Source organism: Pseudomonas endophytica (genome assembly GCF_001411475.1).
Lineage (GTDB): Bacteria > Pseudomonadota > Gammaproteobacteria > Pseudomonadales > Pseudomonadaceae > Aquipseudomonas > Aquipseudomonas endophytica.
The window spans coordinates 1-48,410 of sequence record NZ_LLWH01000101.1 but is presented as its reverse complement, the minus strand read 5'-3'; the positions used below and the strand labels follow the sequence as shown (position 1 = coordinate 48,410).

38 protein-coding genes, 1 tRNA gene and 1 pseudogene are annotated in these 48,410 nt (G+C 56.2%); 31 read left to right on the top strand and 9 right to left on the bottom strand.

The annotated features are described in order from the left end of the window. The 13 genes and pseudogenes from AQS70_RS08105 to AQS70_RS24285 form a co-directional block, all read left to right on the top strand. Positions 1-625 (top strand): NAD(P)H-hydrate dehydratase (locus tag AQS70_RS08105; RefSeq protein WP_055102343.1); only part of this gene is annotated, 625 nt, incomplete at its 5' end. After that, complete coding sequence (tsaE, locus tag AQS70_RS08100) at positions 613-1,083, top strand: tRNA (adenosine(37)-N6)-threonylcarbamoyltransferase complex ATPase subunit type 1 TsaE (RefSeq protein WP_055102342.1); 471 nt, start codon at positions 613-615, stop codon at positions 1,081-1,083. The genes AQS70_RS08105 and tsaE, both read left to right, overlap by 13 nt. A 2-nt stretch (positions 1,084-1,085) precedes the next feature. Further along, positions 1,086-2,510 carry an N-acetylmuramoyl-L-alanine amidase gene (locus AQS70_RS08095; RefSeq protein ID WP_206542129.1) on the top strand — a complete coding sequence of 475 codons (1,425 nt, stop codon included), beginning with the start codon at positions 1,086-1,088 and terminating at the stop codon, positions 2,508-2,510. 11 nt (positions 2,511-2,521) lie between these two features. Beyond that, positions 2,522-4,420: a DNA mismatch repair endonuclease MutL gene (gene mutL, locus AQS70_RS08090; RefSeq protein ID WP_162233886.1), complete on the top strand. Its 1,899-nt coding sequence runs from the start codon at positions 2,522-2,524 to the stop codon at positions 4,418-4,420. Then, positions 4,420-5,406 (top strand): tRNA (adenosine(37)-N6)-dimethylallyltransferase MiaA, encoded by a 987-nt coding sequence (gene miaA, locus AQS70_RS08085; RefSeq protein ID WP_055102340.1) that lies wholly within the window; start codon positions 4,420-4,422, stop codon positions 5,404-5,406. Before mutL ends, miaA begins: the two co-directional genes overlap by 1 nt. An 83-nt stretch (positions 5,407-5,489) precedes the next feature. After that, positions 5,490-5,750 (top strand): RNA chaperone Hfq, encoded by a 261-nt coding sequence (gene hfq / locus AQS70_RS08080; RefSeq protein WP_048366600.1) that lies wholly within the window; start codon positions 5,490-5,492, stop codon positions 5,748-5,750. A gap of 12 nt (positions 5,751-5,762) precedes the next feature. After that, the gene (hflX, locus tag AQS70_RS08075; protein WP_055102339.1) at positions 5,763-7,064 is read left to right on the top strand and encodes a ribosome rescue GTPase HflX; all 1,302 of its coding nucleotides are present in this window, start codon (positions 5,763-5,765) and stop codon (positions 7,062-7,064) included. Positions 7,065-7,160: 96 nt separating this feature from the next. Then, complete coding sequence (hflK, locus tag AQS70_RS08070; RefSeq protein WP_055102338.1) at positions 7,161-8,345, top strand: FtsH protease activity modulator HflK; 1,185 nt, start codon at positions 7,161-7,163, stop codon at positions 8,343-8,345. Continuing rightward, positions 8,345-9,217 (top strand): protease modulator HflC, encoded by an 873-nt coding sequence (hflC, locus tag AQS70_RS08065; RefSeq protein ID WP_055102337.1) that lies wholly within the window; start codon positions 8,345-8,347, stop codon positions 9,215-9,217. Before hflK ends, hflC begins: the two co-directional genes overlap by 1 nt. Positions 9,218-9,567: 350 nt before the next feature. After that, entirely contained in the window at positions 9,568-10,755 is a 1,188-nt protein-coding gene (locus tag AQS70_RS08060) for an ATP phosphoribosyltransferase regulatory subunit (RefSeq protein ID WP_055102336.1), read from the top strand. A 54-nt stretch (positions 10,756-10,809) separates the two neighbouring features. Further along, complete coding sequence (locus AQS70_RS08055) at positions 10,810-12,099, top strand: adenylosuccinate synthase (RefSeq protein WP_055102335.1); 1,290 nt, start codon at positions 10,810-10,812, stop codon at positions 12,097-12,099. Between the two features lie 714 nt (positions 12,100-12,813). Further along, positions 12,814-13,590, top strand: a pseudogene (locus AQS70_RS24290) (HAMP domain-containing protein); the annotation flags it as partial. Beyond that, positions 13,564-14,448: a methyl-accepting chemotaxis protein gene (locus AQS70_RS24285; RefSeq protein WP_420912344.1), complete on the top strand. Its 885-nt coding sequence runs from the start codon at positions 13,564-13,566 to the stop codon at positions 14,446-14,448. The pseudogene AQS70_RS24290 and the gene AQS70_RS24285, both read left to right, overlap by 27 nt. Before the next feature lie 69 nt (positions 14,449-14,517). Here AQS70_RS24285 and AQS70_RS08045 read toward each other — a convergent pair whose 3' ends face one another. The 3 genes from AQS70_RS08045 to AQS70_RS08035 form a co-directional block, all read right to left on the bottom strand. Beyond that, positions 14,518-16,071: an ABC transporter permease gene (locus AQS70_RS08045; protein WP_055102333.1), complete on the bottom strand. Its 1,554-nt coding sequence runs from the start codon at positions 16,069-16,071 to the stop codon at positions 14,518-14,520. Continuing rightward, on the bottom strand, positions 16,071-17,093 hold the full coding sequence (locus tag AQS70_RS08040) for an iron ABC transporter substrate-binding protein (RefSeq protein WP_055102332.1): 1,023 nt from the start codon (positions 17,091-17,093) through the stop codon (positions 16,071-16,073). The genes AQS70_RS08045 and AQS70_RS08040 overlap by 1 nt, the downstream gene beginning before the upstream one ends. Before the next feature lie 203 nt (positions 17,094-17,296). Next, positions 17,297-17,383 (bottom strand) — tRNA-Leu (locus AQS70_RS08035). A gap of 223 nt (positions 17,384-17,606) precedes the next feature. Here AQS70_RS08035 and rnr point away from each other — a divergent pair. From rnr to dnaB, 7 genes are all read left to right on the top strand, one after another. After that, positions 17,607-20,279 (top strand): ribonuclease R, encoded by a 2,673-nt coding sequence (gene rnr / locus AQS70_RS08030; RefSeq protein ID WP_055102331.1) that lies wholly within the window; start codon positions 17,607-17,609, stop codon positions 20,277-20,279. Continuing rightward, positions 20,276-21,043, top strand: a complete 768-nt coding sequence (rlmB, locus tag AQS70_RS08025; RefSeq protein ID WP_055102330.1) for a 23S rRNA (guanosine(2251)-2'-O)-methyltransferase RlmB — start codon at positions 20,276-20,278, stop codon at positions 21,041-21,043. Before rnr ends, rlmB begins: the two co-directional genes overlap by 4 nt. Before the next feature lie 281 nt (positions 21,044-21,324). Further along, complete coding sequence (gene rpsF / locus AQS70_RS08020) at positions 21,325-21,750, top strand: 30S ribosomal protein S6 (RefSeq protein ID WP_003439045.1); 426 nt, start codon at positions 21,325-21,327, stop codon at positions 21,748-21,750. Between the two features lie 28 nt (positions 21,751-21,778). After that, positions 21,779-22,009: a 30S ribosomal protein S18 gene (gene rpsR, locus AQS70_RS08015; RefSeq protein WP_003171373.1), complete on the top strand. Its 231-nt coding sequence runs from the start codon at positions 21,779-21,781 to the stop codon at positions 22,007-22,009. A 36-nt stretch (positions 22,010-22,045) separates the two neighbouring features. After that, the gene (locus tag AQS70_RS08010) at positions 22,046-22,942 is read left to right on the top strand and encodes a YybS family protein (protein ID WP_055102329.1); all 897 of its coding nucleotides are present in this window, start codon (positions 22,046-22,048) and stop codon (positions 22,940-22,942) included. A 19-nt stretch (positions 22,943-22,961) separates the two neighbouring features. Then, the gene (gene rplI, locus AQS70_RS08005; RefSeq protein ID WP_048366584.1) at positions 22,962-23,408 is read left to right on the top strand and encodes a 50S ribosomal protein L9; all 447 of its coding nucleotides are present in this window, start codon (positions 22,962-22,964) and stop codon (positions 23,406-23,408) included. 121 nt (positions 23,409-23,529) lie between these two features. After that, entirely contained in the window at positions 23,530-24,924 is a 1,395-nt protein-coding gene (gene dnaB / locus AQS70_RS08000) for a replicative DNA helicase (protein WP_055102328.1), read from the top strand. A 16-nt stretch (positions 24,925-24,940) separates the two neighbouring features. Here dnaB and AQS70_RS07995 read toward each other — a convergent pair whose 3' ends face one another. Then, positions 24,941-29,029 (bottom strand): dermonecrotic toxin domain-containing protein, encoded by a 4,089-nt coding sequence (locus AQS70_RS07995; protein ID WP_055102327.1) that lies wholly within the window; start codon positions 29,027-29,029, stop codon positions 24,941-24,943. Positions 29,030-29,270: 241 nt separating this feature from the next. On the opposite strand from AQS70_RS07995, the gene AQS70_RS07990 reads away from it, so the two are divergent. Beyond that, entirely contained in the window at positions 29,271-31,577 is a 2,307-nt protein-coding gene (locus AQS70_RS07990; protein ID WP_055102326.1) for a YgiQ family radical SAM protein, read from the top strand. Between the two features lie 100 nt (positions 31,578-31,677). Here the strand turns inward: AQS70_RS07990 and AQS70_RS07985 are convergent, their stop codons facing one another. Then, entirely contained in the window at positions 31,678-31,872 is a 195-nt protein-coding gene (locus AQS70_RS07985) for a hypothetical protein (RefSeq protein ID WP_055102325.1), read from the bottom strand. Between the two features lie 315 nt (positions 31,873-32,187). Between AQS70_RS07985 and azu the strand changes: the two genes are divergently transcribed. After that, complete coding sequence (azu, locus tag AQS70_RS07980) at positions 32,188-32,634, top strand: azurin (protein ID WP_055102324.1); 447 nt, start codon at positions 32,188-32,190, stop codon at positions 32,632-32,634. Positions 32,635-32,697: 63 nt separating this feature from the next. On the opposite strand, the gene AQS70_RS07975 is transcribed toward azu, so the two are convergent. From AQS70_RS07975 to AQS70_RS07960, 4 genes are all read right to left on the bottom strand, one after another. Continuing rightward, entirely contained in the window at positions 32,698-33,720 is a 1,023-nt protein-coding gene (locus tag AQS70_RS07975; protein WP_055102323.1) for a DUF1338 domain-containing protein, read from the bottom strand. A 209-nt stretch (positions 33,721-33,929) separates the two neighbouring features. Next, entirely contained in the window at positions 33,930-34,757 is an 828-nt protein-coding gene (gene nadE / locus AQS70_RS07970) for an ammonia-dependent NAD(+) synthetase (RefSeq protein ID WP_055102322.1), read from the bottom strand. A 3-nt stretch (positions 34,758-34,760) separates the two neighbouring features. Beyond that, positions 34,761-35,975 (bottom strand): nicotinate phosphoribosyltransferase, encoded by a 1,215-nt coding sequence (gene pncB / locus AQS70_RS07965; RefSeq protein ID WP_055102321.1) that lies wholly within the window; start codon positions 35,973-35,975, stop codon positions 34,761-34,763. 169 nt (positions 35,976-36,144) lie between these two features. Continuing rightward, positions 36,145-37,068 carry a LysR family transcriptional regulator gene (locus tag AQS70_RS07960; protein ID WP_055102320.1) on the bottom strand — a complete coding sequence of 308 codons (924 nt, stop codon included), beginning with the start codon at positions 37,066-37,068 and terminating at the stop codon, positions 36,145-36,147. Between the two features lie 150 nt (positions 37,069-37,218). Between AQS70_RS07960 and amaB the strand changes: the two genes are divergently transcribed. From amaB to AQS70_RS07915, 9 genes are all read left to right on the top strand, one after another. Further along, positions 37,219-38,709 (top strand): L-piperidine-6-carboxylate dehydrogenase, encoded by a 1,491-nt coding sequence (gene amaB / locus AQS70_RS07955; protein WP_055102319.1) that lies wholly within the window; start codon positions 37,219-37,221, stop codon positions 38,707-38,709. Positions 38,710-38,871: 162 nt separating this feature from the next. Then, complete coding sequence (gene amaA / locus AQS70_RS07950) at positions 38,872-40,155, top strand: L-pipecolate oxidase (RefSeq protein WP_055102318.1); 1,284 nt, start codon at positions 38,872-38,874, stop codon at positions 40,153-40,155. 357 nt (positions 40,156-40,512) lie between these two features. Continuing rightward, positions 40,513-41,649: a branched-chain amino acid ABC transporter substrate-binding protein gene (locus AQS70_RS07945; protein ID WP_055102317.1), complete on the top strand. Its 1,137-nt coding sequence runs from the start codon at positions 40,513-40,515 to the stop codon at positions 41,647-41,649. Positions 41,650-41,867: 218 nt separating this feature from the next. After that, positions 41,868-42,782 (top strand): ABC transporter permease subunit, encoded by a 915-nt coding sequence (locus AQS70_RS07940; RefSeq protein WP_055102316.1) that lies wholly within the window; start codon positions 41,868-41,870, stop codon positions 42,780-42,782. 2 nt (positions 42,783-42,784) lie between these two features. After that, positions 42,785-44,068, top strand: a complete 1,284-nt coding sequence (livM, locus tag AQS70_RS07935) for a high-affinity branched-chain amino acid ABC transporter permease LivM (RefSeq protein WP_055102315.1) — start codon at positions 42,785-42,787, stop codon at positions 44,066-44,068. An 11-nt stretch (positions 44,069-44,079) separates the two neighbouring features. After that, positions 44,080-44,955 (top strand): ABC transporter ATP-binding protein, encoded by an 876-nt coding sequence (locus tag AQS70_RS07930; protein WP_055102344.1) that lies wholly within the window; start codon positions 44,080-44,082, stop codon positions 44,953-44,955. After that, positions 44,952-45,668: an ABC transporter ATP-binding protein gene (locus AQS70_RS07925; RefSeq protein WP_055102314.1), complete on the top strand. Its 717-nt coding sequence runs from the start codon at positions 44,952-44,954 to the stop codon at positions 45,666-45,668. The genes AQS70_RS07930 and AQS70_RS07925 overlap by 4 nt, the downstream gene beginning before the upstream one ends. A 754-nt stretch (positions 45,669-46,422) precedes the next feature. Further along, positions 46,423-47,190, top strand: a complete 768-nt coding sequence (locus AQS70_RS07920; protein WP_055102313.1) for an SDR family oxidoreductase — start codon at positions 46,423-46,425, stop codon at positions 47,188-47,190. Positions 47,191-47,248: 58 nt separating this feature from the next. Further along, entirely contained in the window at positions 47,249-48,154 is a 906-nt protein-coding gene (locus AQS70_RS07915; protein ID WP_055102312.1) for a cation diffusion facilitator family transporter, read from the top strand. Positions 48,155-48,410 lie beyond the last annotated feature (256 nt).

Here is a 48,410-nt window from a genome sequence, read left to right as displayed (position 1 = left end):
GCGTTTGCCTGAGGTGATGACTTTGGGCGTGCTTTCGGCTAATCAACTGATGGGCGTGTTGGCTCAGGCTTCGGTGTTGGTGTTAGGGCCCGGCTTGGGGCAAGCCGCGTGGGGCCGGAGTTTGTTGTCGGCTGCGGTTCAGGCAAAAATTCCTCAAGTGTGGGATGCCGATGCGTTGAATCAGTTGTCCAACGCGGACTTTGCTGTGCCGCAAGGCGCTGTGCTGACTCCGCATCCCGGCGAGGCTGCGCGTTTGCTAGGGCTAAGCACCGAGCAGGTGCAGGCAGATCGCCCAGCGGCGGCTCGCGCGCTAGTTAAAAAATATTCAGCGGTGTGTGTTCTTAAAGGGGCAGGCACGCTGATCGCAGGGTTGGACGGCGAATTGGCCCTGTGTACGCAGGGGCATCCGGCGATGGCCACGGCCGGGTTGGGTGATGTGCTAGCAGGGGTGGTCGGGGCGTTGTTGGCCCAGGGCATGAGTGCATTTGAGGCAGCGAGCCTAGCGGTGTGGTTGCACGCGAAAGCAGGGGAACAGCAAGGACAATTGGGCCGTGGGCTGGCGGCCAGTGATTTGATTCCAGCCATTCGTCAGTTGTTGGAGGAGCAAGCACCGTGTCTGAATTAACACTGCACTTGGCGAATGAAGACGCCATGGTCGCCTTTGGCGGGCATTTGGCTCGTATCACCCAAGGACATGGCCTTATCTTTCTTGAAGGGGACTTGGGGACGGGTAAAACCACTCTGTCACGCGGCATTATTCGCGGTTTGGGGCACACAGGGGCGGTTAAAAGCCCGACGTTTACCTTGGTCGAACCTTACGAAATTAACGACATTCGGGCATTTCATTTCGACCTTTATCGGTTGGTCGACCCCGAAGAACTAGAATTTATGGGGATTCGCGACTATTTCGACGAAGACGCCCTATGCTTGATTGAGTGGCCCCAGCAAGGTGCAGGCTTTTTGCCAAAGGCCGACCTGACCATTACCATTGGGCAGCATAATACTGGGCGCCAGCTGACATTGTCGCCTCAAGGCGCGCGTGGCGAGTCTTGGTGCGCCGAAGTGGCGCTGGAATACAAATAATGATGGGGTTTGGTATGCGCTTTCGCGCGTTAGTGAGTGTTGTGGGTGTGTTGCTCAGTGTCATGGCGGTGAATGCTTGGGCGGCAACACAGGTTAAAAGCGTGCGTTTGTGGCGCGCCCCGGACAACACGCGGCTGGTATTCGACCTGACCGGGCCGGTGCAACATAGCGTGTTCACGCTGACAGCGCCGGATCGTCTGGTGATTGATATCAACGGCGCTACGCTGGCGGGGCCTTTGAATGTGGCAACGGCCAACACGCCGATCACCAGCCTGCGCTCGGCACAACGCACACCGACCGATTTGCGGGTGGTGATCGACTTGAAAAAAGCGGTCACGCCTAAAAGCTTTGTGCTGGCGCCTAATGCTCAATACGGTAATCGCTTGGTGGTCGACTTGTTCGACCAAGGCGCTGATCTGACGCCAAGCTTGCCTGCAACGACGGTGGCCAAGGTGCCTGCGGTGCCGGTAACGCCGGCCCAGCCTGAGATCAAACTGCCGGCCGTGCCGAGTGGCAAGCGCGAGATTATCGTCGTCATTGACCCCGGTCACGGCGGTGAAGACCCTGGCGCCTCCGGCTCTGCCGGACAACGCGAGAAAAACGTGGTGTTGGCGATTGCCAAAGAGTTGCAGCGCCAGATCAACGGCATGCGAGGCTTTAGGGCTGAGTTGACCCGTACCGGCGACTACTTTATTCCGCTACGTGGGCGTACCGAGATCGCCCGTAAAAAAGGTGCTGACCTATTTGTGTCGATCCACGCCGATGCTGCCCCGTCTAGGGCGGCCTTTGGTGCGTCGGTGTTTGCCTTGTCTGAACGCGGCGCCACCTCTGAGACAGCACGTTGGTTGGCTGACAGCGAAAACCGCTCTGACTTGATCGGCGGTGCGGGCAACGTCAGCCTCGATGACAAAGACAAAATGCTTGCGGGCGTACTGCTTGACCTGTCGATGACTGCCTCTTTGACTTCCAGCCTCAACGTGGGCCAAAAGGTACTGAGCAACATTGGCCGGGTAACGCCGCTGCACAAACAGCGCGTGGAACAGGCCGGGTTTATGGTGCTTAAGTCGCCTGATATTCCGTCGATTCTCGTCGAAACCGGGTTTATTTCTAACGCTAACGAGGCCTCGAAACTGTCCTCGTCTAGCCACCAGCAAGCACTGGCGCGCTCGATCAGCAGCGGTGTGCGCCAATTCTTCCAGCAAAATCCGCCACCTGGCACTTACATAGCTTGGCTGCGTGACACTGGCAAAATTGCCCAAGGTACTCGCGAGCACACGGTTCGCCCCGGCGAAACCCTGGCGATGATTGCGGTGCGCTATCAAGTGGGCGTGGCGACGCTGCGCTCTAGCAACGGTTTGAAAACCGACGAACTCAAGATTGGTCAAAATTTGAGCATTCCGGCCACCGAGCTGGTATCCAAGCAATGAGTGATGAGGTGTTGAGTAGCAGCACGCGCATTGAACTGCTTAGCCCGCGCCTGGCCAACCAAATTGCCGCAGGTGAAGTGGTTGAGCGCCCAGCCTCGGTGATCAAAGAGTTGCTAGAGAACAGCCTCGACTCCGGTGCCAAGCGCATTGATGTTGATGTTGAGCAGGCCGGGGTCAAGCTGCTGCGGGTGCGTGATGACGGCAGCGGTATTTCCAGTGACGACTTACCGCTGGCATTGGCTCGGCACGCTACCAGCAAGATTCGCGACCTTGAAGACCTTGAGCGGGTGATGAGCTTGGGCTTTCGTGGGGAGGCGCTGGCGTCGATCAGTTCGGTAGCGCGCCTAACCTTGACCTCGCGTACCCGCGGCGCCGATCAGGCGTGGCAGGTCGAAACCGAAGGCCGCGACATGGCTCCGCGGGTTCAGCCTGCGGCGCACCCGGTCGGTACATCGGTCGAAGTCCGTGATCTGTTTTTTAACACTCCGGCGCGGCGCAAATTTCTCAAGACCGAAAAAACCGAATTCGATCACCTGCAAGAAGTGATCAAACGCTTGGCGTTAGCGCGCTTTGATGTGGCATTTAACCTGCGTCACAACGGCAAAAGTATTCTCAATCTGCACGAGGCCCACGACGACATCGCTCGCGCCCGGCGTGTGGCGGCGGTGTGTGGCCCGGCGTTTTTGGAACAGGCACTGCCCATCGAAGTGGAACGCAACGGTCTGCATTTGTGGGGGTGGGTAGGCTTGCCGACCTTTTCCCGCAGCCAGGCCGACCTGCAATATTTTTATGTGAATGGTCGCGCCGTCCGCGACAAGCTGGTGGCGCACGCGGTGCGTCAGGCGTACCGCGATGTGCTGTTTAACGGTCGGCACCCCACGTTTGTGTTGTTTTTTGAAGTTGACCCTTCGGTGGTCGACGTCAACGTTCACCCGACCAAACACGAAGTGCGCTTCCGTGACGGGCGAATGGTGCATGACTTTTTATACGGCACATTGCACCGAGCGTTGGGCGATGTGCGCCCCGAAGACCAGTTAGCCGCGCCTGCGCCGGTCCCGGGGGCTGAACGCCCAACGGGTCTCGACGCCGGAGAGTTCGGCCCGCAGGGCGAAATGCGCTTGGCGACTCATCTGCTTGAGCAGCCTCAAGCGGCACCGGCCGCGCATGTGCCAGGTTCTGGGGCCGGGGCGGGTTATCAGTCTTACTATCGTCCGCCGTCTTCGACACCTTCTGTACCGGCCGCTGAAGCGAAAAATGCGTACCGCGAATTCTTCGCGCCTTTGCCCGAAGCCAACGCAGCGCCGATGCCCGAGGGCCAGGGTGATATTCCGCCATTGGGCTTTGCACTGGCGCAGCTTAAGGGCATTTATATCTTGGCTGAAAACGCTCACGGGCTGGTGTTGGTGGACATGCACGCGGCTCACGAGCGGATCATGTATGAGCGCCTCAAAATTGCGATGGCCAGCGAAGGCTTGAGCGGCCAGCCGTTGCTGGTGCCTGAGTCGATTGCCGTGAGTCAGCGCGAGGCAGATTGCGCTGAAGAACACGCAGACTGGTTCCGCCGTCTTGGTTTTGAATTGCAACGGCTGGGGCCGGAATCGCTGGCGATTCGCCAGATTCCGGCGTTGCTCAAACAGGCCGAGGCGCAGCGTCTGGTACATGACGTGTTGGCCGATTTGATGGAATACGGCACCAGCGACCGGATTCAGGCTCACCTCAATGAACTGCTCGGCACCATGGCCTGCCACGGTGCGATAAGAGCTAATCGGCGCTTAGCAATACCGGAAATGAACGGTTTGTTGCGAGATATGGAAAACACCGAGCGCAGTGGTCAGTGCAATCATGGTCGTCCCACTTGGACCCAGATGGGTCTGGACGACTTGGACAAACTCTTTTTGCGCGGTCGCTGATGACAGGTTCCAAGGTTTTACCTCCGGCCATTTTTTTGATGGGCCCGACCGCTGCTGGCAAAACTGACTTGGCGATTGAGCTGAGCAAAGTGTTGCCGTGTGAGCTGGTGAGTGTCGACTCGGCACTGGTTTTTCGCGGCATGGACATTGGTACGGCCAAACCATCAAAAGAAATTTTGGCCGCCCATCCGCATCAGTTGATCGACATCATCGACCCCGCCGAGAGTTATTCAGCGGCTGATTTTCGCCGTGATGCGCTGCAGTCCATGGCCCAAATCACCGCACGCGGAAATATTCCGCTGCTGGTGGGCGGTACGATGTTGTATTACAAGGCGTTGCTTGAGGGCCTGGCTGACATGCCAGCGGCCGATCCGCAGGTGCGTGCGCAGATTGAAGAACAAGCGCAACGTCTTGGCTGGCAGGCGTTGCATGATGAGTTGGCGACGATTGACCCTGAGTCTGCGGCGCGCATTCACCCCAATGATCCGCAGCGTCTGACTCGCGCCTTAGAGGTTTATCGGGTCAGTGGTCAGAGCATGACCGCCCACCGTCAGAAACAATCTGAAGAATCTACTCAAGCAGCCGCCTCTGGAGGCGGGCAATTGCCCTATACTGTCGCCCAACTGGCCATCGCTCCGGCGAACCGGCAGGTGCTGCATGAAAGAATCGCACAAAGATTCGTGCAAATGCTGGAACAGGGGTTCATCGACGAGGTCTTAGCTCTGCGTAATAGAAGTGACCTGCATGCAGGGTTGCCGTCTATACGTGCAGTGGGTTACCGCCAAGTTTGGGATTATCTGGACGGCAAGCTGACGGCAGCCGAGATGCAGGAGCGCGGGATTATCGCCACGCGCCAATTAGCTAAACGTCAGTTCACTTGGTTGCGCAGTTGGGATGATCTACATTGGCTGGACAGCCTAGACTGCGACAATCTGCCACGAGCCTTGAAATACCTAGAATCGGTCTCCATATTGAGCGGAGTCTAGGAAATTGCCGTCTATCCTATGGGTATGGCGACACAGCCATCTAATTTTTGTTTCTATTTTTTATCCTTACAGGAGTGCGGCATATGTCAAAAGGGCATTCGCTACAAGACCCTTACTTGAATACATTGCGTAAAGAGAAGGTTGGCGTTTCCATCTACCTAGTCAACGGTATCAAACTGCAGGGGACGATCGAGTCCTTCGACCAGTTCGTGATCCTGCTGAAAAATACTGTGAGCCAAATGGTTTACAAACACGCTATCTCAACAGTAGTGCCGGTACGTCCAATTCGTCTGCCTAGCGCAAGCGAATCCGATCTGGCAGACGCTGAACCAGGTAACGCTTGATAGGAGTCTCCTTTGTTCTTTGAGCGCCACGGTGGTGGTGAACGAGCGATCCTCGTTCACTTGGAAGTTCAGGACCCTGAGGCGCACGAAGATCCGCAGGAGTTCCGGGAGTTAGCAGCATCGGCTGGCGCCGAGACCGTCGCGTTTTTTAACGTGCCGCGTCATCGGCCATCGGCCAAGTACCTGATTGGCAGTGGCAAGGTCGAAGAGCTACGCGACCTGGTCAACGCCGAGAAGGTCGATATTGTGATTTTTAATCACGTCCTCACGCCCAGTCAGGAGCGTAACCTCGAACGTGTTTTCGAGTGTCGCGTGCTTGACCGTACCGGGCTGATTCTCGACATCTTCGCTCAACGCGCCCGTACCCATGAAGGCAAGCTGCAAGTCGAACTGGCTCAGCTTGATCACATGAGCACGCGTCTTGTGCGTGGCTGGACTCACCTTGAGCGTCAAGGTGGCGGCATTGGTATGCGCGGGCCGGGTGAAACTCAGCTCGAAACCGACCGTCGTCTATTGCGTATACGCATCAGTCAGATCAAGGCCCGGCTGAAAAAAGTCCGCAGTCAACGCGAGCAATCCCGTAGAGGGCGCCAACGCGCCGATATTCCTACGGTATCGCTGGTGGGTTACACCAACGCCGGTAAATCCACGTTGTTCAATGCGGTCACCGGGTCTGAGGTGTTCGCCGCTGACCAGTTGTTCGCTACGCTCGACCCCACCTTGCGCCGTCTCGATTTGGACGACCTGGGGCCGATTGTGTTGGCCGATACCGTGGGCTTTATTCGTCACCTTCCGCACAAGCTAGTTGAAGCATTCCGGTCTACGCTCGAAGAGTCGAGCAATTCTGATTTGTTGCTGCATGTGATTGATGCGCACGAGCCTGACCGTATGCAGCAGATCGAACAGGTGATGGTGGTGTTGAACGAGATTGGCGCTCAGGACTTGCCGATCCTCGAGGTGTACAACAAAATCGACTTGCTTGAAGGTGTCGAGCCGCAGATCCAGCGTGATGCCGATGGCAAACCGCAACGGGTCTGGTTGTCGGCTCGTGAAGGTCAAGGGCTGGAGTTGCTTGAACAGGCCATTGCCGAGTTGCTGGGCAGTGATTTGTTTGTGGGCACCCTGCGCTTGCCGCAACGTTTAGCTCGACTGCGTGCACAGTTCTTTGAACTGGGGGTTGTGCAAAAAGAAGAGCATGACGATGAGGGGTCCAGTCTGTTGGACGTACGCCTGCCGCGTTCTGAGCTCAATCGCTTAGTCAGCCGTGAAGGGATGCAACCGCTGGAATTCATCGAAGAACACACTTTGCAATAAAAGCCTCTCAAAGCGGCCGTGCCGCTGTGGTAGGCATTCTGTAGCATTGGTCGGCGCGCCGTGGGCGCGTCTTTGCTTTATCAGATGGAGAGCGCTATGGCTTGGAATGAGCCGGGTGGCAACTCGAACAATCAAGATCCTTGGGGTAGCAAACGCCCTAAAAATGGCGACCGTAAGGGACCACCGGATCTCGACGAGGCCTTCCGAAAGCTGCAGGAAAGCCTGAATGGGTTGTTCGGTGGTGGAAAAAAACGTACTGGCGGTGGTGGCAACGAAGGTGGCTCGGGCGGTAAGAGCGCAGGCTTCGGTGTACTCGGCCTAGTATTGGTCGTGATGGCAGCCGTTTGGTTGTACAGCGCGGTCTATGTTGTCGACGAACAGGAGCAAGCCGTGGTGCTGCGCCTGGGCAAGTACTACGACACGGTTGGGCCGGGTCTGAACATCTTCTTGCCGCCGTTCGACAAAAAGTACATGGAAAACGTGACGCGTGAGCGTGCGTACACTAAGCAGGGCCAGATGCTCACAGAAGACGAAAACATCGTCGAAGTGCCGCTGACCGTGCAGTACAAGATCAGCAACCTGCGCGACTTCGTGCTGAACGTTGATCAACCAGAAATCAGCCTGCAACAAGCCACTGACAGTGCCTTGCGCCATGTCGTGGGTTCCACCTCGATGGATCAGGTGCTGACGGATGGTCGTGAACAAATGGCGGTAGAAATCAAGGATCGCTTGCAGCGCTTCCTCGATACCTACAAGACCGGTATTACCGTGACTCAGGTCAACGTACAGAACGCTGCTGCGCCGCGTGAAGTGCAAGAGGCCTTTGATGACGTGATCCGTGCCCGTGAAGACGAGCAACGTGCCCGTAACCAAGCTGAAAGCTACGCCAATGGCGTTGTGCCGGAAGCTCGTGGTCAAGCTCAGCGCATCATTGAAGATGCCAACGGTTACCGTGATGAAGTGGTTTCTCGCGCCAAAGGTGAAGCGGATCGCTTTACTAAATTGGTGGCTGAGTACCGTAAAAATCCTGACGTAACCCGTGACCGTCTGTACTTGGACACCATGCAGGATGTCTACAGCAACACCAGCAAAGTGCTTGTGACCGGCAACAAAGACGGCCAAAGCAACCTGCTGTACTTGCCGTTAGACAAAATGATTGATGGTCGTTCGGGTGGCAGCACCACGGCAGCCGGTTCGGCAGCGTCTTCGAGCAGTTCTGATGCTGGCACGCACAGCAATACCGATATGCCGACACCACCGCGTACCAGGGAGAGCCGCTGATGAGCAATAAATCGCTGATCGCCCTTATTGTTGCCGTTGTCGTGGCGATCGTTGCCTGGAACAGCTTCTACATCGTCTCGCAAACAGAGCGTGCCGTACTGCTGCGCTTCGGCCGTGTGGTTCAGGCCGATGTACAGCCGGGCCTGCATGTGAAAATTCCTTACGTTAACCAGGTGCGCAAGTTCGACGCCCGCCTGATGACTCTGGATGCGCCGACTCAGCGTTTTCTGACGCTGGAAAAGAAAGCGGTTATGGTTGATGCCTTTGCCAAGTGGCGCGTTAAAGATGCAGAGCGTTACTACACCGCCACCTCGGGCATGAAACAGATTGCTGACGAGCGTTTGTCGCGTCGTCTGGAATCCGGTCTGCGTGACCAGTTCGGTAAGCGCACGCTGCACGAAGTAGTGTCGGGTGAGCGTGATGCACTGATGGCTGACATCACGGCATCGCTGAACAAAATGGCTGAAAAAGAGCTGGGCATTGAAGTGGTCGACGTTCGCGTTAAGGCTATTGATCTGCCAAAAGAAGTTAACCGCAGCGTTTTCGAACGTATGAGCACCGAGCGTGAGCGTGAAGCACGCGAGCACCGGGCTAAGGGTAACGAGCTGGCAGAAGGCATTCGTGCTGACGCCGATCGTCAACGTCGTGTTCTGGTGGCTGAGGCTTATCGTCAGTCTGAAGAAGCACGCGGTGATGGCGATGCCCAAGCAGCGGCGATTTACTCTAAGGCTTATGCTCAGGACCAAGAGTTCTACAAGTTCTATCGCAGCCTGCGCGCTTACCGCGAAAGCTTTGCGAACAAGAGCGACGTATTGGTCCTAGACCCAAGCAGCGAGTTCTTCCGCTACATGGACAAGTCCAAGCCGCAGTAAATCTGTAAATCTGTAGGAGCAAGCTTGCTCGCGATCTTTTGATCTTCTAAGGCTCGCTCCTACAGCAAAACGCATCCTCTGCATTCACTCCGTCGGGCGGGCAAATTGCCTCGCGGGGTGATCCTTTTAGAAAACGAGTGTATGATGCGGCAGCCGGGAAATTCCCGGCTTTTTTGCGTCTGCAGGTTTGATTGACCGAATGGCTGTGACAGCGTCGGTAGATTTTTCGAGGAATGTGCTGAGCCTGTCATTTGGGCTTTTTTGCTGTGCGCGCTAAAGACGCAGCCACGTTCTGCTTTACTCAAGGCTCGCCTCTTGGCTGGCCGCCCGGATCATAGGGGAATGGCGTAATGGCAACGGTAGACCGCTGGCTTCTGCCAGATGGCATCGAAGAAGTACTTCCACCTGAAGCAGCGCGTATTGAGGTTGCGCGGCGTCAGGTGTTGGATCTGTTCCAGAGCTGGGGCTATGAGTTCGTCGTCACCCCGCATATCGAATACTTGGAGTCTCTGCTGACAGGCGCAGGCCAAGACCTCGACTTGCGGACCTTTAAGGTTATTGACCCTAAGACGGGTCGCCAGATGGGTTTTCGTGCCGACATCACGCCGCAAGTGGCGCGCATTGATGCGCATACCTTGCGTCATGAAGGCCCAAGCCGTCTGTGCTACGCCGGTAGTGTGTTGCATGCTCAGCCGCGTGCATTGTCATCCTCGCGCAGCCCGATCCAGTTGGGCGCTGAGTTGTATGGCGATGCCAGCCCGAGCAGCGATGTTGAAGTTATCAGCCTGATGCTGGCTATGCTGCAACTGGCGGATGTGCCAGATGTGCACATGGACTTGGGGCATGTGGGTATTTATCGTGGGCTGGCCCGTGCGGCCAACCTGTCGGTTGAAGTGGAACAACAATTATTCGACGCCCTGCAACGCAAGGCGATCGACGAAGTAACGGCCTTGACCGAAGGTTTGCCAGTCGATTTGGCAGACATGCTTCAGGCCTTGGTTGGTTTGTGTGGCGGCCGTGAGGTGCTGGTTGCTGCACGTGAGCGTCTGGCCAAGGCTCCGGCCCAGGTCATGGCTGCTCTGGACGACTTGCAGGCTATCGCCGAGCGGTTGTCTGTGCGTTTCCCGCAGTTGCCGCTGTACTTTGACCTGGGTGAGTTGCGTGGGTATCACTACCACACAGGCGTAGTGTTTGCGGTGTTTGTTCCGGGCGTTGGAGATTCCATCGCTCAGGGCGGTCGTTATGACGATATCGGAGCTGTATTTGGGCGTGCCCGTCCGGCAACCGGCTTTTCGACCGATTTGAAAACCCTAGTAACCCTGGGGCGTGCTGAAGTCGAGTTACCGTCTGGCGGTATCTGGATGCCCGACAGCACTGATGCGGCACTCTGGCAGCAGGTTTGCCAGCTTCGCAGTGAAGGTCAGCGAGTGGTTCAGGCGTTGCCTGGGCAGCCACAGTCCGCTGCACAAGATGCAGACTGCGACCGCCAATTGATTCAGCAGAACGGCTTGTGGCAAGTCGTGCCGCTGGCTTCTTGAGTTTTCCTGTCGGCGTTAGCCGGCACCAAGTTTGCGCGAATGAGGACAAGTGTTATGGGTAAGAATGTCGTAGTCCTGGGCACCCAGTGGGGTGATGAGGGCAAAGGCAAGATCGTTGATCTGCTGACCGAACATGCTGCCGCTGTAGTGCGCTACCAAGGTGGTCACAACGCTGGCCACACCTTGGTAATCGACGGCGAAAAAACCGTTCTGCACCTGATCCCGTCGGGCGTATTGCGCGAAGGCGTGCAGTGCCTGATCGGTAACGGTGTGGTGGTTGCTCCCGACGCTCTGTTGCGTGAAATCATCAAGCTGGAAGAGAAAGGCGTACCGGTGCGTGAGCGCCTGCGTATCAGCCCGTCCTGCCCGCTGATCCTGTCGTTCCACGTTGCATTGGACCAAGCCCGTGAAAAAGCCCGTGGCGAGCTGAAGATCGGTACCACCGGTCGCGGCATTGGCCCAGCATATGAAGACAAGGTTGCTCGTCGCGGTCTGCGTGTTGGCGATCTGCTGAACATGACGCGCTTTGAAGCCAAGCTGCGTGAGTTGGTGGATTACCACAACTTCATGCTGGTCGGTTATTACAAAGAGCCAGCCATCGACTTCGATCAGACGTTGGCTGAGTGCAAAGAATACGCTGAGCTGCTCAAGCCGCTGATGTTGGACGTGACGGCTGAGCTGCACGATCTGCGTCGCGCTGGCAAAGACATCATGTTCGAAGGCGCTCAAGGCTCGTTGCTGGACATCGACCACGGTACCTATCCGTACGTGACTAGCTCCAACACCACCGCAGGTGGCGTTGCGACCGGTTCGGGCGTTGGCCCGATGTTCCTGGATTACATCCTGGGCATCACCAAGGCTTACACCACTCGTGTAGGTTCGGGTCCGTTCCCGACTGAGCTGTTCGATGACATCGGCGCTCACTTGGCCAAGCAAGGTCACGAGTTTGGTGCGACCACTGGCCGCGCTCGTCGTTGCGGCTGGTTCGATGCCGTTATCCTGCGTCGCGCTATCGACGTGAACAGCATTTCGGGCATCTGCCTGACCAAGCTGGACGTGCTCGACGGTCTAGAAACCATCAACATTTGTGTCGGCTACAAAGACGCTAACGGTGTTGACGTGGCTCCGACTGACGCTGACAGCTACGTAGGTCTGCAACCTGTGTACGAAACTGTGCCGGGCTGGACTCAATCGACCGTGGGCGCCAAAACCCTGGAAGAGCTGCCAGAAAACGCTCGTGCTTACATCAAGCGCGTAGAAGCACTGATCGGCGCGCCGATCGACATCATTTCGACAGGCCCGGACCGCAACGAAACCATCGTTCTGCGTCACCCGTTCGCGTAATACGTCGCGATGTAAAACATAGGGCCCTTCGGGGCCCTTTGTTGTTTTGGGGCGATCAACAACTGGCGGTCGTAACACCATTGCGCACGGTGTTTGGGTGCGCCTCTGTTTTTGTAGGAGCTGGCGCAGCCTGCGATCTTTTGATCTTTTACCGCAACATCAAAAGATCGCAGCCTTCGTTCCTCGGCAGCTCCTACGGGGGGTATTTCACGCTGCGCTACTGTGCCCGCAGCGTTGTGCTGCGGGCATTGTTCAGAGTAGTGAGACAGCTAGCCCCATCCAGATTGCGCATTTGCTGGCGAATCCATGATGCTCGGCAGCTCCTACGGTAGATAGGCTCACGGCACGACCCTTGCTTTAATATCCCGATTAGGGTGCTATCAAAATAATGGCACCGTTGTGGAGGGGTTTTCCGTGTCTGCCGTACTCTCGTTGTTACAAAGCCGTTTATTGCGGCCGGTATTCGTTACCCTTGGTATCGCTCTTTTGGTGCAAGTGCTGGTGGCTGTCGCCCTCACACGCAGCACGGTCACGGCTCTACAGGCAGATTTGGATGCGGGGCTGAGTGCAGATAGCAAGCATTTGACGGCGGAACTGGAGTTGGCGGGGCGTGAGGTCAAGAGCAACCTTGAAGGGTTGTCCGCCAGCACCCGGCAACGGCTGACCGCTGGCTTGGAATCGCGTCTTAAAGATGAGCAAGCGCAACTGTTAGAGATGCTCGAACAGAGCCTCAAAGACTCTGCGAATGACATGGCGCAATTGTTGGCCGCGGTAGCGCCGCGTGCCATTTGGGACAGTGATGTGCCGACGCTGTCTGAATTCGCTCGGCGTGCTCAGCGTAATCCGAATGTGTTGTTCGTGGTGTATGACGACGTTTCGGGGCAGCATCTGACGCGCTACCTCAATCGTGATAACCCGATCAACAAAGCACTGCTGGAGAAGGGCAAGGGCGATCGTGCGCTGGATAAAGTGCTGGATGCTGCGCGTTCCGATCCGCAGGTGTATTACCTCGAAGCGCCGATCAGCCCGAACGGGGTTGAGATCGGTAAAGTCTTGATGGGTGTTTCTAGGGCGTCGGTCCAGCAGTCTTTGGCGGCGCTTGATAAGCGTTTTGCGGCACTGATTGCCAGCAGTGATCAATTGGTCGGCGAAAGCCTACAAGGCGCGGCCAGCGACAGCTCCAAAGCGTTGGGGGATCGTTTGGAGTCTGCTCAGGCTGCGGCTGCGCAAATGCAGACCAATACCGCGCAGACTGTGAGCGAGGCGGCAGACGCCTTGCGCTGGCGCATAGGGCTGAGTCTGGCTTTGGTGGGGCTAGGCGTTTTGCTGTTGCTGGCAGTGGTGCTGGGGCGGCGCGTGGTGAGCAAGTTACTTCTGCTCAATGCAGCCTTAAATGATTTGGCGGCGGGTGAGGGCGACCTGACCAAGCGCGTGGGCTTAAACAGCAAAGATGAAATTGGCGACATGGCGGCGGCGGTCAATAGCTTTGTTGATAAGTTGCAGCCCATCGTGCGTGAGGCGGGGGATGTGGCCCAGCGCACAGGGCTTGAGATTGGGGCGATGACCCTGCGCAATGCTGGGGCGGATGCCGCCGCACAGTTGCAGCGTGACGAAGTGGCGCAAAGCCTTGAGGCGCTGTCGACCATGGCGGATGCGGCGCAGTCTGAAAGCCAAGCGATGCAGGCGGCGCTCAAGCAGGTGGTGGATATTCGTCAGGCCACGGATGAAAACACCCGCACCTCTGCTCAAGTGGGTGGCTTGATTGAAGCGTTGGCTGGGCAAGTGGGCGAAGGGGCTAAAGTCATCGAGCGCCTGGCACAGCAAAGCGAGCAAATCGAAGTGGTGCTGACGGTGATCCACGGCATTGCCGAGCAAACCAATCTACTGGCCCTGAACGCAGCCATTGAAGCAGCGCGCGCGGGCGAGACGGGCCGCGGCTTTGCTGTGGTGGCCGATGAGGTGCGGGCGTTGGCGAGCAAGACGCAAAGCTCCACTGGCGATATTCAGGCCCATATCGTGGCCTTGCAGCAGGGGGCTAAGGAAGCGGTAGCCGCGATTGCGCAAGCGGGTCGCCAGGCGGATGAGGGATTGGCGGTGCTCCGCGGCAGTGTGAAATTGCAGAAGACTGTGCAGGCGTCGGTTGAGCAAGTGCACACGGCGATAGACGATGCGACCAAAGCGGCCGCGCATCAAGCGCAGGGCGCGAATGCGGTGCGTGGCCGGGTCGAGGTGATTCATGCGCAGGCTGAGCGAGCGGCTGAAGCGGTGACGCAGACGACGGCCAGTGGCAAGGTGCTGGACAGCTTGGCGGAGCAATTAAGGGCGAGCTTAGGGCAGTTCAGGGCCTAAGCCTGTGGCCGCTGGCGAGGTATGAGACTGCGATGGGCGTAGGCTCGTACCTCGTCAGCGACCAAAGGATTAGCGGCTCAAGTACATGCGCGTGGTCAGCAGATACACCGGTAAACCCGACACTACGATCAACAGCGCGGCATAGGGTGCGGCTGCCGCAAACTCGACATTTGAGGTGTGCGCCCACACTTGTGTGGCCAAGGTGTTAAGCCCGGTAGGGCTGAGCAGCAAGGTCGCTGTCAGCTCTTTCATGGCGTCCAAAAACACCAGCGCAAACGCGGCCCCGAGTGCCGGGAAGATGATCGGCAAGGTTACTCGGCAAAAAGCCGAGAACGAAGACGCGCCCAAGGTGCGTGCAGCCTCTTCCAGTTGCGGCGCAGCTTTGTTCAGCGCGGTACGAATCGGTGCCTGCGCCAGTGGCAAAAACAGCAGTGCATAGGCAATCAGCAACAACGCTGATGTTTGATACAGCACCGGCACGTAATGCAGTGAGAAGTACACCAGCGCCAGTGCAATCACCAAGCCCGGCAGGGCATGCAGCAGGTACGGCAAGCGCTCAGCCCAAATGGCTAATTGGCCTTTATAGCGCACCACCAGCAAGCCCACCGGAACGGCCAACACCAGACACAACGCTGCGCCGCCCAAAGACAATGCCAGCGATGAGAGCAACGCTTCGCCAATCGCCGCCATCGGAAAGGCGGCAGAGCTGCCTTTGATCAGCCAGTACGCCAGCATCCCCAGCGGGATACCGCTGCCGATCACCGCCAGTAGCAGGCAATACACTTGCCCCAGCAGTGACCACTTGCCCAATCGCACTTGCTCGGCGTGACGTGCTGCGCCTTGGCCGATACGAATGTGCCGTCCTTTGCCGCGTACCTTTAACTCCAGCCACAGCAGGCTAAGGCACATCACCAGCAACACCGCAGACAGCATGGCGGCATTGGCATTGCTGAACTCCAGCTCAAACTGCTGATAGATCGCGGTGGTGAAGGTTTGCAGGCCGATAATTGACAGTGCGCCGAACTCGACCAGCATGTGCAAGGCAATCAGCAGCGAGCCCGCCAGTAGCGAAGGCCAGAGCAGAGGGAGGGTGATCTTGAAAAACACTCCCCAGCGGTTCTGTCCCAAGGTGCGAGCTGATTCTTCAAGGGCTGGGTCAAGGTTGCGCAGTGTGGCAGCGACCGGTAGAAAAATCAGCGGGTATTTGGACAGGCTCATCACCAGAATGGCCCCGCCCAAGCCCTCGAAGCTGGCGCTGAGCGAAACCCAAGTGAAGCTACTGACAAAGGCCGGTACCGCAAATGGCAGGCATAGAATCACACCCCATAGGCGCCGCCCCGGTAGGTTGCTGCGCTCCAATAACCACGCCAACGACAGCCCCACTAATGCACAGGTGAGGGTGACGCCCACCATCAGCAGCAACGTATTGCGCATCAAGCCAAACACGTACGGGCGCCACAGCAAGTTCAGTGCCTGCGCCCAGCCCGCCTGCCACGCTTTGGTGATGACATACAGCAAAGGTAGCAAGCTAAGCCCGATCAGCAGCAAGACAGGCAGCAGTAGCCAGATAGACGGCTTTTTGCGTTTCAGGGCATAGCGCGCTGTGGAGGCGGGGGTGAGCATCAGAGCAGACCGGTATCGCGTTCGAGGTCTAAAGCTTCTTCAGCGTTGCCCAAATCGGCCGGGGTGATTTTCGGCGGTTGCAACTCATCAAAAGGCTTGAGGCCGCGGTCCGACACCATGCCTTTGCGCATCGGGTATTCGGCCGTGGTGTTGGTGATCACGCGTTGGCCTTCTTCGCTGGCCATGTACGCGAGCAGTTGCTGAGCTTCTTTAGGGTGCTTGCTCGCCTTCAGCACGCCAGCGCTGGAAACAGTGACGAGACCACCTGCATCACCATCGGTGAAGTAGTACAGTTTGGAGTCCAAGTTGCCTTTTTCTTTCTGCAAAGCAAACCAGTAATAGTTGTTCACCAGCACCGCAGCGACTTCGCCATTTTCTACGGCTTTGAGTGCAACCATGTTGTTGGTGTAAGTTTTGCCGAAGGCGCGCAGGCCGGTCAGCCATTCTTCAGCGGCGTCACGCCCATGCAGTTTGATGATTGCTACGGCTTGTTCTTGAAACGCGCCGCTGGTCGGAACGAAGCCGACTTTGCCTTGCCACTCAGGTTTAGCGAAATCCAGAACCGTTTTTGGCAGTTCTCCTTCTTTGATCAGTTTGGGATTAAACGCGACGACGCGGGTGCGCGCAGTGACGCCGATCCAAGTGCCATTGGCGGCCACATACTCCTTGGGCAGCGCTTGCAGCGTGCTGTCGTTGGCCTTGGCTAAAAAGCCTTGCTCACCCAGATTATTCAGGGGCGGCGACTCCTCGGCGTAAAACACGTCAGCCGGGGAGCGGTCGCCTTCTTCCATGATCTGGCTGGCCAGTTGGTTGCTGCTACCTTTGCGCACATTTACGTGGATGCCGGTTTTGGCTTCAAAGGCTTTGGCGAGATTGTCGCCGACTTCTTTGTGTTGGCCGTTATACAGCGTCAGGGTGACGGGGTCGGCAGCGTAGGCGGGGGCGGTCAGTGCAAGACCGAGAATGGTTAGCGTCAGGCCGCGCAGTAGAGATGTCGCAAGCCGGGTATTTCGGAGCATCATTCGCTGGGTTCCTCTCTTTGGTGCTACAAGACTTGTAACAATAATAAACGATATTGTTTCTCAAGTGCGCTTGAAAACGATGGCGATAGACGTATGGAGAGGGGCGAAACGGGCTCTTTACTTAGCTCAGAAACGCAAAAACCCGCTTTCGCGGGGTTTTGTGATGCTTCACATCTTTTCAGTGAAAAACGTGAAGCTTGAATTGGTGCCCAGAAGAAGACTCGAACTTCCACGGCCTTGCGGCCACCAGCACCTGAAGCTGGCGTGTCTACCAATTTCACCATCTGGGCAGTATCTTCAACGTCACCGTTGTCGATGGCGCGCACTATACTGATGCCCTTTTTGGCTGTAAAGCGTTGCAGGTGTAAATTGTGGAAATATTTCCCGAACGGTTGGTCTACACCCTTAATACGTGTCAGAACGAGTTATTACGGCGCCGTATGAGTCCGAAATTTCCCGTTTCAATACGCGTATGCCAAACTAACCGCATATAGACAAGGTGAAAACTATCTAATGGCCGATTGGCAGACCCTCGATCCCGAGGCCGCACGTGAAGCGGAAAAATACGAAAATCCTATCCCAAGCCGCGAACTGATCCTTCAGCATCTGGCTGAACGCGGTTCGCCTGCTGCTCGCGAGCAGTTGGTCGCAGAGTTTGGGCTGACGACCGAAGACCAAATTGAAGCGTTGCGCCGTCGCCTGCGTGCGATGGAGCGCGATGCTCAACTGATTTACACCCGTCGCGGCACCTATGCGCCGGTGGACAAGCTTGATCTGATTCTGGGCCGCATCAGCGGGCACCGTGATGGGTTCGGCTTCTTGATTCCAGACGATGGCAGCGACGATCTATTCATGAGCCCCTCGCAGATGCGTTTGGTGTTCGATGGCGACCGTGCGCTGGCCCGTGTTTCGGGGCTGGACCGCCGAGGCCGCCGTGAAGGCGTGATCGTTGAAGTGGTGTCGCGCGCTCACGAAACCATCGTGGGTCGTTACTTCGAAGAAGGCGGCATCGGCTTTGTGGTCGCCGACAACCCGAAGATCCAGCAAGAAGTGCTGGTGACTCCGGGCCGTAATGCGGGTGCGAAGGTAGGGCAGTTCGTCGAAGTGAAGATCACTCACTGGCCGACCCCGCGCTTTCAGCCGCAGGGTGATGTGCTTGAAGTGGTGGGCAACTACATGGCGCCCGGCATGGAAATCGACATTGCGCTGCGCACCTATGACATTCCTCACGTCTGGCCAGAAGCTGTGCTTAAAGAAGCCAGCAAGCTCAAGCCTGAAGTCGAAGAAAAAGACAAAGAAAAACGCATCGACCTGCGTCATCTGCCGTTCGTCACCATCGACGGTGAAGATGCTCGTGACTTCGATGACGCGGTGTATTGCGAAGCCAAGCCTGGCAAATTGCGCCTGTTCGGTGGCGGCTGGAAGTTGTACGTGGCGATTGCCGACGTTTCCAGCTACGTGAAAATTGGCTCTGCGTTGGATGCGGAATCCCAAGTGCGCGGTAACTCGGTGTACTTCCCCGAGCGCGTGATTCCAATGCTTCCCGAGGAACTGTCCAACGGCCTGTGCTCGCTGAATCCGAAAGTTGACCGTTTGGCTATGGTGTGTGAGATGACCATCTCCAAAACCGGCGAAATGACTGACTATCAGTTCTATGAAGCGGTGATTCATTCTCAGGCGCGTCTGACCTATAACAAGGTCAGTACCATTCTTGAGCACCCGAAAACCAACGACGCCAAGCAATTGCGCGGCGAATACGCTGATGTCGTGCCGCATCTCAAGCAACTGTACGCGCTGTACAAAGTGTTGCTGGCAGCTCGCCATACCCGTGGTGCGATTGATTTTGAAACGCAGGAAACCCGAATCATCTTCGGCTCCGAGCGTAAAATCGCTGAAATTCGCCCAACCACGCGTAACGATGCGCACAAGTTGATTGAAGAGTGCATGCTGGCGGCCAACGTGGCCACCGCTGAGTTCCTCAAAAAGCACGAAATTCCGGCCTTGTACCGTGTGCACGATGGCCCACCGCCTGAGCGTCTAGAAAAACTCCGCGCGTTCTTGGGCGAGTTGGGTCTGACCCTGCATAAAGGCAAGGACGGGCCTTCGCCGAAGGACTATCAAGCGCTGCTTGAAACCATCAAAGATCGTCCGGACTTCCACCTGATCCAGACCGTGATGCTGCGTTCGTTGAGCCAAGCGGTGTACAGCGCTGATAACCAAGGCCACTTCGGCCTTAACTATGAAGCCTATACCCACTTCACTTCGCCGATTCGTCGCTACCCAGACCTGCTCACGCACCGGGCGATTCGCAGCGTTATCCATTCCAAACTGGATACCCCGCACGTTCGCCGTGCTGGCGCGATGACGATTCCTAAAGCGCGTATTTACCCGTACGACGAAGCGATCCTGGAGCAGCTTGGCGAACAGTGTTCGATGAGCGAGCGCCGTGCTGATGAAGCCACGCGTGACGTGACCAACTGGCTCAAGTGCGAGTTCATGAAGGATCGCGTTGGCGAGACGTTCCCAGGTGTGGTGACTGCGGTGACCGGCTTCGGTCTGTTTGTTGAATTGACAGACATTTACGTCGAAGGCTTAGTCCACGTCACGGCCTTGCCAGGCGATTACTACCACTTTGACCCTGTGCATCACCGCTTAGCGGGCGAGCGTACTGGTCGTAGCTTCCGCTTAGGTGACACGGTTGAAGTGCGGGTGATGCGCGTCGACCTAGACGAGCGCAAAATCGACTTCGAAATGGCTGAGAAAACCCTCAATGCGCCAATCGGTCGCAAAAATCAAAGCCGCACCAGTGATGCACCTGCACGCAAAAACGCAGGCAAATCGGGGACTAAGGCGACTGAGCCTCCGGCAGAAAGGGCTAAGCCCGCTGCTCGGCGCAGCGCACCGACCAAAGCCGTTAAAGCCCCATCTGATGAAGCTTATCGCTCAAGTGATGCCGCCGCTAAAAACGCCGAATTGCGTAAAAGCCGTGAATTGAAAAAGGCGCTGCTGGCCGACGCGAAAAACGGCGGTCGGACATCGGAGCCGGGAAAGTCGGGGAGGGCAGCACCCGCTAAAGAGGCGGGCAAGCCTTCCAAACCCAGCAAGCATCGTAAAGGCCCGCCAAAATCGGGCACTGCTCCAGCCAGCAAAAGCGGTGGGGCACGCAAACCTAAGGCCAAATCATGAGTCAGTTGGAAAAAATCTACGGCATTCACGCCGTAGAAGCGTTGCTTCGTCACCACCCAAAACGCGTTAAGCAAATCTGGTTGGCCGAAAGCCGCAACGATCCTCGCGTCCAGACCTTGGTCGCGCTGGCTGCTGAAAATCGTATTGATGTCGGCCAGGCCGAGCGCCGCGAAATGGACGCTTGGGTTGAGGGCGTGCACCAAGGTGTTGTGGCTGATGTCAGCCCGAGCCAGGTATGGGGCGAGGCCATGCTTAACGAATTATTGGATCGCACCGAAGGTGCCCCACTGATTCTGGTATTGGACGGCGTGACTGACCCGCATAACTTGGGCGCCTGCCTGCGTACCGCCGATGCGGCCGGTGCACTGGCCGTTATTGTGCCAAAAGACAAGTCGGCAACGCTAACCCCAACTGTACGAAAAGTGGCCTGCGGCGCGGCGGAAGTGATTCCGTTGGTGGCCGTAACTAACCTTGCTGCCACCCTGAAAAAGCTTCAGCAGCGCGGGTTGTGGATTGTCGGTACGGCGGGCGAAGCCGAGCAGGAGCTGTATGAGCAAGACCTGACAGGCCCGACCATCCTGATCATGGGGGCTGAAGGCAAAGGCATGCGTCGCCTGACCCGTGAGCATTGCGACTACTTGGTGCGTTTACCGATGGCAGGCAGTGTGAGCAGCTTGAACGTCTCGGTCGCGACCGGCGTTTGCCTGTTCGAAGCCCTGCGCCAGCGCAGCGTTAAAGCCAAGGCTCCCGCTAAGAAGAAATAAGCCACACACCGCCTTCAACTGTAGGAGCGCTTGCTTGCGATCTTTTGATCTTAAAAAGATCGCAGCCTTCGTTCCTCGACAGCTCCTACAGCCGAAGGGCGCTTGTATTGTTCAAATAATCACCAATCACCTTGCGCGCCTCTTGTCCCTTCTCTACAATTGCGCCCCTTGCCATCATGGCGGGCGCATATGTGCCTCTCTAGGCAAGACACACAAGTGTCATTCACTCCTTGTCTGACCGCTTTCAGTTAGCGGCAGGCTACAACCCGTAAGGAGCATTCATGCGTCATTACGAAATCATCTTTTTGGTCCATCCGGATCAAAGCGAACAAGTCGGCGGCATGGTAGAGCGTTACACCAAGCTGATCGAAGAAGACGGCGGCAAAATCCACCGTCTGGAAGATTGGGGCCGTCGTCAACTGGCCTATGCAATCAACAATGTTCACAAGGCTCACTACGTGATGCTGAACGTTGAGTGCACTGGCAAAGCCCTGGCTGAGCTGGAAGACAACTTCCGTTACAACGATGCTGTGATCCGTAACCTGGTCATCCGTCGCGACGAAGCCGTAACTGGCCAGTCCGAGATGCTCAAGGCTGAAGAGAACCGCAGTGAGCGCCGTGAGCGTCGTGACCGTCCTGAGCATTCTGACAGCGCCGATGGCGATGACAGCGATAACAGCGACGCCAGCGATAACGCTGACGAGTAATCCACGGACCTTTTGAGGAGCCAATTACATGGCACGTTTCTTCCGTCGTCGTAAATTCTGCCGCTTCACCGCAGAAGAAGTGAAAGAGATCGATTACAAAGATCTCAACACTCTGAAAGCTTACGTATCCGAGACCGGCAAAATTGTTCCAAGCCGCATCACCGGTACTAAAGCTCGTTATCAGCGTCAGCTGGCCACCGCTATCAAGCGCGCCCGCTTCCTGGCCCTGCTGGCCTACACCGACAGCCACGGCCGCTGAGACCGGGCAGTCGACAAGTAGTAAAGGATTGAATGCATGCGTGCCCTAGCTGAGTTCATCATGCGAGGCCGTGTGCAGGCCACGTTAGTCGTGGCCGGATGTGCGGCATTGCCGTTTTTGTTCTGGTTGAGTGCTGCTGCGGGTTGCCTTGTGCTCCTGCGGCGCGGTCCGAGAGATGCCGTGAGCATCCTCTCATGGGCTCTACTGCCGGCTTTAGTCTGGTGGTTTATGGGCGAACCCCGCACCTTGATGGTGCTGTTGGGAACCCTAGGATTGGCGATGATATTGCGCGCCGGTCAGCCTTGGTATCGCGTGCTGCTGGTCAGCGTAGCGTTGGGTGTGGTGTATGGCGTGATCCTGGGTACGGTTTTCCGCGAACCCATTGGTGCGATGGCGCAGGAGTTAGAAAAAATTCTGCCGCAGGTCCTCAGTGGGCTCTACGACAAGTTATCTGACGTAGAGCGAGCGCGCCTTGGAGCACTGATTGCACCCGTCCTTACCGGTTTGATTGCAGCTTTGATGCAGGTCGTCAGCGTGCTGAGCCTGATACTTGGGCGTTACTGGCAAGCGCTGTTGTACAACCCGGGCGGTTTTGCGAGCGAGTTTCGCAGCATCCGCCTACCGCTGGGTCCAGCGTTACTGTTGCTGGCGTGCATGCTTGTTGGGCCGAACGTTGGTCCGCAAATGGCCATGTTGACGCCGTTGTGCAGCGTAGCGTTGTTCTTCGCAGGTCTGTCCCTGATGCATGGGCTGGTTGCGATAAAGCGTCTGGCCAAGTTTTGGCTGGTGGGGTTGTACGTCACGCTGCTGCTGTTTATGCAGCTGATCTATCCGTTGCTCGTGGTTTTGGCCATTGTCGACAGCCTGATTGATTTTCGCGGACGTCTGGCGCCGAAAGACGCTGATAAGGGCTCTGCGGACGGTGAAGGTTAAAAGTTAAGAGGATTTTCACATGCAACTGATCCTTCTGGAAAAAGTCGCAAACCTGGGCAACCTGGGCGACAAAGTAAATGTTAAGGCCGGTTACGGTCGTAACTACCTGCTGCCGTACGGCAAAGCTACCGCTGCAACCGCTGCCAACCTGGCTGCGTTTGAAGAGCGTCGCGCTGAGCTGGAAAAAGCAGCAGCAGACAAAAAAGCTTCGGCTGAAACGCGTGCTGCTCAACTGGGCGAGCTGGAAGTGACTATCACTGCCACCGCCGGTGACGAAGGCAAGCTGTTCGGTTCGATCGGCACTCACGACATCGCTGATGCACTGACCGCCTCTGGCGTTGAAGTTGCAAAAAGCGAAGTTCGTCTGCCGAACGGCACTATCCGTAACGTGGGTGAATTCGACGTGGCCGTGCACCTGCACGCCGAAGTTGAAGCAACCGTACGCGTTGTTGTGGTAGCTGCTTAAGCAGTCTGACTGACTGGCACCGTGTGTGCTGGGCGGTTAACATCGGGCACGATCCTGTTTACAGGTCGTGCCCTTTGTGTTTCTGCTGACCTTGATTTTCACCCCAAATTGACACGTGGCCATGAACGATATTTCCGCTCCTGAGCAGTACGACCTGCAAACCGCAGCCCTAAAGGTGCCTCCGCACTCCATCGAGGCTGAACAGGCCGTGCTCGGTGGTTTGATGCTGGACAACAACGCCTGGGAACGCGTGTTGGATCAGGTGTCGGACGGTGATTTTTATCGGCATGACCATCGCCTGATTTTCCGCGCCATCGCCAAACTGGCAGACCAGAATTCCCCGATCGACGTCGTGACCCTTGCCGAGCAATTGGACAAGGAAGGTCAGACCTCGCAAGTCGGTGGTTTGGGCTACTTGGGCGAGCTGGCGAAAAACACCCCGTCAGTGGCGAACATCAAGGCGTATGCCCAGATCGTTCGTCAGCGTGCGACATTGCGCCAACTGATCGGTATCAGCACTGAAATTGCCGACAGCGCTTTCAACCCTGAAGGTCGAACTGCGGAAGAGATCCTCGACGAAGCCGAGCGTCAGATCTTCGCAATTGCCGAGGCTCGGCCTAAAACCGGCGGCCCGGTGAGTGTCAACGACCTGTTGACCAAAGCCATCGACCGTATCGACACCCTGTTTAATACTGATAACGCGATCACTGGCCTTTCCACTGGCTACACCGACCTCGATGGCATGACCAGCGGCTTGCAGCCTGCTGACTTGATCATCGTCGCCGGTCGTCCGTCCATGGGTAAAACCACGTTCGCGATGAACCTGGTGGAAAACGCGGTGTTGCGCAGCGAAAAAGCTGTATTGGTGTACTCGCTCGAGATGCCTGGCGAATCGCTGATCATGCGTATGCTGTCGTCCCTGGGGCGTATTGATCAGAGCAAAGTGCGCGCCGGTCGTCTCGAAGACGATGATTGGCCGCGTCTGACCTCGGCAGTCAATCTGCTCAATGACCGTAAGTTGTTTATCGACGACACGGCCGGTATCAGCCCCTCCGAGATGCGGGCGCGAACCCGGCGTCTGGTGCGTGAGCACGGTGACATCGGCCTGATCATGATCGACTACCTGCAATTGATGCAGATCCCGGGTTCGGGCGGGGATAACCGAACTAACGAAATTTCCGAGATCTCGCGTTCCTTGAAGGCGCTGGCCAAAGAATTCAATTGCCCGGTTGTGGCGCTGTCACAGCTAAACCGTTCTCTTGAGCAACGACCTAACAAGCGCCCGATCAACTCCGACTTGCGTGAATCAGGAGCGATCGAGCAGGATGCCGACGTCATCATGTTCGTGTACCGGGATGAGGTCTATCACCCAGAAACCGAACATAAAGGCATTGCGGAAATCATCATCGGCAAACAGCGTAACGGCCCGATCGGTACTGCACGTTTGGCCTTTATCGGCAAATACACCCGCTTCGAAAACTTGGCGCCGGGCAGTTACAACTTCGACGACGAATAAACACCCTCTTGTGTATTTACGGGAGGGCTGGCCCAAATAGCTTTTTGATTATTTGCTCGCTGTACTCATAGTTCCAGCGCAATTCGGCGCCTACAGGGATGGCTTCACTGGTAACCAGTGCGGTTAATTGAAGACGTTGCATGGGTTCGGTGCCTTTTTGCACATGCATATCAAAAGGCACGGCCTCCACGTTATAGCCGGCCGCGGCTTGCCGCACTGGGAGGCCATCTTCGTACTCAAAAATAGTATTAATGCGCGAGGTAATGTTGTCGCCAGAGAGCAGCAAATCACGGCTTATCGCAGAGGGGCCGGGCGCACCGTGCTTGGGTAAGTGGTGGGGCTCGGCAGACAACAGATAGGGGTCTTTGCGGTAAACGGCCACGCTTTTTGGTAGCAATTCCCCGCCATAAAGCCCTAGAACTTCACCCTTTGTCAGAGCTCGTCTTGCGACCACCGTTTTCTCGCCAATTAAAGCGCTTTCCAAAGGCGACTTCAGGTGCGTAGCCGCGAAGGTGACGAGCTCCATTTTTTCTTCGTACAACCGCGCTACTTTTTCGTAGCCTTCCCACTGAATGTAAGGGATCAGCTTGTTTTTGGAGATTTTGATTTCCGAAGTCAGAGACTTGCCTGTGGCCTGAATGAGCCGTATGCGTAAGGGCTGGCCGTCAACGTCACGGATCGGGTAGCGACCATTATTGGCCCGGTTATACCGGCGTCGGTAGTTTTGACTGTGCTGATAGCTCTCTTGTGAGCGCATTTGCATCAGCTCTAGTGGGGTATAGGGTTCAGGTGCAAAGCTTTCGTCGGCTGACACGTACTCGTCGGACGACTCTGCAGTTTCAAAGTCATCGTCAGTGGATTCCAGCCCACTGGTAGGGCTGTGCGATTGTTCTCCCTCTCGGGCATCCGCGCTGCGACGCATTGATGGGGAGTCCGGCATGCCTCCCAGCAGCTTGCCTTTATGTGCATCGATTTCCCAGGTGCCGTTTATATTTCTGCGCACATAGGGCTTGTAAGCTCTGGAAGGGCTGCGCGCATCAATCAGCTGCCAACCCCATTTATCGGACTTGACGCGGTAATACTGCTCACCTTCGAGCACAAAATGCCGGAAGAACCCATCAGACCCGGGTGATGCTTCATAGACTCCATCGGCCCTTAATGTCAGATCTTTCGGGGCGACCGGCTCTGCGAAGTTTGGGTCGAGCGGGTACCCAGGTGACGACGAAGGTAAAACACTTGACCGTACAACCCTCACTGGCAGCAAAGACGCGTTGGTTGAACGGAGGCTGTGCTCGCGAACGGCCTCTTTGAGCGAAGTGGTGTGCGTCAGCTCAAAAAGGGTGGTGCGCTGTGCTGGAGTCAACGTGTATTCGATCGCGGTGAGCAAGTCTGTCGCGCTACCGATGGCTTCGCCTGTTGAGTGATGAGCGGCATACAGATCACCTTTGGGCGTCAGTATGTAGCGGCCTGCTTCGCGCACGACACCCGAGCTGGCGTGCAGTTTTCCAAATGAGAAGTCGCTGCGTATTTCAATTTGATGCGAGGCTGGCCAGCCGGGCAATTGTTCGAGTACGGACAGAATCGTAGTCACGCTTTCGGGGGGGCAAGCAGAGTCCAGAAAGAGCCCTTCCCGCATCCGGCTGGCACTCAGTTGTTCTGCGTAACGATCCGCTTCCCAGTGTTGTAATTCATTCAAGGGGTCTTTTCGCAGCAGCTGTAAATACTCTTCATTGCTGAGCACCTTAATAACTTCTTCGCGATAGCTCTTTGACAACTCAGGGCGAAGGTTGTGTAAGTACTGCTCGGGTAACGACGTCGGCGCCTCGGTCTGGGCGTAAATTGACTTCATCAACTGCTGTTTATTCGTCGCTAGCTCGTCAGTCAGGCGAATGGCCAGCTTCTCGACGTTGCTGAAATACGGGAGCGCTTCGGCGGGCACCTTAATGGGCTTGGTAAGGCTGTCAAACATATCAGCAGGCAATTGCTCTTCCAGCACATGCAATAGCTCGCCTTTTTTAAAACGCGCCAGCGGCACCCTTAGCTCGGAACCGGAGCTGCCGTGCACCAATACGGTGTTCTGTTGTGAGTCTATAACCCTCAAAATTCGATTGTTTGGCCATTCAGGCAGACGTGTGATCAGGTGAAACTGCATCAGAGGGGTGTTGGGCGCCAGCTGTTTTCCGTCTGCATGGTTGAGTTTGAATGTATTTATTTCATCGTCCAGCTTGAAGCGCTTAATGGCATCGGTCAGTAACGGTGGCGGGTGCAACATTTCCTGATGAAGTTGTAAAAGCGTAGAGCCGTCTTCGTCAGCGACATGCAATATCGCCGCTACCTTAGGCTGAGTTATGAATGAGGCTTGGTGGCCTAAGCGTTTAAGGCGCTTCAATAGATCCCAGTCTTTTGGGATCTCGTGCTCCATTCGCCAATTACCCTTGCCGTTGGTCAGCAAGTTCGGTGTGTAAGCATCAGCAGCGTAAGGGTGTTGCAGTTGCCAGCGTTGAGTCTGCGGGTCGTACCCAACCGCATGCAGGTGCTCGTCGAGCTTTATGTAATGCTGCTGATCATGCTCATACAGACTGAATTCGTCTGGTATCGCGTCTTCTGGCAGTCCGTAGAGGTGGCGATAAGGTGTCAGGTCTGGGTTCCACAGGCGCGGACTTTGGTTGCGCAGCTTGATCTTGATCAACCCCGCCGTAAATCCGCCGGTTTTGATCGCGCCGACGGTGACCACGGCCAATGCCACGTTGTCGACCACATCCATCAGGCAGTTCAAGGCTTCGTCGCTGTCGCCTCGGCTCCACGCCTCGAAACCGTGATAAACGGTGCTTATTAACTGTGCCGCAGTGACCGCCAATAACACCTCGCCAACGATCGGCACGAACGAGGCGGCAAAGAACAGCAGTGCTTTGCCCGTTTCCCGGTAATGTTCTAGGCGTTGCTCTCGCGCGCGCTTATCCACTGCGGCTGTCGATACCAATAGCGCTCGGCCATAGCTTTTTATCTGATTGATCTGTTGTTGGGCGATTGCGTCAAACGCATTGCACTGGATGTCGGTGAGTGCCACTAATTGGTCAATGTGCGAATGAACAGCGCCCTGAGCATATTTGCCCGGCTGGATGCCCGGTGAGGTGTGTGAAACCGTAAACAAAGTACCCCGATAGCGGTGTGGCACCAGCTGATTGAAGAACGCCATGTAGTCCGGTATTAGCAGGCGATTGGCGAGCTCACTTTTGAGTTCGTCTAGGGACGTATGCTGGCGAAACAAAGCGAGTGGATCGTGCGGCGTATAGAGAAGGATCTGACGGGCAACGCTTCGATGGGTGAACACCAGTACATTCGGCAGTGCCACACCGTTAATGGTCAGGTGGCTGCTTTCCCAGTCCGAATGTCGACCATGGCCTTGCAGACTCAGCAGTTGCTGATAAACAGAGTGGCTAAGTTTGTCCCGAAGCAGCGCAATGTGTAAGGCCACCTCAAAGTCATCCTGTTCCTTTTGAGCGAACACTTGCTTCACTTGATCTTTGGTTCGTGCAGTCTGTGAGGCGGGCAGTGGCGTCAAGATTTCATCAAGGTGGTGCTGGTACTGGGCGCCCAAATTCAGTTTTCGGCACATGCCAGCAAAGCGTGTGGCTGAAATAGTTAACGGCTTTCTGGTCGGTGATGTGTTGGTGAAGAGGCCAGTGCCAGACTCCATCCCTCCGTCCTCAGCTTCTGAAGATTGAAAGTTCTGCATCGCAGCTTCAAGCAGTGGGTGCATCGAGAACGCGACATGGGTTTTGATAAGCCCAAGCAGATGACTGTTTTTTAAATCGCGGACAAAGATATGCTTTTTGTCATCCACTGCTCCTCTGAATGTGTCTTGTAAGGCTTGCTCAAATAAGGGCTTGCTGAATGTCAGCGGGCTTTGTACTTCGGCCATTAACTCGCTGAGATCGTGTCGAGACTGATTACTCTTGAGCAGGCTGCTGCGCAATGCCGTGCGAATCGCTAGCGGGGCTTGCTTCACCCATTCGGGTAACTGTGATGCGATGAAATCAGCGTGCGCCAGTGCAGGGGGCGCCAAGGTGGCTGGCTCTGTCTGTGCATGAGTCAGGTCGTTCATTGAAGGCTCCAAGGGTAGGGTGCTAAATGACCTCAGGTTACCCGTGGGCTTTCTTAAATAAGCGTTACCTATATAGGTGCTTGGACGCGGCTGATCCTTGGACGTGCGCGGCGCAAGAATACGTTGTGATTAAAGCCGACCATTGCCGTCGGGATTGGTCATTTTTTGTGCTATATTGCGCGCCCGCGAATTTCTCAGTAAATAGCGCGTCCTTTCTTTGCACTCAACACCGGTCATCGACATGCAAGCAGCGAAGCCAATTTTTGACTATCCCAAGTACTGGGCCGAATGTTTCGGGCCAGCGCCATTCCTGCCTATGAGCAGGGAGGAGATGGATCAGCTTGGCTGGGATTCATGCGACATCATCATCGTCACCGGTGATGCCTATGTCGATCACCCTTCATTTGGCATGGCGATTATTGGGCGCTTGCTGGAGTCGCAAGGCTTTCGCGTGGGCATCATTGCTCAGCCGAACTGGCAGTCCAAAGACGACTTCATGAAGCTGGGCGAGCCGAACCTGTTCTTCGGCGTCGCTGCCGGCAACATGGACTCGATGATCAACCGCTATACCGCTGATAAAAAAGTCCGCTCCGATGACGCCTACACGCCCGGGGGCATGGCGGGCAAGCGTCCAGATCGCGCGAGCTTGGTGTACAGCCAGCGTTGTAAAGAAGCCTACAAGAATGTGCCGATTGTCCTCGGTGGTATTGAGGCTTCCCTGCGCCGTATCGCGCATTACGACTACTGGCAAGATCGCGTCCGCAACTCGATCTTGATCGACGCCTGCGCCGACATCCTGCTGTACGGCAACGCTGAGCGGGCCATTGTTGAAGTCGCGCAGCGCTTGTCTTATGGCCACAAAATCGAAGACATCACCGATGTGCGCGGCACCGCGTTTATTCGCCGTGACACGCCTAAAGACTGGTACGAAGTGGACTCCACGCGTATCGACCGTCCGGGCAAGATCGACAAGATCATCAACCCGTACGTGAACACCCAAGACACCCAAGCCTGTGCTATCGAACAGGAAAAAGGCCCGGTCGAAGATCCGAACGAAGCCAAGGTCGTGCAGATCTTGGCCAGCCCGCGTATGACCCGTGACAAAACGGTGATTCGCTTGCCGTCCGTTGAAAAGGTCCGTGCAGACGCCGTGCTGTATGCTCACGCCAACCGCGTGCTCCACCTCGAAACCAACCCAGGTAACGCCCGTGCGTTGGTGCAGAAGCATGGCGAAGTGGACGTCTGGTTCAATCCGCCGCCGATTCCGATGACCACCGAAGAGATGGATTACGTGTTTGGCATGCCATACGCACGTGTCCCGCACCCGGTCTACGGTAAGGAAAAAATCCCGGCCTACGACATGATTCGCTTCTCGGTGAACATCATGCGTGGCTGCTTCGGCGGTTGTACTTTCTGCTCGATCACCGAGCATGAAGGTCGGATCATCCAGAACCGCTCCGAAGAGTCGATCATTCGCGAAATCGAAGAGATCCGTGACAAGGTGCCGGGCTTCACCGGCGTCATCTCTGACCTCGGTGGCCCGACCGCGAACATGTACCGTATCGCGTGCAAAAGCCCGGAAATCGAATCCGCCTGCCGTAAGCCGTCGTGCGTGTTCCCAGGCATCTGCCCGAACCTGAACACCGACCACTCGTCGCTGATCCAGTTGTACCGCAGCGCTCGTGCCTTGCCAGGCGTGAAGAAAATTCTGATTGCTTCGGGCCTGCGTTACGACCTTGCGGTTGAGTCGCCGGAATACGTTAAAGAGCTGGTGACCCACCACGTGGGTGGTTACCTGAAGATCGCCCCGGAACACACCGAGGAAGGTCCGCTCAACCAGATGATGAAGCCAGGCATTGGCAGCTATGACAAGTTCAAGCGCATGTTTGAGAAGTACACCAAGGAAGCGGGCAAAGAGCAGTACCTGATTCCGTACTTCATTGCCGCGCACCCTGGCACTACCGACGAAGACATGATGAACCTTGCGTTGTGGCTCAAGGGCAACGGTTTTAGGGCGGATCAGGTGCAGGCGTTCTATCCGTCGCCAATGGCCACGGCTACAGCGATGTATCACTCAGGCAAGAACCCGCTGCGCAAGGTCACTTACAAGAGTGACGGTGTGACTATCGTTAAGAGCGAAGAGCAGCGTCGTTTGCACAAGGCGTTCTTGCGCTATCACGACCCTAAGGGCTGGCCAATGCTGCGCGAAGCGTTGACGCGCATGGGCCGTGCCGACTTGATTGGTTCGGGTAAAGATCAACTGATCCCGCTTCATCAGCCTGCGACCGACAGCTATCAAAGCGCTCGCCGTAAAAACTCGACCCCTGCGGGCAGTCACAAGGTGGCGGGTGGCAAGACCACCAAGATCCTGACTCAGCACAACGGCCTGCCGCCACGTGCCAGTGATGGTGGTAACCCGTGGGACAAACGTGAAGAGGCCAAGGCTGCGGCGTTTGCCCGTAACAAACAGGCTGCCAAAGAGCGTCAGGAAGCCGCTAAGGGCGGTAAAGGCAAGAAGCCGACCCGCAAGCCTGTCGTACCGCGATAATGCAACTGTCCTGTAGGGGCGAGCTTCGCGATCTTTTGATCATTAAAGCTCGCTCTTACACGGTTTAGACGGCTTACAGCAGCCAGCCTTCGGGCTGGCGTTATGCTTTTTCTACGGGATCGTGCGCGGCGTCAGTGCCGTCTTCGATGACTTCCTGCTCTGCATCAAGCTCTTCTAGGTGTTCTACGTTGCCAGCTTCAGCGGCTGCTTTCTTGCGCGCGAGCTTTTCCTCTTTCTTCTGCTCTTTAGCCAAGTCTCGTTGACGCTTAGCGAAGTTATAGTTGGGTTTGGCCATGAGCGATCCTCTGGGGGTCGAAGGTGGGTTGAGCGGCGCGTATTCTGCCCTGTATTAGTGCCAAGCCGTTAGCCGGGTTTTGCCAGCAGGCTGTTTGAGAGTGAAAAACGACGCGACTCAGATCAAAAGGCGGGTGTGGATTAAACCCCGAAAACCTCTGGAATAGGGGGCGGATGCTGGTTTTGGATTATTTTCCCTGATAGAAGGTCATGACAAAAACGTCACGACATGACTTGAGTCATTGGAACAACACGTATTTTCGTGCATCCTGTATACAAATAATGGATTTTTTGTACCCTGCCTTGGAGAAAAACCATGTTTGCCAAAGTTGTTGCGGTATCTCTTTTGACGCTGGCCAGTGGCCAATTATTAGCTGCTGAGTGCAAGGTCACGGTCGACTCGACCGACCAAATGACGTTCAACACTAAGGCTGTCGAGATCGACAAGTCCTGCAAAACCTTCACGGTAGAGTTGACGCACTCCGGTAGCCTCCCCAAAACGGTCATGGGCCATAACTGGGTTCTGAGTAAAGAAGCCGACATGCAGCCTATCGCCACTGATGGCCTAAGCGCAGGTATCGACAAGGGCTACCTGAAAGACGGTGACACTCGCATCATCGCGCACACCAAGATCATCGGTGCTGGCGAAACAGATGCTGTGACGTTTGATGTCTCCAAGTTGGACCCGAATGAAAAATACAGTTTCTTCTGCTCGTTCCCGGGCCACATCTCGATGATGAAAGGCACTGTCACGCTTAAATAAGTATCCGGTTACGTTCAACAGCCCTGACGAGCTTTGCGCCGTCAGGGCTGTTTGCATTCAGGCTCAGATTTTTGAGTCGGTCATTTTGAAAATGCCTTGGGCGTTGCTGCTGTCGAAATTCAGATCTATGCGGCCGTTGTCTGGGTCGACCTTGCGCTGAATGAACTCGACGAACGAGCCTGGAACTTGATGTTCTCGGCAATGGCCCTGAGCATCAATCAACTCGCGGGTCACCGTGCAGGCGCGGTAGGCCGTTTGCATGACTCGGCCTGAAGCTGAGACTTCAATGCTGTCCTTCATGGGCCGCTGCAATTGGCGCTGTTGGGCGACGCAAGCGTCAAGGTCCTGCACGCGATCGGTTAAGTGATTGAAGCTGTTGCCCTCGGTGGCAATCCAAGCCATTTCCGCGCTCTCATTGAGCAGGCACAGATAGTCCGCTTCCCGCACCACGCCGTGTTGTCGGCCAAAGGCCCGGTGTAGAGCAGGCAAGAGCGTACGGGCTTCACTCAGGCTGCAATGGCGGGTCAAGCTCAGACGATTGAGCAGGCTCAGGTGTTGCGCCTGCAAGGGATCGACGCTTGACCCCAGCACGCGGCTCACGGCCTGTTGAAAGGGCTCGCTGAATCGTCCTGGATGCAGCTCAGAGACAAAAAACTGCGCAATGTCTTCAGGCAGATCCATTTGCCGATAACCCCAACCGGTCATATTCAATTTGGTCAGCGGATAGGTTCGTACATCTGTAAAGCCCAACGGCTCCAGTAAGCGTGAAAAAGCCTGACGGCCACGCGGCAGTTCGCCGTTTGAGGGCCAGTCAACGGTGCGAATGGCGCCGTGATCAAACACCACCTTGCGCCCTTGTTGAGCCTGTTCTTCGACATAGCGTCTGCCGTCTGGCACGGCGTTCACCAGCGTATGAAACAGGCACAGGTTCAAGGCTTGGGCGAGCCATACGCGGTGCAGCGCCTGTTCGCTCCAGTTAAAGCTCTGTAAGGCTTCGGGAACGTCGACATGCTCACGTAACCATTGAGCAGTTGGCTGATCGAGTGTCGACTCGACCAGAGAGAACAAACCATCAAAAGCAGACATGGGGCAGGGCTCGGGCGACGAAATAGAGCTCTATCTAAGCCCTTGAAAGGAGTAGGAACAAGCGAAAAAAAATGCAGGGTTCATTCCGTTTTTTCGTAGGAGCTACCGAGGCACGAAGGCTGCGATCTTTTGATCGTCTGGCCGATCGCAGCCAGTAGCCACCTGCAGGTAGCCTTGTTGCTGCGATGGCCCGAGAGGCGTCGGCTTAATTACGGCGCGAACGGCATCTCACGTTTGTGGTGGGTTTTCTCATAGGTGCGGCAAATGATATTGAACGCCTCTTCTCTTACCGGTTGGCCGTGCAAGAAGGCATCAATCTCGGCATACGTCACGCCGTGGGACACTTCGTCGGGTTTGCCCGGCGCCAGGTCTTCAAGGTCTGCCGTCGGTACTTTCTCGACCAATGATTCTGGCGCACCAAGGTGTCGCGCAATGGCGCGAACTTGATTCTTAACCAGCCCGCTGAGCGGAGCCAGATCGCAGGAGCCATCACCAAATTTGGTGAAAAAGCCCATCACCGCCTCTGCCGCGTGGTCAGTGCCGATCACCAGACCGCCCGTCGCCCCGGCGATGCTGTATTGCGCCACCATGCGCATCCGCGCCTTGGTATTGCCCAGCACAAAATCCACGCTTTCAGGGGTCTTGCCTTCAAAGGCGGTGATTTCTGCTGCGAGGGCTTTGACCGCCGGGCCGATGTTCACGGTTTGGCACTCATCGGGCTTGATAAAGTCGACGGCCGCCGTGGCATCAGCTTCGTCGTGCTGCACGCCGTAAGGCAGGCGCACGGCAATAAAGTGGAAGGCTTTATCGCCTGTCTGATCGCGCAATTGCTGGACGGCTCTCTGAGCCAGTAAGCCGGCAGTCAACGAGTCGACGCCGCCACTGATACCCAGCACCAGAGTCTTGAGCCTAGCGTTGTGCAAACAGCACTGAATAAAGGTGATGCGCCGTGCAATCTCGGCCTCAAGTGCGGCAGTGTCTTTAAACGGGGGTTGGACCTTGAGATCTTCAGCAATCTGACGCTGTACGGCCTGCATGATTCACTCCTTGGAGGATTGTTCAGGAACATGGAAAACGTGGCGCAAATAAGAGGCAAAGTTTGGGTCCGAGCAGTGGGTCTTGCCCGGTTCATCTGAAATCTTTGCAACCGGCGAGCCATTGCAGGCGGTCATTTTAAGCACGATGCTCATTGGCTCAACACCCGGAATGTCACAGGTCAGGTTAGTCCCGATCCCAAAACTGACGTTAATTTTGCCGCGCAACGCTCGGAAAATGCCCAGTGCACGGGGCAGTGTCAGGCTGTCAGAAAACACCAACGTCTTGCTCATGGGGTCAATGCCCAGCCGGTGGTAATGCGCGATGCATTTTTCGGCCCACACCAGCGGGTCACCCGAGTCGTGACGCAAACCGTCAAACAGCTTGGCGAAGTACAGATCAAAGTCCGTGAGGAAGGCATCAGTGGTGATGCAGTCGGTCAGGGCAATCCCCAGCAGGCCACGGTACTCACGCACCCAGCAATCGAGCGCGGCACTCTGGCTGTCGATCAACCGGGGGCCCAGTTGCTGGTGCGCCATGATCCACTCGTGAGCCATGGTGCCCAGCGGCTTCATGCTCAGTTCGCGGGACAGGTTAACGTTACTGGTGCCGACAAAGCGCCCTGGGAAATCATGCTTGAGCACAGTGACCACTTCTTCCTGCACGCGGTAAGAAAACCGGCGGCGTGTGCCGAAATCAGCGACTTGCAAGTCGGACAGTTCTTCAGTGGTGGCGTTGGCCTGTAGCCAGTCGAATTTGCGATACAGCTGCTCGCGGGCCTCTAGCAACAAGGTGCCGGCATAGCGGGAGCGGTTGCGCACTTCACTGACAATTGCCAGCAGTGGCACTTCAAACAAAATCACGTGCAACCACGGCCCGCGCAGACGGATAAACAGCTCGCCGTTCTCGACACCGGCATGCACGTAGCGCAGATTGAAGCGAAACAGCCCCAGAAAGCGGATGAAGTCGGGCTTCATAAACGTGATGCGTTCTAGAAACCCGAGTTGATCTTGGGTCATGCTCAACTCGGCCAAACGCTCGATTTGCAGACGTATTTCGCTTAAGTACGGGCGCAAGTCCTCGCTGTTTCGGCAGCGGAACTCCCATTCAACTTCAACGTTGGGGTAGTTGTGCAGCACCGCCTGCATCATGGTCAATTTGTAGAAGTCGGTGTCGAGCAGGTTCTGCACGATGCGATCGGCAAATACACTCTCGCTCATAACGATAATCTCCATGCTGCGCAGGCCTGATAGCCGCAGCGTTCAGCTTTTTCAATGAATGGCGACAGTGGCGCATATTCGCAGACCGTTTTGCCAGAGGTTTTTAAATTTTGGCGTCTATCTATCCCGTAGGAGCGGCCGAAGGCTACGATCTTCTGATCTTAAAAATCTAAAGATCGCAGCCTTCGGCAGCTCCTACGGGGTGATCGATATGCTCCATCATCCACGTCACAAACGCCTTAACCTTGGGTACGCCTGCCGAATGTTCAGGATAGGCCAAGTAATACGCGTCGCGACTGGGCATCGGATGCTGCCAGGCAATGACCAACTTGCCGTCAGTTAATTCTTCTTCCACCAAAAACCTGGGCAGTAACGCCACGCCGCAACCGACCTGCGCGGCACGAATGCACATGTAGAACGTGTCGAAGCGTGGTCCGTGATAACTGTGGTCGGTGTGATAGCCCTGGCGTTCAAACCATTCGTGCCAAGCTTGTGGGCGTGAGGCATTTTGCAGCAAAACCAGATCGGTTAATTGCGTCGGGTCAGTAAACGGCTGATGAGGCAAACTCGACGGCGCGCACACCGCCACCAGCTCTTCACCGAATAGCTTCACGCACTCAGTGCCGGGTCGTGAACCCTGACCAAAATAAAACGCCAGATCACTGTGCCCTTGCAGCAACGCATCAGCAGATTGTTCGTTGCACACATCCAGATGAATATGCGGGTGGCGCAGCCGCCAGCCCTTGAGGCGCGGCACCAGCCAGCGCGCGCCGAAGGTCGACGGCGTTGAGACACGCAACACTTCGGTTTCACCCCCGTAAGAGCGCAGGGTATGGGTCGACATTTCGACTTGGGTCAGGATTTTTCGGACTTCCACCAAGTACAAATCACCTGCGGGCGTCAGTTGCAGACGACGACGCACCCGGCGAAACAGCAAGTGCTGAAGCAGCTCTTCCAGCTGCGCGACCTGCTTGCTGACCGCGCTCTGGGTCAGGTGCAGCTCTTGGGCTGCACGGGTGAAGCTCAGGTGCCGGGTCACCGCCTCAAAGCACTGCAGCGCCGTGATTGATGGCAGATAACGCTTGTTGAGCATAAAGATCCCCAAGGGCTTGGTGTGTACGGACTTTATACGTACAGCATGAATTTTCGGAATGATATCTCGCTTAAAGGTCGTTTGTTACCACCCGTTGAGCCAGCTACAACTAAAGACCATTGAATCTTTAATGAGTCTAAGGAGTACCCCATGGTTGCTGCATTACTGGATCGTCTTGGTGTGAACCCTGCCTTGTACCAACAGGGCAAGCAGCCAGTACACACGCCGATTGATGGCAGCCAGATCGGCGCAGTGCAGTGGGAAGGGGCTGCCGAAGTCGAGCAGCATGTCACACGTGCTGAATATGCGTTTGACGCGTGGCGCAAGGTCCCAGCACCGCGTCGGGGTGAGTTGGTGCGTCAGTTCGGTGAGCTGTTGCGTGAGTACAAAGCGGACTTGGGCGAACTGGTGTCGTGGGAAGCGGGCAAGATCACCCAAGAAGGCTTGGGTGAGGTGCAGGAGATGATCGACATCTGCGACTTCGCTGTGGGCCTGTCGCGCCAACTTTACGGGCTGACCATCGCCTCGGAGCGCCCGGGCCATCACATGCGTGAAACCTGGCACCCGCTGGGCGTGGTCGGTGTGATCAGCGCCTTTAACTTCCCCGTCGCGGTGTGGGCTTGGAACACCACGCTGGCGCTGGTCTGCGGCAACGCGGTGATCTGGAAGCCTTCTGAGAAAACCCCGCTGACGGCGCTGGCCTGTCAGGCACTGTTTGACCGCGTGTTAAGCACCTTCAGCGACGCACCTAAGTACTTAAGCCAAGTGATCATCGGTGGCCGTGACGCCGGTGAAGCGTTGGTCGATGACCCGCGTGTGGCGCTGATTAGCGCAACCGGCAGCACCCGTATGGGCCGCGAAGTGGCGCCAAAAGTGGCTGCCCGCTTTGCCCGTAGCATCCTAGAGCTGGGCGGCAACAACGCAATGATCCTTGGCCCAAGCGCCGACCTGGACATGGCAGTGCGCGCCATCCTGTTTAGTGCTGTGGGCACGGCGGGTCAACGCTGCACCAGCTTGCGCCGCTTGATCGCCCATGAGTCGGTCAAAGAAGAGATTGTCACTCGGCTCAAAGCCGCTTACGCCAACATACGTATTGGTCACCCGCTGGAGGGCAATTTGGTCGGCCCTCTGATCGACAAACACAGTTTTGAAACCATGCAAAACGCGCTGGAACAGGCCCTGAGCGAAGGTGGGCGTGTGTTTGGCGGTGAGCGCCAGTTAGCCGATGACTACCCCCATGCGTACTACGTCGCGCCAGCGATTGTGGAAATGCCAGAGCAAAGCGAAGGGGTGTGCAACGAAACCTTCGCACCGATCTTGTACGTGATGGGTTACCGTGACTTTGCCGACGCTTTGCGTTTGAACAACGCCGTTCCGCAAGGCTTGTCGTCCTGCATCTTCACCACTGACCTGCGCGAGGCTGAGCAGTTTATGTCGGCAACCGGCAGTGATTGCGGGATCGCCAACGTCAACATTGGCCCGAGTGGTGCAGAGATTGGCGGCGCTTTTGGTGGCGAAAAAGAAACCGGCGGCGGTCGCGAGTCGGGTTCAGATGCGTGGCGCGGCTACATGCGGCGCCAGACCAATACCGTGAACTACTCGCTGGAACTGCCGTTGGCGCAGGGCATCACGTTCGACTAACGGAGGAACACCTGTTCGCGCGGGGCGGCACGTGGACTAACAGACGAACACCCCGTAGGAGCTGCCGCAGGCTGCGATCTTTTAAGGTCAAAAGATCGCAGCCTGCGGCAGCTCCTACAAGTGAGGCTTGATCAGCGTTGGGTTTCATTTTTGGAGCTTGGCATGCCACTACACGAACAATGCTTATGGGAAACCCTGACGCCTCAACGTCCTCAGGCGCCGACCTTTAAAGGCGAGCTAAACGCCGATGTGTGCGTCATTGGCGCCGGTATCACCGGCCTGTCCGCCGCGATTCATTTGCTCGAGCAGGGCAAAAGTGTCTGCGTCTTGGAGGCGCACCGCACCGGGCATGGCGGATCGGGGCGTAACGTGGGGCTAGTGAATGCGGGGATGTGGATTCCACCGGACGACATCGAAGCCGGTTTTGGCCAAGCGATCGGCAGCCAATTAAATCGTATGCTCGGCGCTGCGCCGTCGCTGGTGTTCAGCCTTGTGGACAAGTACCGCATCGACTGCCAGTTACGCCGCGAAGGCACGCTGCACATGGCTCACAACGCCCGTGGTGAGGCCGACTTACGCAGCCGCGAGCAACAATGGAAACGCCGCGGCGCCCCTGTCGAGCTGCTCACCGGCGCCGCGTGCGAAGCCGCCACCGGCACCCTAAAAATCGCCGCAGCCTTACTCGACCGGCGTGCGGGCACACTTAACCCAATGGCCTACACCTCGGGCTTGGCGAAAGCCGCCAGTGATCTGGGCGGGCGCTTGTTTGACCAGTCGCCAGTCACCGGGCTGGAGCGCCAAGGCGCACGCTGGTCGGTGCAAACCGCCCACGGCGCCGTCAGCGCCGAACAGGTGGTGCTGGCCTCTAACGCTTACACCGAAGGCGAATGGACGGACTTGCGGCGTAACTTTTTCCCCGGTTACTACTACCAAGTGGCTTCTGAACCCCTGACCGATGACAGCGCCCTACGCATCTTGCCCGGCGGCCAAGGCTCGTGGGACACGCGCCAAGTACTCAGCAGCATCCGCCGCGACGCGCAAGGCCGCTTACTGCTTGGCAGCTTGGGTAACGGCAATCAAAAACCCACCTGGTTTTTGAAGGCGTGGGCTGACCGCGTGCAGCAGCATTACTTTGCGTATTTGAAAGGCGTTGAGTGGGCGTGCACATGGACCGGCTGCATCGCGTTCACCCCCGACCACTTGATGCGTTTATTTGAACCCGCGCCCGGTTTAGTCGCCGTCACGGGCTATAACGGGCGAGGCGTGACCACCGGCACCGTGGTCGGCAAAGCCTTTGCCGACTACCTGTGTCAAGGTGATGCCAGCGCACTGCCAATCCCTTTCTCAGCCATGCAAACGGTGCCCCGCGCAGGGTTACGCAGCTGTTTGTACGAAGCAGGGTTTTCGCTTTATCACGCCGGCCAATGCCTAAGAATCGTGATCTGAGCGTGATATTTAATGGCTAGCACGATATTTCGGCGTGCAGCGACTAGCCTTAGGTGGTGCGGCATGTAGCAGTCATGCACCGCGAGTGTGCAGATCGGTGACGCAATAGGTTACAGGGAGAAAGTTCGGCGCCGAGCAACCCGGTTGCAACGTCAGATGTGCTCGGTGGCGCTTAAATTAATAACGGTTTCACCTTCCTCGGTTTAAACGGTTGCACGCCCAATGAAAAAGGGTCCGAAACAGTCGACAGAACAATAAAACAACGGCTTTTCCAAGAATAAAAAACCATGGCACGCCCCTTGCTCAGCGCTTTACGTGAAGTCGCAGTGCCAACTAAAAACTCAGGAGCACCACCTCATGTCGCAGACGTTCTACAAGAAAGGTTTTCTGGCCCTCGCAGTGGCAGCCGCGTTGGGTGTTTCTTCGTTTGTTCAGGCCGATGTGAAAATCGGTGTAGCGGGCCCGATGACCGGCGCCAACGCGGCATTTGGTGAGCAGTACATGAAAGGCGCACAGGCGGCAGCCGATGTTATCAACGCCAAGGGGGGGATTAACGGCGAACCTATCAAGCTGGTCGCAGGGGACGATGCTTGCGAACCCAAGCAAGCTGTCGCAGTGGCCAACCGTTTGGTCGATCAGGACAAGGTCGTTGGGGTGATCGGCCATTTCTGTTCTTCAAACACAATTCCGGCGTCTGAGGTGTACGCCGATGCCGGGGTCATCATGATCACCCCAGGCTCCACCAACCCGCAGGTCACTGAGCGTGGCTTGGACGCGGTGTTCCGTATGTGTGGCCGCGATGATCAGCAAGGCGTTGTGGCGGGGGATTACATTGTCGACGTCCTCAAGGGCAAAAAAGTCGCCGTTATTAACGACAAAGACACCTACGGTAAAGGCTTGGCAGATGCCACTGCGGCACAGTTGACCAAGCGTGGCGTGAAGCCGGTTCTTGAAGAGGGTCTGACCCGCGGCGAGAAAGACTTCAGCGCGCTGGTCACCAAAATCCGGTCGTCCGGGGCTGACGTGGTGTATTTCGGTGGACTACACCCGGAGGCCGGTCCATTGGTGCGTCAACTGCGTGAAGCGGGCCTAAAAGATGTCAAGTTCATGTCCGATGATGGCATTGTTACCGACGAACTGGTGGCCACCGCAGGCGGCAAACAGTACGTTGACGGCGTGTACATGACCTTTGGCGCAGACCCACGTTTACTGCCGGACAGCAAAACGGTTGTTGAAGCGTTCCGTAAAAACGGCACAGAACCCGAAGGCTACACACTGTATGCCTACGCCTCCCTCCAAGCCTTGGCCGACGCCTTTAACGGCGCCAAATCCAACAAAGGCGAAGACGCTGCTAAATGGCTCAAAGCCAACCCGATTGAAACCGTGATGGGCAAGAAAGAGTGGGACGCCAAAGGCGATCTCAAAGTCTCTGACTACGTGGTTTACCAATGGGACAAAGACGGCAAATACCACCAACTGGAACAGCAGAAGTGAGATGAATCTCGCCAGCTGAGCCTTTGACTGCGTTGGAGCTGCCGCTGGCTGCGATCTTTTAAAGAATCGCAGCCAGTGCCAGCCCATGCAGGCTCGTCCCAGCAGGCAATGGCGTCACCTGTCTTCTTTTCCAGGAGCTGCGCACACCGTGTCAGTCGAGTTGTCATTTGACGACGCGGCGGGGTGTGCGCAATCGCTCACAGGCGTGAGAGTGCGTTATGGACGGTATTTTCCTGCAGCAACTGCTGAACGGTCTGACCCTCGGGTCTGTCTACGGCCTGATCGCCATCGGCTACACAATGGTCTACGGCATCATCGGCATGATCAACTTCGCCCATGGCGAGGTGTACATGATTTCCGCTTACCTCGCGGCAATCAGTCTGGCTCTGCTGGCGTACTTCGGTATCGAATCCTTCCCGCTGTTGATGTTGGGCACCTTAATCTTCACCGTGGTGGTCACGGGCGTGTATGGCTGGGTGATCGAGCGTGTGGCCTACAAACCGCTTCGTAACTCCACACGGCTGGCGCCGCTAATCAGCGCCATCGGTATTTCTCTGATCCTGCAAAACTACGTTCAAATCGCCCAAGGCTCACGCCAGCAAGGCGTGCCGACGTTGCTTAGCGGTGCATGGCGGGTCGAAATCGGCACCGGTTTTGTGCAACTCACCTACACCAAAATCTTCATTTTGATCGCCGCTTTCGTCGGCATGGGCTTGCTGACTTACATCATCAAGTACACCAAGCTGGGTCGCATGTGCCGGGCCACGCAACAAGATCGCAAGATGGCCTCAATTCTGGGCATCAACACTGATCGGGTCATTTCCTACGTGTTTGTTATCGGCGCCGCCATGGCCGCGCTGGCCGGTGTGCTGATCACCATGAACTACGGCACCTTCGACTTTTATGCCGGTTTCATCATTGGCATCAAAGCCTTTACCGCTGCGGTACTCGGCGGGATTGGTTCACTGCCCGGCGCGATGCTCGGCGGGATCATCCTAGGGGTATCCGAGTCACTTTTTGCCGGGTTAATTAACTCGGACTACAAGGACGTGTTCAGCTTCTCACTGTTGGTGGTGATTCTGATTTTCCGTCCCCAAGGCCTGCTGGGTCGTCCACTCGTGGCGAAGGTGTAAGTATGTCTGCAGCCATTAATAAACCGATTGATATCAAAAAAAGCGTTGTCGATTCGATCCTGGCGGGGTTGATCTCACTGATCGTGTTCGGGCCAATTGTCGGGGTGGTACTCGACGGCTATAGCTTCAACCTGCAACCCGCGCGGGTCGGCTGGTTGGTGGCGATTGTGATGGTAGGGCGCTTTGCCCTAAGCCTGTTCTTACAGACCCCACGAGGTCTGAAGATCCTTCATAGCTTTGAGTCCAGCGGTTCCGGTGTGCACGTATTGCCACCCGATTACAAATCGCGGCTGCGTTGGATCATCCCGCTGCTGATCGTAATTGCCATTGTGTTCCCATTCTTTGCCAACAAATACATTTTGACCGTGGTCATTCTCGGGCTGATCTACGTGTTGCTCGGCCTTGGGCTTAACATCGTGGTCGGCTTGGCGGGCCTGCTTGACTTGGGGTACGTGGCTTTCTACGCGATCGGAGCTTATGGGCTGGCGCTGGGTTATCAGTATCTTGGTTTAGGCTTTTGGTCAGTGCTACCGCTGGCCGCCATCGCCGCGGCGCTGGCGGGGTGCATTCTCGGGTTTCCGGTTTTAAGAATGCATGGCGATTACCTGGCCATCGTGACCTTGGGCTTCGGGGAAATCATCCGTTTGGTGCTTAACAACTGGCTATCGTTTACCGGTGGCCCCAACGGTATGCCGGTGCCGTCGCCGACGTTTTTGGGGATTGAGTTTGGTCGGGTAGCGAAAGAGGGCGGGGTGCCGTTCCATCAGTTTTTCGGTCTGGACTACAACCCAAACGTCAAATTCCTATTCATCTACATCGTGCTGTTTTTGGTGGTGTTACTGGTGCTCTACATCAAGCACCGCCTGACCCGCATGCCCATTGGCCGCGCGTGGGAAGCGCTGCGCGAAGACGAAATCGCCTGTCGCGCCATGGGCTTGAACCACGTATTGGTCAAACTCTCGGCGTTCACCCTCGGAGCTTCAACGGCGGGCTTGGCCGGTGTGTTTTTCGCCAGTTACCAAGGCTTCGTTAACCCGTCCTCGTTCACCTTTTTTGAATCGGCGCTGATCCTCGCGATTGTGGTACTCGGCGGCATGGGCTCGACAGTCGGCGTGGTCATTGCCGCGTTCGTCCTGACCGTGGCCCCGGAGTTATTGCGCAGCTTTGCCGAATACCGCGTGTTGCTGTTCGGCGTGTTGATGGTGCTGATGATGATTTGGCGGCCGCGAGGTTTGATCCGTATTAGTCGTGTCGGGGTGACACCACGTAAGGGAGTTGCGCCATGAATAATCCATTGATGGACAAAGACGTAGTGCTCTCGGTCGACAAACTGATGATGCACTTCGGTGGGATCAAAGCCCTGAGTGATGTCAGCCTCAAGGTAAAACGCAACTCGATCTTTGCTCTGATCGGTCCTAACGGCGCAGGCAAAACCACCGTGTTCAACTGCCTGACCGGGTTTTACAAAGCCACTGGGGGCAAAATCGAAATCACTGCCCGAGGCGCCCACACCAACGTGATCAAGCTGCTGGGCGAGCCGTTTAAACCCAGCGACTTTATCTCACCCAAACACTTTGCCAGCCGCCTGTACTACAAAATGTTTGGCGGTACGCACTTGGTTAACCGCGCAGGCTTGGCCCGCACCTTTCAGAACATCCGCCTGTTCAAAGAAATGTCTGTGCTGGAAAACCTACTGGTGGCGCAGCACATGTGGGTCAATCGTAGCCTGCTGGCGGGCATCCTTAACACCAAGGGCTATCGCAGCTCTGAAAGCGATGCGCTTGACCACGCGTTTTACTGGCTTGAAGTGGTCAACTTGGTCGATTGCGCCAATCGTTTGGCTGGGGAGCTGTCGTATGGTCAACAGCGGCGGCTGGAAATCGCCCGGGCTATGTGTACGCGCCCGCAGATCATCTGCCTCGACGAGCCCGCCGCCGGGCTCAACCCTCAAGAAACCGAAGCCTTGAGCGCCATGATCCGCTTGCTGCGTGATGAACACGACCTGACGGTGATCCTGATTGAGCACGATATGGGCATGGTGATGAGTATCTCGGATCACATTGTGGTGCTCGACCACGGCAACGTCATTGCCGAAGGCGGGCCGGAAGCGATTCGTAACGACCCTAAAGTGATTGCCGCCTATTTGGGTGCTGACGAAGAGGAGCTGATATGACGAGCACGATCCTCGAACTCAAAGCGCTGGATGTGCACTACGGGCCGATTCAAGCTCTGAAAAAAGTCTCACTGCACATTGAAGAGGGCGAAACCGTCAGCCTGATCGGCTCCAACGGCGCGGGTAAATCTACGCTGCTGATGTCGATTTTTGGCCAGCCTCGGGCCAGCGGCGGGCAGGTTCTGTACCGGGGTGTGGACATCACACAAAAGTCCTCGCACTACATCGCGTCCAACGGCATTGCGCAGTCACCAGAAGGGCGTCGGGTGTTTCCGGACATGACGGTGGAAGAAAACCTGATGATGGGCACCATCCCTATTGGCGACAAATACGCCAGCGAGGACATGCAGCGCATGTACGAGCTGTTTCCACGGCTCAAGGAGCGGCGAACCCAGCGGGCCATGACCATGTCTGGCGGTGAGCAGCAAATGCTCGCCATCGCCCGCGCCCTGATGAGCCGCCCCAAACTTCTGTTGCTGGACGAGCCAAGCCTAGGGCTGGCGCCGATTGTGGTGAAACAGATCTTTGCCACCCTGCGTGAGCTGGCTAAGACCGGCATGACCATCTTTTTGGTCGAGCAGAACGCCAACCACGCCCTGCGTCTATCCGACCGTGCCTACGTCATGGTCAATGGAGAAATCCGCCTGACCGGCACCGGCAAAGACCTGCTGAGCAACGAAGACGTGCGTAACGCTTATCTAGGCGGACATTAAGGTAAATACATAACCTCTTCTGTAGGAGTTGCCGCAGGCTGTGATCTTTTGCTTTTTAAAAGCATAAGATCACAGCCTGCGGCAGCTCGAAGAAGAGGATGCCGCACATTGTGGAAAACAATATTGCAACCCTACTAAAGCGCGGCATAAAGACGCTGCAAATCCCTGTTTTTTCATCATTTTGACTTGTCCCCGTTTGCTGTGGAGGCGGCTGTGGGTAACGTGGGAGTAGTTGGCTGAAGCCCTTGATATATAAGGCTTTCAGAGCTGTGGTTGTTTTTTGATCAGCTTTTTTTGCTGGGGGTTCTACGTGATTTGTCAACAGGTTTGTTGAGCGACGAGGTGTTTCAAAAACGTATCACTAACCTGTGGATAAGTCTGTGGTTAAACTCTGGAAAGAACGCGGTAAGCGGCGCAATGACTGGCTTCTGGCTATCTCGGTACTTAAACGATTCTGCCCCTTTATGGGGCAGCTGCATGCTTGGGCTCCGTAGGTCAAGTTAAAAACACGTCTTACGGCGCTGTAAGCCTTACCCACAAAGGCTTTAACAGATCTTGAGTTGCCCCCAAAGACTGTGGGTTGGCCTGTGGATAAGGTGAGTGTAAACAGCGCTAAGCCATAGGCAGCATGGTCTGTAGAGATTTGGTTGTTTTTTGTACAGTCGTTCAGCCTTGATGCTTGCATAAGAGCCGGGCATTCTGCTGTGGATCTTATTTCAACGGCGGTCCAAGCCCGCCAGCCAAGGAGAACACGATGACTTCCACGCTGTTTATTACCGGTGCGACCTCTGGATTTGGTGAGGCCTGTGCGCGCAAGTTTGCGCAAGCCGGTTGGAAACTGGTCCTTACCGGTCGCCGCGAAGAGCGCTTAAACGCACTGTGTGAAGAGCTTTCCCAACACACCGAAGTGCATGGTCTGGTGGTGGACGTGCGTGATCGTGCGGCGATGGAACACGCCATTGCCAACCTGCCGCCCTCCTTCAACCAATTGCGTGGGCTTATCAACAACGCAGGCTTGGCCTTGGGCACCGACCCGGCGCCCAAGTGCGACCTCGACGATTGGGAAACCATGGTCGACACCAACATCAAAGGTTTGATTTACACCACTCGCCTACTGCTCCCACGGCTGATTGCCCACGGCCGTGGTGCTGGCATCGTTAACCTGGGTTCCGTTGCTGGTAACTATCCTTACCCTGGTAGCCACGTATACGGCGGCACCAAAGCTTTCGTGAAGCAGTTCTCGCTCAACCTGCGCTGCGACTTGCAGGGCACCGGCGTGCGGGTCAGCAACATTGAGCCAGGCTTGTGTGAAAGCGAGTTTTCGATGGTGCGATTCGCCGGTGACCAAGCGCGTTACGACGCCACCTATCAGGGTGCCGAGCCGATTCAGCCGCAAGACATTGCCGATACGATCTTCTGGGTACTCAACACCCCGGCACACATCAACATCAACCGTCTTGAACTGATGCCGGTGACTCAGTCCTGGAGTGGCTTTGCCATCGAGCGCCATACCAAAGCGTAAACTGCCTATCCGCGACCTCTGGGTGAGGTCGCATCTAGCCAAGCTGAAAGGAGTTTCAGTGAGTAACCGTGGTGAGCAGCAACTGCTCAAACAATCGACTGTTTTAATGTTCGCGGTGGCCGTTGCTGGCATCGTGACGGGCTTTGTCTCGGGTTCCCAGTCCATCTTATTCGATGGCTTTTTCTCGTTGATCGCGACCTTTATCAAAGTACTGATGCTGATAACAGCACAACTGATCGCCAAAGAAAGTAATCAGCGTTTTCAGTTTGGCTTTTGGCACCTCGAACCGATGGTGTTGCTGATCGAAGGCAGCTTTTTATTATTGATTGCGATCTACGCATTTCTAAACGGCGTATTCGGCATCATCAATGGCGGACGCGATATTGAATTGGGCTTGGTGATCGTTTACGCGGCTGTGTTTACCGTCATCGAATTTGCTTACTACTTCTGGATTCGTCATAAAAACCGAACCCTTAAGTCCACGTTGATCCAGTTTGACAACATCAGTTGGTTGGTAGACGCCATGCTGTCGGTGGGGCTGTTGATAAGTTTCGTGACGGCTTTGTTCCTCAAACAGCACGGCTATGCACAGTGGGCGGCGTACGTTGACCCGGCGATTTTGATCCTGCTGGCCATCAGCATGCTGGCGCCCGCGTTCAAGATCCTCAAACCGGCGTTGCGCGACGTACTGGGCATTGCCCCTGATGCGCTGGACGACAAGGTGCGCGAGGTGCTTGAAGACCTCTCGGCGCGGCATGGCTTTGAAGGCTATAAAACCTACGTGCAAAAGCATGGTCGGGCGCGTTTTATCGAAATCCACATTGTGCTGCCTGCGGGTTATCCACTGGCCAGCATCAAAACGCTGGACACGCTGCGTGAAGAAATCTCGGGCCTCTTAGGTAAAGCTGACAGCGCGCGCTGGCTGACCATTAGTTTTACTGGTGACCGCAAATGGATTGCCTAACCTGAAATCTTTGTAGGAGCTGTGTTTCGCTTGTTTAGGTTTCGGCTTTTCACCGCACTGCTTTAGCTTTCGTAGGAGCTGCCGAAGGCTGCGATCTTCTGCTTTTAAGGATCAAAAGCTCGCAGCCTGCGGCAGCTCCTACGGGGTGGACTGCCCCCCAAAAGTTGGACAGGTTAGCTAGCAATCTGCGCAGCCCGGGTCCTGTACTCCACAGGGCTTAGGTTGTTGAGCGTCAGTTTGATGCGGTGATGGTTGT

Coding starts and splice junctions, on each gene's coding strand:
- AQS70_RS08095 (WP_206542129.1), top strand. CDS start 1,086: ATGGGGTTTGGTATGCGCTTTCGCGCGTTAGTGAGTGTTGTGGGTGTG.
- miaA (WP_055102340.1), top strand. CDS start 4,420: ATGACAGGTTCCAAGGTTTTACCTCCGGCCATTTTTTTGATGGGCCCG.
- hfq (WP_048366600.1), top strand. CDS start 5,490: ATGTCAAAAGGGCATTCGCTACAAGACCCTTACTTGAATACATTGCGT.
- hflK (WP_055102338.1), top strand. CDS start 7,161: ATGGCTTGGAATGAGCCGGGTGGCAACTCGAACAATCAAGATCCTTGG.
- hflC (WP_055102337.1), top strand. CDS start 8,345: ATGAGCAATAAATCGCTGATCGCCCTTATTGTTGCCGTTGTCGTGGCG.
- AQS70_RS08060 (WP_055102336.1), top strand. CDS start 9,568: ATGGCAACGGTAGACCGCTGGCTTCTGCCAGATGGCATCGAAGAAGTA.
- AQS70_RS08055 (WP_055102335.1), top strand. CDS start 10,810: ATGGGTAAGAATGTCGTAGTCCTGGGCACCCAGTGGGGTGATGAGGGC.
- AQS70_RS24285 (WP_420912344.1), top strand. CDS start 13,564: ATGGCGGCGGCGGTCAATAGCTTTGTTGATAAGTTGCAGCCCATCGTG.
- AQS70_RS08045 (WP_055102333.1), bottom strand. CDS start 16,071: ATGCTCACCCCCGCCTCCACAGCGCGCTATGCCCTGAAACGCAAAAAG.
- AQS70_RS08040 (WP_055102332.1), bottom strand. CDS start 17,093: ATGATGCTCCGAAATACCCGGCTTGCGACATCTCTACTGCGCGGCCTG.
- rnr (WP_055102331.1), top strand. CDS start 17,607: ATGGCCGATTGGCAGACCCTCGATCCCGAGGCCGCACGTGAAGCGGAA.
- rlmB (WP_055102330.1), top strand. CDS start 20,276: ATGAGTCAGTTGGAAAAAATCTACGGCATTCACGCCGTAGAAGCGTTG.
- rpsF (WP_003439045.1), top strand. CDS start 21,325: ATGCGTCATTACGAAATCATCTTTTTGGTCCATCCGGATCAAAGCGAA.
- rpsR (WP_003171373.1), top strand. CDS start 21,779: ATGGCACGTTTCTTCCGTCGTCGTAAATTCTGCCGCTTCACCGCAGAA.
- AQS70_RS08010 (WP_055102329.1), top strand. CDS start 22,046: ATGCGTGCCCTAGCTGAGTTCATCATGCGAGGCCGTGTGCAGGCCACG.
- rplI (WP_048366584.1), top strand. CDS start 22,962: ATGCAACTGATCCTTCTGGAAAAAGTCGCAAACCTGGGCAACCTGGGC.
- dnaB (WP_055102328.1), top strand. CDS start 23,530: ATGAACGATATTTCCGCTCCTGAGCAGTACGACCTGCAAACCGCAGCC.
- AQS70_RS07995 (WP_055102327.1), bottom strand. CDS start 29,029: ATGAACGACCTGACTCATGCACAGACAGAGCCAGCCACCTTGGCGCCC.
- AQS70_RS07990 (WP_055102326.1), top strand. CDS start 29,271: ATGCAAGCAGCGAAGCCAATTTTTGACTATCCCAAGTACTGGGCCGAA.
- AQS70_RS07985 (WP_055102325.1), bottom strand. CDS start 31,872: ATGGCCAAACCCAACTATAACTTCGCTAAGCGTCAACGAGACTTGGCT.
- azu (WP_055102324.1), top strand. CDS start 32,188: ATGTTTGCCAAAGTTGTTGCGGTATCTCTTTTGACGCTGGCCAGTGGC.
- AQS70_RS07975 (WP_055102323.1), bottom strand. CDS start 33,720: ATGTCTGCTTTTGATGGTTTGTTCTCTCTGGTCGAGTCGACACTCGAT.
- nadE (WP_055102322.1), bottom strand. CDS start 34,757: ATGCAGGCCGTACAGCGTCAGATTGCTGAAGATCTCAAGGTCCAACCC.
- pncB (WP_055102321.1), bottom strand. CDS start 35,975: ATGAGCGAGAGTGTATTTGCCGATCGCATCGTGCAGAACCTGCTCGAC.
- AQS70_RS07960 (WP_055102320.1), bottom strand. CDS start 37,068: ATGCTCAACAAGCGTTATCTGCCATCAATCACGGCGCTGCAGTGCTTT.
- amaB (WP_055102319.1), top strand. CDS start 37,219: ATGGTTGCTGCATTACTGGATCGTCTTGGTGTGAACCCTGCCTTGTAC.
- amaA (WP_055102318.1), top strand. CDS start 38,872: ATGCCACTACACGAACAATGCTTATGGGAAACCCTGACGCCTCAACGT.
- AQS70_RS07945 (WP_055102317.1), top strand. CDS start 40,513: ATGTCGCAGACGTTCTACAAGAAAGGTTTTCTGGCCCTCGCAGTGGCA.
- AQS70_RS07940 (WP_055102316.1), top strand. CDS start 41,868: ATGGACGGTATTTTCCTGCAGCAACTGCTGAACGGTCTGACCCTCGGG.
- livM (WP_055102315.1), top strand. CDS start 42,785: ATGTCTGCAGCCATTAATAAACCGATTGATATCAAAAAAAGCGTTGTC.
- AQS70_RS07930 (WP_055102344.1), top strand. CDS start 44,080: ATGGACAAAGACGTAGTGCTCTCGGTCGACAAACTGATGATGCACTTC.
- AQS70_RS07925 (WP_055102314.1), top strand. CDS start 44,952: ATGACGAGCACGATCCTCGAACTCAAAGCGCTGGATGTGCACTACGGG.
- AQS70_RS07920 (WP_055102313.1), top strand. CDS start 46,423: ATGACTTCCACGCTGTTTATTACCGGTGCGACCTCTGGATTTGGTGAG.